We start from the raw sequence: 57,671 nt of genomic DNA, 5'->3' as shown, positions 1-57,671 counted from the left end.
GTGTACGCGTACGTGAGCCGCGGCCTGCTCAGCAGCAGACGCGAGCCCGGCGGCCGTGCCAGCACCTTCGAGGCCAGGGAGGTCGAGGCGCTCGCCCGGCGCCACCGGCGGGAGGCGGCCGGGACCCCGGGCTCCGGCGGTGACCTGTCCGTCCGGACCCGCATCACGCTGATCGAGCGGGACAGGTACTACTTCCGCGGCGTGGACGCCGTCGAGCTGGCACTTCGTCACTCCTACGAGGAGGTCGCCGAGTGGCTGTGGACGGGCCGGCTCACTGCGGGCGTCACCCTCACCGCGCCCGGCCGCACCGTGGAGGTCGCGCGCCGAGCCGTGGACGCCCTGTCCGACCACGCCTCCCCCACCGACCGGCTGCGCGTGGCGGCCGTCGCCGCGGCCGCCGAGGACCCGCTGCGCTTCGACCTCTCCGAGGACGCCGTGCTGAACACCGCGCGGATCCTCATCCCCACGCTCGTCGCCGCGCTGCCGCCGGCCCGGCGCGACCACCAGGACGGCGACCGGCTCGCCCAGCGGCTGTGGGGCCGGCTCACCGGCCGTCCCGCCGACCAGGCGTCCCTGCACGTCCTGGACACGGCGCTCGCCCTGCTCGCCGACCACGACCTGGCCGCCTCGACACTCGCCGTGCGGGTCGCCGCCTCGGCCCGCGCGCACGCCTACGCGGCCGTCTCGGCCGGGCTCGGCGTCCTGGAGGGCCCGCTGCACGGTGCCGCGAGCGGCGCCGCCCACCGCATGCTGCTCGACGTGCTCGACCAGGGCACGGCGGTCCCGGTGATCGCCGACGAGCTGCGCGCGGGCCGCCGGATCCCCGGGCTCGGCCACCGGCTGTACGCCGGCGAGGATCCACGCGCGCGTGTGCTGTTCGACCTCCTGGAGCAGGTACCGCACGCGGAGTCCGCCCTGCTCGCCGCCCGGGACATCGCCGCCACGACGGCCCGGCACACCCCGCTGCACGCCAACGTCGACCTGGCCCTGGCGGTGTTCACCGCGTCCAGTGGCATGCCCGCCACGGCCGGCGAGACGATCTTCGCCGTCGCACGGACCGCGGGCTGGATCGCACACGCCCTGGAGGAGTACGGCGAGCGCCCCCTGCGCATGCGCCCGGTGGGGCACTACGTCGGCCGGCGGCCCCCGCAGCCGCTCCCGGAGTAGGCCGCCGGTCCATGGCCGCCTCCACCGGCACAGGCACGCCCTCCCTGCGCAGGACGCGACATGGCCGGAAGTCGCCCCAGGGGCAGTCGGATTAGGCTCGCCTCTGTGAGTAGGTGTGCGACCGTCTCCCGGAGCCTCGACGAGCCGGTTTCCGGTACGGCGGCCACGGCGACGACGTGGCTGCTGCTGGAACAGCCCGGCCCGTGGGGCGCCAAGGCGCTCACTTCGAGCCACCTGGACCGGACACTGGGGCGTGCGCTGGAAGCGGCCGCCGAGGGAACCGGCGTCCGTATCGCCCTCATCCGCCGCCCCGGACGCCACGCAGACCCCGGCAGGCCCGCAGTGCGGCAGATGTACGCCGCGCACATCGTGCCGGGCCGGGTGTGGCTGCACAGCGCCACCACCCGCGATCCCCGGCTGCTGCTCGGCCTCGACTTCGCCGCCCTCGGAGCCGGCGACCACCGTTCCTTCGGCGCCGCACTCGGCGGACGGCCGCACCAGGGCCATCCGCTCGCATTCGTGTGCACCAACGGCAAGCGCGACCGCTGCTGCGCCCTCTTGGGCCGTCCGCTCACCACCGAACTGTCCGCCTCGGGCGTGCGCGGAGTCTGGGAGGTCACCCATCTGGGTGGACATCGTTTCTCGCCGACCGTGCTCGTCCTGCCGTACGGCTACGCCTACGGCCGCGCCGAGGCGCACACCGTCAAGGAAGCGCTGGACGGCGCCCAGGAGGGGCGCGTGGTGGTCGAGGGGTGCCGTGGCTGCTCCGCCTGGGAACGGCCCGGTCAGGCGGCCGAGCTGGCCGTCCGCTCGACGGCGGGCGAGTACCGGGCCGGCGTGCTGAGCGTTGTGCGGACCGACGGCGAGGCCCCGGACTGGGAGGTGACCGTGGGGCACGCCGACGGCCGCCGCTGGCGGGTGAGCGTGGTGCAGGGGGCGTCGCTGCCGCCCCGCCCGGAGAGCTGCGGCGCGGCGGTGCTCGGCTCGCCCACGCGCATGGACGTGATGGCGGTGCGCGAGCTGAGGCCGACGACGCCGGCGAGCTGACGACCGCTCCCTCCAGCAGCGACCGCCTCTTTCGGCGATCGGTCAAGAGATCCCCAGCCCACCCCCTGGGGACCGGCGCGCGGATCCACGTACCGTCGTGGCCATGAGCCCGACTCCCCCCGCCCGCCGCCTGCGCCTGGGTCTGCCACGGCGAGTGTTCTCGCAGGTGCTGCTGATGCAGGTGGCGATCGCCGCGGGGGTCGCGGTACTCGCGACAGGACTGTTCCTGGCGCCGCTGAGCAAGCAGCTGGACCAGGAGGCGGAGCGCCGCGCGCTGGCCATCGCGCAGACGACGGCACAGGACCCGCAGATCGCCGAGGGCGTCCTGACCACCCCGCCGACCGCGAACGGCCCGGTGCAGAAGGAGGCCGAGCGGATCCGGAAGGCCACGCACGCCCAGTACATCGTGGTGCTGGACACTCACTGGGTGCGCTGGTCGCATCCCACCGTCTCGAACATCGGCCGGAAGGTCTCCACCAGCCCGAAGGACGCCCTGAAGGGCAAGGAGGTCATGGAGATCGACAGGGGCACGCTGGGCCGCTCGGCCCGCGGCAAGGTGCCGCTGTACGACGCCCGGCGCCGCATCATCGGCGCGGTCTCGGTCGGTATCGCCTACGACAGCGTGCGGGCGCGGCTGATCAACGCCATCCCGGGGCTCTTCGCGTACGCCGGCGGCGCTCTCGCGGTCGGCGCGCTGGCCGCCTGGCTGGTCTCCCGCCGGGTCCAGCGGCAGACGCGGGACCTGGCCTTCTCGGACATCTCGGCGCTGCTCGCGGAGCGCGAGGCGATGCTGCACGGCATCCGCGAGGGCGTGGTCGCCCTCGACCGCGGCGGCCGGATCCGCCTGCTCAACGACGAGGCGCGGCGACTGCTGGGGATCGGTGACGAGGCCGTCGGGCAGACCCCCGACGAGGCGCTCGGTACGGGCCGCACGACGGACGTGCTGGCCGGCCGGGTGACCGGCACCGATCTGCTCACCGTGCGCGGCCAGCGCGTGCTGGTCGCCAACCGCATGCCCACCGACGACGGCGGCGCCGTCGCCACCCTGCGCGACCGCACCGAGCTGGAGCAGCTGGGGCGTGAACTCGACTCCACGCGCGGGCTGATCGACGCCCTGCGTGCCCAGGACCACGAGCACGCCAACCGCATGCACACCCTGCTCGGCCTGCTGGAGCTGGAGATGTACGACGACGCCGTGGAGTTCGTCGGCGAGGTGGTCGGTGACCACCGGGTCACCTCCGAGCAGGTCACCGAGAAGATCCAGGACCCGCTGCTGGCCGCGCTGCTGGTCGGCAAGGCGACCGTCGCCGCCGAGCGCGGAGTCGCGCTGTGGGTGTCGGAACGCACCTGGCTGCCGGACCGGCTGATCGATCCGCGGGGCCTGGTGACGGTCCTCGGCAACCTGGTGGACAACGCCCTCGACGCGGTCGCCGGCACCCTGCACACGCGCGTGGAGGTCGAGGTGCGCACCGAGGGCCGTACGGTCGTCCTCAGGGTGCGCGACACGGGCCCCGGAATCCCGGCGGACCAACGGGAGTTGGTCTTCACAGAGGGCTGGTCGACCAAGCAGCCGCCCGCGCACGGCAAGCGCGGCCTCGGACTGTCGCTGGTGCGCCGGCTCGCCGAACGGCAGGGCGGGAGCGCGACGGTGGGAGCGGCGGAAGGCGGCGGCGCGGAGTTCACCGTCGTCCTGCCGGAGGCGCTGACCGAGCCGGAGCCGGAGCTGGAGCCCACGATCCCGGAGCAGTCCCCGGGGCCCGCCGCCGTCGCCGAGGAGGAGGCGCGGTGATCGAGGTCCTGGTCGTCGACGACGACACCCGTGTCGCCCAGGTCAACGCCGCGTACGTCGCGAAGGTGCCGGGCTTCCACGTGGCCGGCGAGGCGCACAGCGCGGCGGAGGCGCTGCGCCAGGTGGAGACCCTGCCGCGGCTGGACCTCGTCCTGATGGACCACTACCTGCCCGACGACACCGGTCTCGCCGTCGTACGGGAGATGCGCCGGCGCGGCCACCAGGCCGACGTCATCATGGTGACGGCGGCGCGTGACGTGTCGACCGTCCAGGACGCCATGCGGCAGGGGGCGCTGCAGTACCTCGTGAAACCGTTCGCGTTCGCCGGTCTGCGCGCCAAGCTGGAGGCGTACGCCGCGCTGCGGCGCACCCTGGACGGCGGCGGCGAGGCCGAGCAGGCGGAGGTGGACCGCATCTTCGGCGCCCTGTCCGCGCCGTCGGGGCCGGGGCTGCCCAAGGGGCACTCCCCCACGACGGCCGACCTGGTGCGCCAGGCGCTGATGAACGCCGAATCACCGCTGTCCGCCCAGGAGATCGCCGAGCGCACAGGGTTGAGCCGGCAGACGGCCCAGCGATATCTGAAGCTGCTGGAGCGCACCGGACGGGCGCGGCTGACCCTCAGGTACGGCGACGCGGGCCGCCCCGAACACCGTTACGTGTGGGCGACCCGCGTCTGAGCGCGATTCATGCAGGGGTCACTTGACCGCCTTGACGAACTCGGTCGTGTACGTCTTGCTCAAGTCGACCTTGGCATTCTTGATGTCGGGGTTGAACGCCTTGAGGACCTTCTCGACGGTCTCGGGGCCGCCCTCGGGCATCACGCCGTCGTCCGTGAACATCGGCAGGGTGCTCTTGATGGCCTGTGCGTAGAGCGTCTTGTTACCCTGGGAGTAGTCGGCGGGCATCTTTGCGGCGATCTCGTCGGCGCTGTGCGTGGACATCCACTTGAGCGTCTTGACGAATGCGTTGACCAACTTCTGGACGGTGTCCTTGTGTCCGTTCACCCAGTCCGTCTGCATGTACAGACTTGACGACGGGTACGGGCCGCCGAGTGCCTTCTGCGAGCCCTCGGGGGTGCGCATGTCGAGGAGCACCTTGCCGGCCTTCTTGTCCAGGATCGTGGCGACGGTCGGATCCGTCGTCATTCCGGCGTCGATCGAGCCCTGCTGCAGCGCGGAGATGAAGGTCGGACCCGCGCCGACGGCGACAGGGGTGAAATCGCTGGACTTCAGACCGTTCTTGACCGCCAGGTACTTGGTGAGGAAGTCCGTCGAGGAACCAAGGCCGGTGATACCGAGCTTCTTGCCCTTGAAGTCCTTCGGTGAGGTGATGTCCTTCGCGCGCTTGGTGGAGACGACCTCCACCTCGCCGGGCGCGTGCGAGAACTGCACGACGGACTCCACCGACTTGCCCTTCGTCTGCAGGTCGAGCGTGTGGTCGTAGAAGCCGACGGCGCCCTGGACCTGGCCCGAGACGAGTGCTGTCTCGGCCTGGACACCGGCGGGCTCACTGAGGAGTTCCACGTCGAGGCCCTCGGAGCCGAAGTAGCCGAGCCGCTGGGTCAGCATCGCCGGCAGGTAGATGACCTTGTCCAGGCCACCGACCATGATCTTGAGTTTCGTACCCTTCCCATCGCCCTTGCCGCCGGCATCGGCGGAGGTGCTGCCGGCCGCGTCATTGGCACAGGCAGTCAGGCAGGAGAGGGCCAGCAGGCCGGAGGCGGCGAGCGAAACGTATCTGGCGGTCTTGCGCATGGCGGTTCACGTCCTTGTGAGAGGGCGGTACGGGCAGAGCGGCGTGGAGCACCGGGCCTCGGGGGCGGGGCTCAGTCGGAGTGCGCCGGCTTCCACCGGAAGATGCGGCGCTCGGCGAAGGTCAGCAGGCCCTCGGCGGCGAGGGCGACGACGGCGAGGATGACCATCGCGGCGTAGACACCGGCGGCGTTGAAGGTGCCCTGGGAGGCGGCGACGAGCAGGCCGATGCCCTTGGTGGCTCCGATGTACTCGCCGACGATGGCACCGATGAGGGCGAAGCCGAAGCTGACGTGGAGGCTCGTGAAGATCCAGGAGGTCGCCGACGGGATGACCACCTGAAGCGTCACCCTGCGATTGCTCGCGCCGAGGATCCGGGCGTTGGCCACCAGGTTGCGGTCGACTTCACGGGCGCCCTGGAAGGCGTTGAAGAACACCGGGAAGAACACGAGCACCACGGCCGATGCCACCTTGGAGGCGGGGCCCAGACCGAACCAGATCAGGAAGATCGGGGCCAGCACGATCCTGGGGATGGAATTGAGCACCTTGACGTACGGCCCGAGGACGTCGGCGAGGAAGGCGATCCGCCCCAGGGCGATACCGAAGAGCACACCGGCGACCACACCGATGATCCAGCCGAGCAGTGCTTCCTGCAGCGTGGCCCAGATCTGCTCGCCCAGCGAGCCCTGTGCCGTTCCGTGCATCACCCAGGTGTGGATCTGGTCCCAGATCTGCGAGGGCATCGAGAAGTTGAACGGATCGATGATCTTGGCCCGGGACAGCCCTTCCCACAGGCCGAGCACGGCCACCAGGAGCAGCACCCGGGCGGCGGAGACGACCAGCTTGCGTCTGCGGGCGGCCTGGGCCCGCGACTGGGCGCGGCCCGGGACCTTGGCCGTGTCGACGACCGGCGCGGTGATGGCCTCAGGCGACATGGGCGGCACCCCTCTCGCGCGTGATGCGGACCTCTTCACCGAGGGACTCCCAGATCTCGCGGTAGATCTCGATGAACCGCGGCTCCAGGCGCACCGACTCGACCTTGCGCGGCCGCGGCAGGTCGATGTCGAAGACCTGCTTCACGGTCGCGGGTCCGGCGGTCATCACGACGACCTTGTCGGCGAGCGCGATGGACTCCTCCAGGTCGTGGGTGACGAACACGACGGAGGCGCCCGTGCCCTCCCACAGCTCCAGCAGCTCGTCCGACATCAGCGCCCGGGTCTGCACGTCCAGCGCCGAGAACGGCTCGTCCATCAGCAGGATCTCGGGGTCGTTGACGAACGTGGCGGCGAGGGCCACGCGCTTGCGCTGACCGCCGGAGAGCTGGTGCGGGTAGCGGTCCTCGAAGGCGGCAAGTCCGACGCGGGCCAGCCACTCTCGGGCCTTCTCCTTGGCCTCGGTCTTCGGCACACCCCGGAAACGGGGCCCGGCCATGACATTGGACAGGACCGTGCGCCAGGGGAAGGTGGCGTCCTGCTGGAAGACGAAGCCGACCTTGTCGCCGGCCCCGTCGACCGGCTCGCCCGCCACCAGCACCTCGCCCTCAGTGGGCTCCTCCAGGCCGCTGACCAGCGTCAGCGTGGTGGACTTGCCGCAACCGGTCGGGCCGACGACGGCCACGAACTCTCCGCGCCCTACGGTGAGGTCCAGGCCGTGCACAGCCGTGTGCAGCCCCCCGGACGGGGTTCTGAAGGTCTTGCCGGCGCCCCGCAGCTCGATGGCGGGGCTGGTGTGTGCGCTCATGGGCCGGGACAGTAGGTGTGGCCCCGGCCACGACAGCAGTCTTGTGAGCACAACCAGTTCTTTTGCTCGCAAGAACCTGTTGTGCTCATTTTGCTCGCGCTACAACTGCGGAGCCGAACACGGGCTCTGCGCTCGTCGGCCTTGAAGGAGAGGCCTGATGATTGACGTCCTGATCGTGGACGACGACTTCCGCGTCGCTGAGATAAACGCCAAGTACGTGGGAAAGGTTCCCGGCTTCCGGGTGACCGCCCGCGCACACAGCGCCGCCCAGGCTCTGGCCACGGTCGAACGCGGTGCCGTCGACCTGGTCCTGCTCGACCACTATCTGCCGGACCAGACGGGTCTCGATCTCGTCCATTGCATGCGGGAACAGGGCCACAGCACGGATGTCATCATGATCACCGCGGCCAGTGATGTGACGACCGTCCAGCAGGCGATGCGCCTCGGGGCGCTGCACTACTTGGTCAAACCCTTCACGTTCGCCGCCCTGCAGGCCCGCCTCGACTCCTACGCCGCCCTGCGTCGCACGGTCGACCGGGTCGGCGGCCGGGGCCTGACCGGGCAGGAGCAGGTCGACCGGATCTTCGGTGCGCTGCGGACATCACCCGCGCCGTCCGCGCCGGGCCTGCCGAGCGGGCACTCGGAGCCCACGACCGATCTGATCTGCGGTGTGCTGCACCGCGCCTGCCAGCCCCTGTCGGCCCACGAGGTGGCCGCCAGGACCGGCCTGAGCCGCTCCACGGCCCAGCGCTATCTCCGCCACCTGGAACAGGTCGGCCGGCTCCGGCTCTCCCTGAAGTACGGCGACACCGGCCGGCCCGAACACCGGTACGCCTGGGTGGCGCCGTAGTGATCCCTGCGGCGCACTCATGACCCGCTGGTCCCGTGACCGCGTAGTTCGCCGGACTGGTGGTCGTGGCGGTTGGATGTGCGGTGGGGTCCGGCCGTCCGTGGAGGCGGGGCGGCTGAGCCGCCTTGCGCAGACTGACCGACCAGGAGGGGCAGAAGCTGCGGCAGAGGGTGGGCCGGGGCAGCACCGGCTCGGTGCGTACCGGCGCGCGATGACGCTGCTCGCCTCGACGGGCGCAACAGGATGCCCGTGGTGTCCCACCTGGTGCCGGGCCGGCGAGGACACCGTCTGCATCCTGCTGGCAACCTTTCCGCCCGCACCGGCGCCGGCATCCGCCGCTGGGCGAAGAAGAACAAGGCCGAGCTGTACTTCACCCGACCTACGCCTCCTGGGCCAATCCGGTCGAGGCCCGCTTCGGCCCGCTGCGCCAGTTCACCTGGTCAACTCCCACCGCCTCAGCCACCCGGCACAGACCCAGGTCCTGCACCGCTGCCTGCGCCGGCACAACGTCGACGCCCGCCACCGCCTGCTCGCCGCGCAGCGCAAGGAACGCGCGCGCAGCCGCAGCGGGACGGGCAGCCGCTGGGGCGGATGCCCCCTCGCAGCCGCAGCCTGAACTCGAGTGGGCCCCTCGCGTCACCTTCGCCAGAACAGGTGGTGCGTCACGCCGCTGGGGCTGGGCACGACCTCCAGGTGGAACCGGTCGAGCAGCTCATCAGGGGACTCCCAGAGCCGTAGTCCGGACCCGAGCTTCACCGGCGAGACCGCCACATGCAGGGTGTCGACAAGGCCGGCATCAAGGAACTGCCGGATGGTGGTGACCCCGCCACCGAGCCGGACGTCCTTGCCCTGCGCCGCTTCCCGCGCCCGTTCGAGGACTGTGGCCGGGTCGCCGTCGACGAAGTGGAACGTGGTGTCGGAGAGCGTGAACGAAGGACGCGTGTGGTGGGTCATGACGAACACCGGAGTGTGGAACGGGGGCTCCTCCCCCCACCAGCCGCGCCACCCATGATGCTGCCAGGGTCCGCGCTGCGGCCCGAACTTGTTGCGGCCCATGATCTCGGCACCGATGTTGTGTGCGAAGTCTCGCGTGAAGTAGTCGTCCAGGCCCCGGCTCCCCCCGGGATCCGTGCGCATGGGCCAGCTCGCCGTGGCTCCGGCCCAGGCGAACAGCCTCTCGGGATGGTCGAGGCCGAACGGCCGCTCGAGACTCTGGTGCTCACCGGCCCCGATTCCGTCACTCGAGACGTTGAAGTTCATGACTCTCAGCAGTTGATCCACGTGTGTCCTCATCCGGTCCTGTCGCATCATCGTGTGGCGAGGCGCCGCACATCATGACGTCGAACGGGACGCGGCCGAATCGACAACGGCCCGCAACTCTTTTCCAGCGACGCGTCAGGAAGCGGCCGCGTTACCGGTGTGACCGTCATGGACGCGGAGGGCATCGAGGTGGACGGGGGGCGGCCGCCGCGACCCCTCACATGCGTCGCAACTGACGACACCGCCCGTCCAGCCGTTCCAACCGCCGACCCGGCGTACCTTCCCGGCCAGGGCACTAAACAGCTCCGGCTCCGGTCAGCGACCGCACCTCCGTCTCCGCGTACCTGGCCTCGTCCGCCGCCTCGTCCGAGGTGATCGTGCCGAGCCAGCCGGCGAGGAAGCCGAGCGGGATGGAGACGATGCCCGGGTTCTGCAGCGGGAAGTACTGGAAGTCGACGTCCGGGAACAGCGAGGCCGGGCCACCGGACACCACCGGCGACAGCAGCACCAGCCCGATCGCCGGGATCAGCCCGCCGTACACGGCCCACACCGCGCCACGGGTGGTGAAGCCGCGCCAGAACAGCGAATACAGCAGGACCGGGAGGTTCGCCGACGCGGCCACGGCGAAGGCGAGACCGACGAGGAAGGCGACGTTGAAGTCACGGGCCAGCAGGCCGAGCCCGATCGCCGCGATACCGATGCCGACCGCGGCCCACCTGGCCACCGCCACCTCGCTGCGTGCCTTGCCGCGCGACCGCCGCAGCGACGCGTACAGGTCGTGCGCCACCGAGGCCGACGAGGCGAGCGTGATGCCCGCGACCACGGCGAGGATCGTGGCGAAGGCGACGGCGGCCACCACCGCGAACAGCACCGTGCCACCGGTGGAGCCCGCGCCGCCACCCAGGTCGAGGGCGAGGAGCGGCACCACCGTGTTGCCGGCCGCGTTCGAACCGCGCACCGCGTCGGACCCCAGCACGGCAGCCGCGCCGAAGCCGAGGACGATCGTCATGAGGTAGAAGCTGCCGATCAGCCCGATGGACCACACCGCGGAACGGCGGGCGGCCCGTGCCGTCGGGACGGTGTAGAAGCGGGACAGGATGTGCGGCAGCCCGCCCGTGCCCAGCACCAGGGCGAGACCGAGGCTGATGAAGTCGACGCGGGCGGTCCAGGTCCCGCCGTACTTCAGTCCCGGCGCCAGGAACGCCCTTCCGTGACCGCTGCGGTCCGCGGCCGTGACCAGCAGCCGGTCGACGTCGCCGTGGAAGCGGAGCAGAACGAGCACGGTCAACGCGATCGTGCCGCTCAGCAGCAGGACCGCCTTCACGATCTGGATCCAGGTGGTGGCCCGCATCCCTCCCAACGACACATAGATCACCATGAGGGCACCGACCCCGATGACCGCCCACGCCTGCGCGGCCCCGCTGGTCCGCCCCAGCAGCAGCGCCACCAGGCTGCCCGCGCCGACCATTTGCGCCACCAGATACAGAACGGACACCGTCACCGAGGAAGTTCCCGCGGCGATCCGCACCGGCCGCTCGCTCATCCGCGCGGCCACCACGTCGGCCAGGGTGAACCGCCCGCAGTTGCGCACCAGTTCGGCCACCAGGAACAGCACGACCAGCCACGCCACGAGGAAGCCCACCACGTACAGCATCCCGTCGTACCCGTACAGCGCGATCAGCCCGGTGACCCCGAGGAAGGACGCGGCGGACATGTAGTCACCCGCGATGGCAAAACCATTCTCCATGGGCGAGAACAGCCGCCCTCCGGCGTAGAACTCCTCCGCGGAACCGTGCCGGCGACGGCTCACCCACGTCGTGATTCCCAGGGTGACGGCCACGAACCCGCTGAACAGCAGCAGCGCCAGCGTCTGATGGTGTCCGGTCACGAGGCACCTCCGCGCGCTTCGCGAGTCAGTTCCTGGGTGTCCCAGCGCAGCTCCAGCGCCGCCCGGTCCCGCCGGAGCCGCGCGTGCCGGGCATAGGCCCAGGTGAGCAGGAAGGTGGTGAGGAACTGTCCGAGCCCGGCCAGCATGCCCACGTTCACCGCTCCCGCCACGGGCCGGGCCATGAGCCCCGGCGCGGTCGTGGCGGTGACGACATAGCCCACGTACCACGCGAGGAAGGCGGCGACTCCCGGCACGACGAACCGCCGGTACCTGGTGCGCACCTCCTGGAAGGCCGTGCTGCGCTGCACCTCGACGTACACCGCACGAGAGCGAGCCGCCGTTCCGTCCGGCTCCTCGCGGGCGGGCGGCACCGCCGACCCCGGCACACCTGTCCCTGTCGGCTCGCCCCAGCCCGAGGCCAGCTCGTCGTACCAAGGGTCCTCGTACGCCACGTCGCGGGGGGCCACGCCGTGATCTTCCTGATTGTCGGCCGAACTCCCGGGGCCCTCCCCGGGACCCTGGGCACGACCGTTGCTCGACTGCATGCCCAAGGATGGACAGATCGGGAACTTCCCTGACTCTTCTTCCCCCGGCTCTTCACCCCATCAGGTGACTCACTGCGTGGGCGGCTGCACCAGGCCCTTGCTGTACGCGTAACGCACCGCCTGCGCCCGGTCCTTGATACCCGTTTTGGAGAAGAGGTTGTTGATGTGTGTCTTCACGGTCGCGGTCGACACATGCAGCTTGCGGGCGATCTCCTGATTGCTGAGCCCCTCGGCGATCAGCAGCAGCACCTCGGTCTCCCGCGCGGTCAGTCCGTCGGACGCCGGCTCGGCGGTCGCCGGCGGACCCGGCTCGGGCTGCGACAGGCGCTCCAGCAACCGGCGCTGGACACTCGGCGACAGCCCCGCGTCCCCCGACAGCACGCTCTCCACGGCGCGTACGATCTCGTCACCCCCCGCGTCCTTGGTCAGGTAGCCGCGGGCGCCGGCACGCAGCGCCGGGAACAGCGATTCGTCGTCGGCGTATGTGGTGAGCACCACGACCTGGGTCCCCGGGTACTGCGCCCGGATCCGCCGGGTGGCCTCCACGCCGTCGCAGCGGGGCATCCTGAGATCCATCAGGACGACGTCCGGTGCCAGTTCTCCGACCAGTCGCACCGCCTCCTCGCCGTCTCCCGCGGAACCCACGACCTCCACGCCCGGCAGCAGTCCGAGCAGCATCACGATGCCCTCCCGGACCACTGTCTGATCGTCGGCGACCACCACCCGTGCGGGCTTCTTCTCCCCCTCCGTCTCCGTCATACGGGCACCTTCAGCGTCACCGCGAACCCCTCCTCGTCCGGCCGAGCGTCCAGTGAGCCGCCCAGCAGCTCGGCACGCTCGCGCATACCCAGCAGACCGTACCCGCCTCCGGCCCCTGTGAGTTCGCCGGGCCGCCCGCCCGAATCCCGCACGTCCAGGGTCACTTCGTGCTCGCTGTAGGCGAGTCGCAGGTGCACTTTGGCGCCCTGGGCATGCTTGCGGACGTTCGTCAGCGCCTCCTGAGCGACCCTGCGCACGGCTTGGGAGGCCTCGACCGGCAGGGGTCTGCGCTCACCCGTCACGGTGACCTCGGCCCCCTCGGCCCCGATGACCAGTTGGCTCAGGAAGTCCTCCAGCGGGGTCAGCTCGCCCCGCAGCGCGGACAGGGCCTGCCGGGTCTCGGCGAGTCCGTCGCGGGCCATGCCCCGGGCGGCCACCACCCGCTCCAGGATGCGTTCGCGGTCCGCCCCGTTCTCGATCAGCAGCCGGGCCGCCTCCAGGTGCACCAGCTGTGCCGAGAGGCTGTGGGCCAGCACGTCGTGAATCTCCCGTGCGATGCGCGCCCGCTCGGCCAGCGCCGCGGACTCCGCCTCGGCAGCGCGGGCGGCGCGTTCCTGGGCCAGCAACTTCTGCGCGTGGCCGCGGGCTTCGGCGTCCAGCCGCAGGACGTAACCGGCGAGGGCCATGCCGGCCACTGAGGCAGCCGTGGTCAGCCAGACGTCGTTGTTGAAGGCGGAATACGCGGCCAGACCCACCGATGTCACCGGGGCCGCGGCCGCCAGCGGCAGCCGCTCCAGGGCGGCGATCCCACAGCCGCACCAGATCACCAGGGCCGGCCCTCTGAACCCTGTGGCCTCTGCGGCGACCGCCATACCCAGGAGTGCGCTCATCAGCGCCAGGGAGGGCACCAGCCGGTGCTGGTAGGTGGTGCGGAAGAAGGCCCAGGCGAGGCCACCGGTGACGAGCACTCCCGCCATCGCGGCGACTGCGCCCCAGATGCCCACGTGCTTCTGGTTGTACGCGCCCCACAGCAGCAAGGCGATCACCAGGGTCCTGACGGCCCGGGCGAGCATGCGCCGGGGGCGTGAGATTCCCTCGCGAGCGAGCGCCTCCCGCGACGGCCAGCGTGTCCAGGCGTTCTCGGTCACGCGCGTTCCCTCCTGACCGACGGCATGGCGTCACCGTACGCCGGGGCGAGGTGGCTGGCCGGGCCGAGGGACCGCGCCCGCCAGACCAGGACCCCGCCGCGGACCAGGAGGGTTCCGGCGAAACCGAGCATCAGCGCGGAGCTGTCCTGGTGCAGGCCGAGCGCGAGGCCGAGGGCGAAGAGACCGATCCGCAGCGCGATGCCGACGGCCCACACGACGGCACTGGCCTTGGTGCTCTTGGACCACACGACACCGTCCGGCTCCGTCCAGATGCGGGTCGTCCAGGCCCAGCCGGCGCCCATGACCGCACCGATGAGCAGCTCCACCGCGAGCAGTACGACGGATTCCACACGGTGGTGGGCGTCGAGGATGCCGGGCTCGCGCAGCGCGACGACTGCGAGGATCAGGGGAAGCAGCCACCAACGCCGGTCCGTGTCGATCGCGCGAGCGCGGAACTGCCGCGCGATGACTATGGCGGCGACGGCCACGATCACCAGCGCGTTGACGAGCCCGGACATCAGATCCTCCGTGAGCGAGTAGGCGGTGCCGGAAGCGGGTGCCGCCGACATCTACGAAGCTACGGAAAACCGCAGGCCGGGAGATCGGAGCCGGGGTGGATCTCGGGTGGAAACCCGGAGCGTCCCGTCTCCACCCGGGGGTGCAGATCCCAGAGGTGCGGAGGCCGTGGGTGCCGATAGGGGGCGGAGGAGGACGCGGCGTTCCGGTGGCGCGGTTCCGGGTCGGCAGGTGCCTGCGGGCGCTGCCCCGCTCGCTGCCGGGTACCAGCGGCCGGACGTCCCGGGCGGGAGAGGGTGTCCGTACGCGGTCCGCACCTCATCGGCGTACCCCACCGGCTGTCGAAGGAAGCCCGCAGGCCGGCCGGCGCAGGAAGACCGTCCCGGCTGACGACGCAAGACGGTCCGCCCGGCCGGGAGGACCGACGGGCCTGCCAAGGCAGGCCACGTCACTCTCCTCCGGCCACCGAGTCTCCTCGTCCTCGCCCCTGCCTCTCCCGCCGGCTCGCCCGGGCAAGCCCCGTGGGCTTCTCGGGCGAGCCCCGGCCGGCTGAGCCCTGTCGCGGGGACTAGGCGTCGATGCGCGACCGGTCCAGCGTCGCCGCCGAGCTGGAGATGAACTCCTTGCGGGGCGCGACGTCGTTGCCCATCAGCAGGTCGAAGACCTGTTCCGCGGCTTCCAGGTCGGACAGGTTGATCCTGCGCAGCGTGCGGTGACGCGGGTCCATCGTGGTCTCGGCCAGCTGGTCGGCGTCCATCTCGCCCAGACCCTTGTAGCGCTGGATGGAGTCCTTGTACCGGATGCCCTTGCTCTGGAACTCCATGAGCTTGTCGCGCAGCTCGCGGTCGGAGTACGTGTAGACGTACTTGTCCTGGCCCTTCTTCGGCTGGACGATCTCGATGCGGTGCAGCGGCGGCACCGCGGCGAAGACCCGGCCGGCCTCGACCATCGGCCGCATATAGCGCTGGAACAGCGTGAGCAGCAGACAACGGATGTGAGAGCCGTCCACGTCGGCGTCGGTCATCATGATGATCTTGCCGTAGCGGGCCTGGTCGATGTCGAACGTCCGGCCCGAGCCCGCTCCTATGACCTGGATGATCGCGCCGCACTCGGCGTTCTTGAGCATGTCGGTCACCGACGACCGCTGCACGTTCAGGATCTTGCCGCGGATCGGCAGCAGCGCCTGGAACTCGGAGTTGCGCGCCAGCTTGGCCGTACCGAGTGCGGAGTCGCCCTCGACGATGAACAGCTCGCTGCGGTCGACGTCGTCGCTGCGGCAGTCGGCGAGCTTCGCCGGCAGGGACGAGGACTCCAGGGCGGTCTTGCGACGCTGGGCGTCCTTGTGCTGGCGGGCCGCGACGCGCGTACGAGCGGCGGCCACCACCTTCTCCATGACGACTCGGGCCTGCGCCGCGGCGTCCCGCTTCGTGCTGGTCAGGAACGCCTTCAGTTCCTTGGTGACCACGTTGTTCACGATGCGGCGGGCCGCCGAGGTACCCAGGACCTCCTTGGTCTGGCCCTCGAACTGCGGCTCGGCCAGGCGGACGGTCACCACGGCGGTGAGGCCCTCGAGGGCGTCGTCCTTGACGATGTTGTCCTCGGCCACGCGCAGCAGCTTCTTGGCACGCAGCACGTCGTTGAACACCCCCGTCACGGCCTGCTCGAAGCCGGAGACGTGGGTGCCGCCCTTGGGGGTGGCGATGATGTTCACGAAGGACCGGACGGTGGTGTCGTACCCGGTGCCCCAGCGCAGCGCGACGTCCACGCCCAGCTCACGGGTGACCTCGGTGGGGGTCATCTGCCCGTGCTCGTCCAGGACGGGGACGGTCTCCTTGAAGGTGCCCTTGCCGGAGAAACGGAGGACATCGCAGACCGGCTTGTCGCTCGCCAGGTACTCGCAGAACTCGCTGATGCCGCCGTCGAAGCGGAAGGACTCCTCGCCCTTGCTGCCGCCCTCGCCGAGGCCGAACTCGTCGCGGACGACGATGGTCAGGCCCGGCACCAGGAAGGCGGTCTGGCGGGCCCGCTGGTGCAGCGTGTCCAGGGAGAGCTTGGCGTCCCTGAGGAAGATCTGGCGGTCGGCCCAGTAGCGCACGCGCGTGCCGGTGCGGGTCTTGGGGACCTTCTTGGTCTTGCGCAGGCCGCTCTTGGCCTCGAACTTCGCGTCGGCGCCGTCGGCCGTGAAGGCGCCCGGTACGCCACGCCGGAAGCTGACGGCGTGCGTGTGGCCTCCCCGGTCCACCTCGACGTCGAGACGGGCGGAGAGGGCGTTGACCACGGAGGCACCTACGCCGTGCAGACCGCCGGAGGCGGCGTACGAGCCGCCGCCGAACTTGCCGCCCGCGTGGAGCTTGGTCATGACGACCTCGACGCCGGACAGGCCGGTCCTGGGCTCGACGTCCACGGGGATGCCGCGGCCGTTGTCGCGCACCTCGACGGAGCCGTCGTCGTGGAGGATCACCTCGATACGGTCGCAGACGCCCGCGAGGGCCTCGTCGACGGAGTTGTCGATGATCTCCCACAGGCAGTGCATCAGCCCACGGCTGTCGGTCGAGCCGATGTACATGCCCGGGCGCTTGCGCACGGCCTCGAGGCCCTCGAGGACGAGCAGGTGCCGCGCGGTGTAGTTGGAGCCGTCCCGGTCTGCTCCTGCCAGCAGCGCTGTGGACGGCACGGACGTGTCGGCGGTCACGCGGTTCGCTCCTCGCTGAATTTCAGTTGGCCCCCTACTGGGTAAGGGGCGGCTTCGGTCGCCGCTCAGAGGGTACCGAGGCCTGGTAGAGCCGGTGTAACGCCACCCTCGTCGGGAACTCAGACTAGTCCAGGCTCGCATGCATGTTCGATCCCTCGATGGAGTGAAGTGCATATCACGTTCCCTTGGAGGCATGAACCATTTAGGCTCCGGGCACGTCCTCATGAACAACAGGCAACCCGGCCTGGAGGACCTAGACACAACACTGCGCGAAACCGTAAGCACCACAAGAGACGCACTACGGCACATTCGCCGCCAACCGGCAGCAAACAGCCGCCCCGGAAGATTTTTTCGAGGAAAAGCCACGAGCGGGAACGTTTTCGGGCTGGTTGGATGTTGACCCTGGTACGACAGCTCGTCGAGCTAGAGAAGAGGCGACGTGACTACTGTTCTGACCCCCGCGAGCCCGCTGACGGCCGCCGATCGCTGCGACCGCTGCGGCGCCCAGGCATACCTGCGCGTCGTCCTGCTGAGCGGCGGAGAACTGCTCTTCTGCGCCCACCACGGTCGCAAGTTCGAGCCGGAACTCAAGAAGATCGCCGCCGAGATACAGGACGAGACGGAGCGGCTGACGTCCGTTCCGAACACCTCGGAAGAAGAGCGCTGAATCTCGCACACACGACGAGCCAGCCCCGGCACAGGCCGGTGAACGGGCGGCCACTCCTCTCCAGGGGTGGCCGCCCGTGCTCTTGTCTGCGTGCGAAGGCTCAGAACTGCCCCTGAGGCCTCTTCCGGCCCTCTGAGGCCCCGCCCAGGGCTGTTACGAGGGAGACGCGCGTGTACACGCCAGGGCTGCCCGCCTTGCCGCAGCCGCTTCCCCAGGAGACGAGCCCGATCAGCCGCCCCGCCGCCACCAGCGGGCCGCCACTGTCGCCCTGGCAGGCGTCCGGGCCACCGGAGGTCCGCCCCGCGCAGAGCATGCTGTCGGCCCGGTAGGTGCCGAAGGTACCGCCCGAATAGGCGCGGGCACACTGCTCGTCGGGCAGCACGCGCAGCTGTGCGGCGTGCAGCCTGCGCGCGTAGGCGCCCCCGCCGGTCGTGTCCCCCCATCCGGAGACCAGCGCCTGCGTGCCCGGGGCGTAAGCGTGGTCGCCCGCGCCCGCCATGGGGACGACCGAGCTCTGCGGCAGCGATTCGGCCAGCGTGAGTACGGCGAAGTCGCCGGTGTTGGTCCGGCTGTCGTACGCGGGGTTGATGCGGACATCGCGTACGGCGACCTCCTGCCCCTCGTGCGAGAGCAGATCGGTACGGCCCGCGATGACCCGAAGGTCGCGCACTCGGTTCGGGGGCGCTCCCAGGACCTCCTCGGCCATGCAGTGGGCCGCGGTGAGCACCTCCGTCCGCGCGATCGCCACGCCTCCGCAGAACTGACCCGCCCGCGTACCTCCGAACCGGTCACGGCTGGACAGCGCGACTGTCCACGGGGCCTGCGAGACATCGATGGGGAAGCCCCCGACGACCACGCTGTCGGCGGCCACGGGGACCGCGCTCACCAGCGGTACGACGGTCATGGCGGCCGCCAGCGCCAGCGGCCGGACCAGCGCCCGGGCAAGGGAACGGCGCATACGCAATCCTCACTCTCGGTTCGTACCGGAGAACCAAGAGTGATCCACAGTGCAGCCGCGCGCAGCCCGAAGGCCCGGCTTCCCCGAGGGGAGCCGGGCCTTCGCCGCGGGTTACGACCGCGACCTAGTCGAGGTAGTCGCGCAGCACCTGGGAACGCGAGGGGTGGCGCAGCTTCGACATGGTCTTGGACTCGATCTGGCGGATGCGCTCACGCGTCACGCCGTACACCTTGCCGATCTCGTCGAGGGTCTTCGGCTGACCGTCGGTGAGACCGAACCGCATGGAGACGACGCCGGCCTCGCGCTCGGACAGGGTGTCGAGAACGGAGTGCAGCTGCTCCTGCAGGAGCGTGAAGCTGACGGCGTCGGCGGGGACGACGGCCTCGGAGTCCTCGATGAGGTCACCGAACTCGCTGTCACCGTCCTCACCCAGCGGGGTGTGCAGCGAGATGGGCTCGCGGCCGTACTTCTGGACCTCGATGACCTTCTCCGGGGTCATGTCGAGCTCCTTGGCCAGCTCCTCCGGGGTGGGCTCGCGGCCCAGGTCCTGGAGCATCTGGCGTTGCACACGCGCGAGCTTGTTGATGACCTCGACCATGTGCACCGGGATACGGATGGTGCGGGCCTGGTCGGCCATGGCGCGGGTGATGGCCTGACGGATCCACCAGGTGGCGTACGTGGAGAACTTGTAGCCCTTGGTGTAGTCGAACTTCTCGACCGCGCGGATCAGACCGAGGTTGCCTTCCTGGATGAGGTCCAGGAAGAGCATGCCGCGGCCGGTGTAGCGCTTGGCCAGGGAGACCACCAGACGGAGGTTGGCCTCCAGGAGGTGGTTCTTGGCGCGGCGGCCGTCCTCGGCGATGATCTCCAGCTCGCGCTTCAGCTTCGGCGCCAGCTTGTCGGCGTTGGCCAGCTTGTCCTCGGCGAACAGGCCCGCCTCGATGCGCTTGGCCAGCTCGACCTCCTGCTCGGCGTTGAGCAGGGGGACCTTGCCGATCTGCTTCAGGTAGTCCTTGACCGGGTCGGCGGTGGCGCCAGCCGCGGCGACCTGCTGCGCGGGCGCGTCGTCCTCGTCCTCGTCGGACAGGACGAAGCCCGCGTTCTCGGCGCCCTCGGGCTCGTCGGCGACCTTGGTGTCCTCGAGAACCTCTTCCTCGAGAAGCTCGGCGTCGTCCTTCTTGGCCGTGGTCTTCTTGGCGGCCGTCGCCTTCTTCGCGACGGTCTTCTTGGCGACCGCCTTCTTGGCGGCCGTCGTCTTCTTGGCGGCGGCCTTCTTGGCGGGTGCGGCTTCCTCGGCGGAATCGGCTTCGGCGGCGACCGGGGCCGCGGGCGCCGCGGGGGCGGCCGTGGTGGCGGTGGCCTTCCTGGTCGTCACCGTCTTCGCCGCGACCGTCTTGGTGGCGGTGCGCTTGGCCGGGGTCTTCGCTGCGACGCTCTTGCGGGTGCGCTTGGGCTCTGCGGCACTGACCATCAGCGTCACACCCTCTTCCTCAAGAATCTGGTTGAGGCTGCGCAGTACGTTCTTCCACTGAGTGGCCGGAATCTGGTCAGCTTCGAAGGCCCGACGCACATCGTCGCCGGCGATCTGCCCCTCAGCCTTTCCCCGCTCAATGAGCGCCATGACAGAGACGGACTCGGCGATCTCCGGCGGGAGCGTACGGGATGTGCTGGCCGACACGAACAACCTCTCGGAACGTTGGAAAACGGCTTCCGGCACCGTCCACTGCGGACAGGAGCCGACCACCGGCCTGGGGATGGGCCGACGGCGCGGGCGGGGGCCGGGAAGATGCACAGCGCCTGTCATGGCGTCCGTATTCCCTTCGCGGCTGTCACCTCTTAGGTCATCGCGCTGTTCCCACGAGCGTTACGCCCAATCTGCGTGGCCCGAGTCACACCCCGTAAGCGATCAAAAGCAGTCATACATGGACAGAGCGATCACCGTGGTCGCCGTCGCCGGTCACGCGGCCCGAGGAGGGCCGTCGCGCCGCTGGACCCTGCCGGACCGCACAGGGTCCGGCAGGGTCCAGCGGCGGCCGACAACGAGCCCGGCGCCGCCACGAGCACCACGAGGACGCCCCACACCGGCGACCGCACCGCCCTGACCGCGGGGTCAGTGCTCGCGCGGGGCGGGCACCACGCGCTCGACCTCGGGGTGGACCTGAAGCAGTTGGCGCATGGCCGACTCGGCCGCCGTGCCGTCGCCGGTACCGAGCGCGTCGACGATCCGCGCGTGCTGCGCGAGCGACGCCTCGTTCGGCCGGTCACAACCCGTGACCGGACCGCCCGAGACCTGGAGGGCCGCCGAGACGATCCCGGAGAGGTGCTCCAGCATGCGGTTGCCGGCGATCTGGATGAGCAGCCCGTGGAACTCGTTGTCGGCGCGCGAGTACGTCAGCGCGTCGCCCTGCGCCATGGCGTGGCTCATGATCTCGACCATGTCACAGAGGCGCTGCTGCACCTCCTCGCGCCCGTGCCCGGCGGCCAGGCGGGCGGCGAGCGGCTCGATCGTCCAGCGCAGCTCGCTCAGCTCGCGGCGCTGGTCGTCGCGCTGGGGCCCGAAGGCCCGCCACTCGATGATGTCCGGATCGAGCAGGTTCCAGTCGCTGACGGGACGTACGCGCGTGCCGACGTTGGGGCGGGCGCTGACCAGGCCCTTGGCCTCGAGGACGCGGAGGGACTCACGCACGACGGTGCGGGAGACCTCGAAGCGCTGGCCGATCTCCTCGGGCACCAGCGGACGGTCCGCGCCGAGGTCACCTGAGACGATCATCTGTCCCAGCTGCTGGACGAGTTGGCCGTGCAGCCCGCGTCCGCGGCTGCCCGCGGCCCGCCGGCCGACGCGGCCCAGTTCTGGATCCGCGCCTTCCCAGGAGGGTGCGCCGACGCGATCGGCCACGTGGGGCTCTGCGTAGGGGTAGCGGTCGAGTTCGCCCGGGCCGGCCAGACCGGAGTCGGAGGAGCGGGCGGCGGTCATCATGGTGTGCGCAAGGGTACTCACGGATCCTTTGTCGGCGTCGCCTCCAACTCCCTTGAGGTCTTTGGTGAAAAGCACACGAAAGGGTGATCGCTCACCCCGTCGCAATTGACGCCTTATCGGAAAGAAATGGGCTTTCCAACGGGGAGTTGCGGGCATGCGAGATCGGAAGTGGACTCATACGCGTCACCGGAACCGGGCGCGCAGCGTCGTGCACACATAGGCGCACAACAGCGCCGACAGGGACAACGCCAGTGCGCCGCCCACGGGTTGGGCAAGCACCCGGGCCATTCCGAGCAGGTAACGCTCGCCTCCGAAGGGCCACTGCAGCAGAAGAACCTCCCGCATCCGCGCCGGGAATCCGGCGGCCATGTGCAGGGCCGGCCCCTGCATCGCCTCGTGCACGAGGGGGACGACGACAACGGGTACGGCGAGTACGGCGGCCAGGCCACCCGTGGTGGACCGGAACACGCCGGCCGCCAGCACACCGGCCCAGGCGCAGCCGACGACCAGACCGAACCAACTCGTGCCCAGCGCAAGCCAGTCCGCGGGAACTCGCACCAGTTCCCGTCCGTAGACGATGTAGAGCGCTTCGGCGTCGCAGCCCATGGTGAGGAAGGCCAGCAGCACCGCGGTGGCTCCGGAGACGAGCAGTTTCGCGGTGAGCAGTCCCAGCCGGCGGGGCACGGTGCCGCGGTCCGCCGCGAGGGCGGGGTGACGGAACTCGTCCCCGAAGGCCAGCGCACCGAGCAACCCCGCCGCGAGGGCTGCGGGCGGCAGCGGCAGTTCACGGGGCCACGCGGCGAACAGCCGCGCCCGCGGAGTGTGGCCGATCCTGGCCAGCAGTACGGCGGTGAGCGCGGACACCACCAGCGCGGCACCGCAGGTCAGGAAGCCGACGCCGATTCCGGCGGCGCGCCGGATCTCATAGCGCAGGGGGCGGAGGGGGCTGGGGGCGGGGCGGACGGAGATCGGTGGCGGAAAGGGAGACAGGGGATCAGGGATGGAGGTGGCGTCGGGGCGGACGGCGGGCAGGTCCTGCAGCGGACGGGCGCCGGGGATCCTCGCGCCGGGAAGGCGGGTGCGCAGGGCGGAGATGCACGCTGCCGGGGCGCTCTCGCGTCCGGCCTCCGGCTCCTGGGCCGCGACCACCGCGTGGCGCCCGGCGTCCGTCGTGGTCCTCGCCTCGGCGGCCCGGCCGCCGTCGGCTCCCCCGAGCACCTCGGCGGGCACCGTTGCGGCGCCTGGGCCGGGCTGGGCCTCACCGGCGTATCCGGCTCCGCGGCGCGAGGTCTCGCCCGTTGCCGTAGCCGCGTCGGCCGGTGACCTGCCCTCGGCGGATTCGTGCGAGGTGGTCTCCATGTGCGCTCGGCCCGGTCGGTCCTCGGACGTCTCCCCGAGCGGCGTCCGATCGCCACTGGGACGCCGCATCCGCTCCCCCGCCGACGGTTCCTCGTCCGCGAAGACGTCGGACATGGCCTGCCGCGTCGCCGAGGTGTCCGTTGCCTCCTCCCGCCCCGCCACGGAGAAGCCGAACGGCGTCGTGCTTCGCGCTCTCGACGAGGGACCCGGCGCTGTGGTGCCCGGCTCTCCCGACGACTGACCGGACGCAACAGGGGCCTGCCCCGACGCGGTTGAGTTCAACGCCGACACGTCGGCCTCCGCCGACGCGAGCGCGACCATCGCGGTGCCTGACGCGGACGCCGCCAGACCCATCCTCGCGGCCCTCGGCTCCGTCGCCGACAGTCCGCGCAGCGTCGTCTCCGTAGGCGCGGGCGACGCGGCCGGCCCGGCCCCCGTCGCCTCCCCGTGCCTCTCGTCCGCGCTCGCCTCCCCGTGCCTCTCGTCCGCGCTCGCCTCCCCGGACCGAGCACCGGGCTCGAGACCGACTCCCGAGCCCATGTCCCCCACCTCGTCGGCGAGTTGATGCACAAGGATGCCGTGGCGGAACGCCGTCTCACCGACATCGGCGGTGGTGGAGCCGTACACCGACAGGCGATTGCCCCCCTCCCGTACGACCTCGACGGACCGGCGTGCGGTACGGGCCTCCTTGGCAAGCAGGGCGGCCAGGCGCGCGGCGTGCGGACTGCGGACGGCCACGCGCGGGCGCAGCCGGGTCCGGGCGAACTCCGCGGCCTCCTGGTCGGCCACAACTCTGCCGCCGTCGAGCGTGATGACCCGGTCGGCCGTGCGCGCGGCCTCCTTGGAGTCGGCGGTGCTGAAGAGCACCGTGCCGCCCAGGTCGGCATGGGCGCGCAGCATGTCGTGCACCCACTGCGCCTCACGGGAGGAGAGGTTTGTGGTGGGTTCGTCCAGGACGAGGGTGTGCGGATCGGGCAGCAGGGCGCAGGCCACGCCGAGTCTGCGGTCCATGCCACGCGAGAGTGTTCCGAGGCGCTCCTCACGGAGGCTGACCAGTCCGACCGCTTCGAGGACCTCGTCCGCCCGTCGCGCGGGAACGCCCGAGGCCGCGCACAGCATGCGCAGGTGCCCGCGGACCGACCGGGCCGGATGCCCCGGTACATCGCCGAGAAGCACGCCGACTTCCCGCGCCGGGTGGGCGATCCGGTGCAGAGGGCGCCCTCTGAAGTAGGTGATGCCGCGCCCTGGTTGGAGCTCGAGCATCAGTCTGAGCGTCGTCGTCTTGCCCGCGCCGGCCCCTCCGAGGAGCACGGTGACATGCCCCGCGCTCGCTTCGAAGGAGACATCGTCGACTGCAGGCGGGTGCGCCTTGCGGGGATTGCTGGTCAGTCCGAAGGCCTGGATCACCTGCAGCAAGATAGCGTGCTGTGTCTGTTTTTTCGGTTATCACCCGATCTACTACCACGGGTGGTGCGAATCGACCCGGTTAATGTCCGCCGTTCGAGGGAGCCGGCACCCTGCGTGCGCCCACTGCCCGCCCGACCGCCGCGCGGACGGCCGCCGCTGCGCCTCAGACCTCGGGACGCAGCATCGGAGGGTTGAGCAGGGTGGCGCCGCCGGCCCGGAAGAGCTGCGCCGGCCGACCGCCCTGGCGTGTGGTCGTGCCTCCCGTGGGGACGAGGAATCCGGGGGTTCCGGTGACCTTGCGGTGGAAGTTGCGGGGGTCGAGGGCCACTCCCCACACCGCCTCGTACACCCGGCGCAACTCGCCGACGGTGAACTCGCTGGGGCAGAACGCGGTGGCCAGCGAGGAGTACTCGATCTTGGACCGGGCCCGTTCCACCCCGTCGGAGAGGATCTGGGCATGGTCGAAGGCGAGCGGTGCCACGGGCTCGCCGTCGCGGCCGTAACCGCCCTGCTGGAGCAATTCCTCCACCGGCGCCCAGCGCGCGTTGCTGGCGTCGCCTCCTGCGCGCGGGGCGGGCAGGTCGGGCGCGAGCGCGAGGTGCGCGACGCTCACCACGCGCATACGCGGGTCCCGCTTGGGGTCTCCGTAGGTGGCGAGCTGCTCGAGGTGGGCTCCGTTGTCGTGGGCAGGGGTCGAGGGGTCGTGTGCGCACAGCCCGGTCTCCTCGGCGAGCTCACGCGCAGCCGCCTGGGAGAGATCCTCGTCGGCCCGTACGAAACCGCCGGGCAGCGCCCAGCGCCCTTGGAACGGTGGCTCCCCCCTGCGTACCGCCAGCGCGCACAGGGCATGGCGGCGCACGGTCAGCACGACCAGGTCCACGGTGACGGCGAAGGGCGGAAAGGCTGACGGGTCGTAGGGCATGCCGCGATCATAGTCGTCTGCCTGACGATAAACACTCCCTTCCGTGGCCGCATCGCTGGTGGTTCCGCTTCCTTGTGGTGTCGGGTGCAGCAACAGCTCCTGCTCTTCGCTTCAGCGGCGTCATACGAGGTCACACTCCCCGTTGCAAGCCGACCGCCGCCTCCCCGACCATGGCCGGCCCCAGCCGGCTGAGGCGCACGGAGCAGGGGGCACCGGCGACGCGCAGCCCGCTCAGACCGAGTTCCCCGAGCGGTGCGCTCCGGACGGGGCAGAGGGTGACCGTCCGTGCAGGGGTGTCGGGGCGGATGCCGGCGAGCGAGGTGAGCGTCATGATCACGGAAGCCGCCGCGGTGGCCGCGGGCCGGCACCCCGCCGGGTGCGGGAGCAGGGCGCTCCCGGCGGCCCGCTGCTCTCCGGCGAACATGTCCGGCAGCCGCTGTCCGAAGCGCTCCGCCGCGTCCAGCAGACCCCTCAGCAGGCCGCCCGCCTCCTTCTCAAAGCCGGCGGCTGCCCGTGCGGACACGGCGAGTGCGGTGTCGTGGACCCGGACGGCTCCGGTCCGGTGGCCGAACGGGTCATGGCCCGTCTCCTTGGCACCGAGACTCGGCAGTCCCCAACCTGCATCCATGGCGGGGGCACCGAGCAGCCGGGCGAGGTGCTCGGTCTGTATGGAGTCGAGCAGACCGGCGGCCAGCCGGCCGGAACCGAGCAGGCCGGTGTCGAGGAGGTGGACGGTGGTGGAGCCTAGATGCGGCACGAGCCGACCGTCCGGCGTCAGGGCCGCGGCAGGCCGTCCGCCGCCGTGGTCCTCGACCCAGAAGTCGGCGCGGAAGGCCGTCCGCAGAACCTGGGCCCACTGGCGCAATGCGGTGGCGCCGGGCCGGTCAAAGGCGTCGAGGAGAGCGGCACCGAGCAGGACCGCCCGGTACGCGTGGGCCTGAGTGTCGCAGCGGGCCGGACCCCCGGCCTCCTGGCAGGGAGACACAGATCAAGGCGGTGTGCGTGGGTGGCAGCTCGGTCACCGGACGGCCGACCCGTTGCACGGGCACCGCCGGGCGTGCGACGGGCCGGCCGCCGCGGTCCTCGGGCGGAGCCGGCACCGGTGGCCTGCCGCGGCCTGCCGAGGTGTGCGGCGCGAGCCCCTTCGAGGCCGGCGGGGCGCCGATGGTCTGCCGTGCCGTGAAGGCGGCCCCGTCCGCCGGCGACCGCTCGCGCCTGCCCCAGGGCGATCGTTCGCGGTCGGCCGCGGAGGGCGCGGTCGGCTGCTGATGCATGGGGTGGCTTCCTGCGCGCTCGCGGCGCCTCGGACATGCGGGGCGGCCTGCGGGACGCCCGCGAGGACAAGGGTCGTACGGCGGAAGGTCCTGTTCAGGCGTTCCGCCGCACAGGTGAACGGAGGGGGCTCGGGTCACGACTCGCCCCGGGGAAGCCGGTGGATTCACGCCGGGACGAGAGGGTGGTGGCGCCGCTCGGACCCGCTGCGAGCCGGTGCCACCAACGGACGGGTGACGGGCCCTCGCCTTCGCCGCGAGCAGTCGGGCAGGGCCGAAGGGGTCGGCGCGTCACGCGGCATAGCAGAGTGCCGTCGCCACGTCGGCACCTCCTGCGAGACAGGTTCGGCAGCAGGCTCCGGATGCGTGCGCCGCGTTCCGCGGTCTCCGTCGATGTGCCAGGTGTCTTCCCCGGGGAGAACCGCTCGACGAGGTCTCCCCCGGCACTTCCCCGCACGGCGCTCACCCCTCGCCCTCGGGCCTGCCGTGGTCGTTCTCCGGCCGGGCGGAGCCGGGCGTGGCACCACCCGGCTCCGCCGCGCGTGTGCGCGTGCCGCCGAGGACACGGCTGCCGGGGCGCGAGGTTTCGGCTGCCGAGAGACCTGGGCGGGAGCCGGCCGGCCTCCGCCGTCCACCCGCGGACCGAGCTGCGGGAAGGTCACCGCGGGCGGCAGATCGTGTTCGACGCCGGCGGCGGATGCCCGTCCCTCGGCCCGTCACGGCGTCCTGGTCGTCCCCTCGGGCGCTCGCTCCGGGCGCGGTCTCATCGGTCGCCGCAAGCTCGGCCGGTGCAGTCCTGTTCCCGGACTGCGCCTCTGCGTCCTCCGGTGTGTGCCGCGTGCGGTCCACGCGCTCGCCGCGCAGGCAGCGGCGGATCGCTTCCGGGTCGAGGCCTTCGTTGCAGGCCTGGTGCAGCAGCCGGGCGAACAGATAATCGGGGTCCGTCCCCAGAGCCATGGCCAGCGCCTCACGGGCCTCCAACTCGTCACCGGCCGACCAGGCGACCCAACCGGCGAGGGTCAGTGGAGCCGCTGCGTGCTCGCCGTAAGGCCCGACGCACCGGCGGGCCAGGGCGCGCCAGAGCCGGAGGGCCGGGCCGGCCTCGTCAGCTTCCATCCACGCCGCTGCGCGGTCACGGGTCGTGCGGTCCTGGAGCCCGAGGATCAACGTCGCCGCCTCGTCATGTGTGAGCAGGCCGTCGTCGCGCACGTCCGCCGGATGCGTGCCGGACACCGGTGCAGCGGCGGCGAAGCGGCGCATGATCCGCTCGGCGAGGGCCAGGGTCTCCTCGGCCACCTCCGCGCGGGACGCCTCGTCGAGAATGCGGGGCACCAGGGCCATTCCGGCGGCGTCCAGGGCGATCTCCTGGTCCAGGGCCGCGGTCGTCTCCCAGGGCTGCAGCCTGGCGCGCAACTCCCGGAGTGTGCCGCGCACTTGGATGCCTGCGTAGGTGGCCGCAGCGGCCAGCACGGATGTGCCGGGCAGCCCCATCGGCGAACCGTCCTCGGGGCAGCAGGTCTCGACCGGGCAGCAGTACGACCAGAAGCGGCCGTCGGAGATGCACAGTGCCTCGATCACCGGTACGTCGAGGTCACCGCACTTCGTGCGCAGCAGGTGGGCCAGCCGCTCGAGTCGTCGTTTGACGTCGCGGCCGGACTCTCCCGGGGACGGTTCCTGGCAGACGTAGGCCACCATCCGTTCGGGCCGGGCGCCCCTCCGTTCGCTGCCGATCACCAGTCCGCGAGCCAGCTGGCGTGCCGCCGCCTCCCAGTCCTCCTCGTTCGCGGGGATGCCGAGCCGGGCCCGGCCGCCGAACCTGCCTGGGCCTTCCCGGTCATGGAGGGCCACCAGCACCATGCTGTCCTCCGGGCGGTAGCCGAGCAGATAGGGAAGGGCGTCGGCCAGCTCGGCGGGGGTGCGCAGGGTGACTTGCGCACCATGCATGGAGGGTCCGGTGAACGGCTCCTGTCCCGAGACACCGCTGTTCTCGGACGGTCCGGTGGTTTCGCTGTGATTCGTCATGTGCTGACGATCTCGCGGACTTTAAGGTTCCGCTTGAGCCTGTGGACAACTCGAATCAGGAACACGACAAACGCATCCCGGTTGTCCACAGTCCCTGGCCGACGCCCGCCCAGTTCTCGGCCGCTTCGCGGATTCTCGGCCCCGTAGTTGACGGCGCATCAGGACGCCGTCACTGTCCGGTGCCGGGGCAAGGAGGTCGACAAGGTCGACGACGGCGGCAGGGTCGACAAGGTTGACGACGGCCCGATCGTAGAACCGATCTGCCTTCACACCACGTCCGGCCGAGGGCTTCTACCAAGCCCGCTTCGGAGCGGTGGCCGCAGGCCGAGTTCCGGGAGGCGAGGGCGGAGGATCTGCCGTTCGCCGATGGAAGCGTTCGCGGCTACCGTGCCGACAAGGTCTTCCACGTACTTCAGGAGCCAGGCCGCGCCGTGGCGGAGGCACGACGGGTGCTCTGCCCGGGTGGCAGGATCGTCCTGGTCGGCCAGGACTGGGACGCCATCATGATCGATTCGGATGACGCGGCGCTCACGCGCAGGATCGTGCACGCCCGCGCCGACCTCCTGGGCACGCCCCGCGCCGGCCGCCAGTACCGCAGCCTGCTCCTGTCCGGCGGCTTCGACGATGTCACGGTCGAGGTGCACACCAGCGTGTTCACCGACCCCGCGATGCTGTCGCTGACCGCGAGACTCGCCGAGCCCGCCTGCGCCAGCGGCGCCGTCGACCGGGACCAGGCGGACGAGTGGCTCGCCGAACAGCGCCGACGCGCCGACGTCGGCCGCTTCCTCGTCGCCATTCCGTTTTTCGTGGCCTCCGCCTCCGCCTGACAACGGCTGACACTCGGCGAGACGCTGGTCAAGGCGGGTGACGGCGTGGCCGTACCGACGATGCCCGCCTACCACGCCCGTCTCCCGACGAGCTCAATCTCCTGCGGGAAACGCCGTCAAGCGCATCGCGTTCAGCCACAGCCGCACCAGTGCCCGGCGAACGACCTGCGCCGCCGGACGTGCCGGCGATGGTCTGCACGACACTGTTCGACAAGGCCCCCACGCTCACGCCAGCCGTGCCCAGGCGGAGTTGACGTGCGAGTACCACTCGATACAGGCGTTCGGACCGACGGAAATGCCGGTCACCTGTGAGGAGTGACGGCCGCCGCACGCGTACCTCGGCAGCGGGCGGGCAGCGGGCGCGGCGGCCGGGCCAGTGGCCGATGTGGACGGTGCCACGCCCGACGGTGACACGTTCACCGGCGCCGCTCCTCCCCCGGGGCCTGCTCGCAGCGGTGCGGTTCCGGTGAGCAGGACAGCGCTCCGCAGGTCGGATACAAGCGGTCGCCCGCGCCGCAGGTCGGATACCCATGTCCCCCGTACGGCGCGAAGGTTGCGTCAACTCAGGATTGACGGAAAGCGGAGTGACAACCAAGGGTTGACGGGCGCAAGCCTGACAACCTAGGGTTGACACATGACGCAGATCACACCACCGGTCAAGCTCGACGAGCTGATCACGGCGATCACCGAAAACCACACCGGCACCCTCGACCAGCTGTCCGGCGCGGTCCTACTGGCCGACCACATCGGCGAGGTCGCCGACCATCTCATCGGTCACTTCGTCGACCAGGCCCGTCGTTCGGGCGCGTCCTGGACCGACATCGGCCGCAGCATGGGTGTCACCCGGCAGGCAGCCCAGAAGCGGTTCGTCGGCAAGCCCGACGCCAAGCCGTCGAACGCTTTCGAGAAGTTCTCCCGGCCCGCACGCAGCGCCATCATCGCCGGCATGAACGAGGCCAAACTGGCCGGCAACGCCGAGATCGTCCCCGCGCATCTCGTCCTCGGCCTGCTCTCCACCGAGGGCACTGCGGTCGACGCCCTGCGAGCCCAGGGCATCGACCTCGGCCAGGCGCGCGAGACGCTGGCGGCGACCCTGCCGGCGCGCAGCGACGCCGATCCGGTGCTGATTCCGTACGACGCCCACGCGAAGAAGGCGCTCGAACTGGCGTCGCGGGTGGCCCTGCGGCTCGACGACGACGGTGTCGGCACCGGCCATGTTCTGCTGGGACTGCTGGAGGAGGAGGACGGCGGCGGCGTGCTGTCCGCGCTGGGCGTCGACGCGGCGGCGGCCGAGAGCTTCGTAGCGGACGCCGCCGGCGAATCGCCCGTCAACCGGTAGCGGAACCGTCTGGAACCGTCCACAGACATCGTTCACAGACATCGTTCCCAGACATCGGTGTGCCAGCGGTGCGTTCCCGAAAGGGAACGGGACCCCCGGGAGAGGTCGCGCCTGTCGAAGGTGACACCTCACCTGGAGGCTCTCGCCCCTCAGCAGCACCTCAGCCACCCGCTTGCGGTGCCCCTGCCATCTCCATCCGTAACAGAAGCCTAGGCACGATAGTCGTGATCTTGCCTGGTCACGGACGAAGAAGCCCCTATTTCGGCCTCGGCAAGCAGCTCTGCTACGCCGCCGGGCCGGTGCATGACGGGTACAGACCGGTCAGGACAGTCAGCCGCCCGCGGCGAGCACCAGCGGCAGGACCTGGCCGGCCCCCGCTTGCCGCAGCAGGCGGGCGGCCACCGCGAGGGTCCAGCCGGAGTCGGTGTAGTCGTCCACTAGCAGGACGGGCCCTGGGGTACGGGCCAGGGCGCCGGCCAGGTCCTCAGGGATGGTGAAGGCGGCGGCCAGTGCCCGCAGCCGTTGAGCGGAGTTGCTGCGTCGTGCCCTGTGCGCGCCGCTCGGCCCGGCGTACGCCAGGGTGCCCAGGAAAGGAAGGCGCCCGATGTTCGCGACTCCCTGAGCGAGGGAGTCGACAAGTCGGGGGCGGGACAGGGAGGGTACGGCGACGACCCCTACTGGCCGGGCAGAGGCGTCCGGGCCGTCCGACATCCAGCCGTCCGGGGAGCGCGCCCAGTCGGCGAGGACCGTCACCACGGCCTTGAGCACGTCTTCCGGGACGGGGCCGTCGGGCGCCTGTTCGGACAGCAGCGGGCGCAGCCGGTTACCCCAGCCGATGTCGGACAGCCGCCCCAGACCCCGGCCGGGGGAACACTGCTGCTGGGCCGGGATGCGTCCCTTGAGGTCGATGCCCAGTGCGGGCATGCCCGTCGGCCACATCCGGCGCGGCTCGACCTCCACCCCCGGGCGGCCCAGTTCCTTCGTCGCCCCCGCCAGGGTCTCCGCCGAGACGGCAGCGTCGGCCCAGGCACCCGCGCAGTTGTCGCAACGGCCGCACGGCGCCGCCTCCTCGTCGTCCAGCTGGCGACGCAGGAACTCCATGCGGCAGCCGGTGGTGGTGACGTAGGAACGCATGGCCTGCTGCTCGGCCGCACGCTGCTCCGCCACCCGCGCATAGCGCTCCGCGTCGTACACCCAGCCCGAACCCGTGGCCGTCCATCCGCCCTTCACCCGCCGCACGGCGCCGTCCACGTCCAGCACCTTCAGCATCGTCTCCAGCCGGCTGCGCCGCAGATCCACGGAGCCCTCCAAGGCCGGCACGGACAGCGGCCGCCCCGCCTCGGCGAGGGCCGCGAGGGTCTGACGCACCTGTTCCTCCGGCGGGAAAGCGGTCTCGGCGAAGTAGCGCCAGATCGCCTCATCCTCCTTGCCCGGCAGCAGCAGCACCTCCGCGTGCTCCACCCCGCGGCCCGCGCGACCCACCTGCTGGTAGTAGGCAATGGGAGAGGAGGGCGATCCGAGGTGGACCACGAAGCCCAGGTCCGGTTTGTCGAAGCCCATTCCCAGCGCGGACGTCGCCACCAGCGCCTTCACCCGGTTGTGCAGCAGGTCGTCCTCCGCCTGCTGACGGTCGGCGTTCTCCGTCCGGCCCGTGTACGAGGCCACCTCAAGGCCGCGCTGCCGCAGGAACGCAGTGGCCTCCTCGGCCGCGGCCACGGTGAGCGTGTAGATGATTCCGGAACCCGGCAGCTCGTCCAGATGCTCCGCCAGCCAGGCCATCCGGTGCGCGGCGTCCGGCAGCTGCACGACGCCCAGGCGCAGGCTCTCCCTGTCCAGCGGGCCGCGCAGCACCAGAGCCTCGCCGCCGCTGGTGCCCAGCTGCTCGGCCACGTCCGCTGTGACCCGGGCGTTGGCGGTCGCCGTGGTGGCCAGCACCGGCACGCCCGGTGCAAGCTCGGCCAGCATCGCCCGCAGCCTGCGGTAGTCGGGGCGGAAGTCGTGGCCCCAGTCGGAGATGCAGTGCGCCTCGTCCACCACCAGCAGGCCCGTCGTGGCCGCGAGCTTGGGCAGCATCTGCTCGCGGAAATCCACGGAATTAAGGCGTTCAGGGCTTACCAGGAGAACGTCGACGTCCCCACGTTCGACCTCCCCGTAGATCGTCTCCCACTCCTCCGGATTCGCCGAGTTGACGGTGCGCGCATGGATGCCGGCCCGCGCCGCCGACTCGACCTGGTTGCGCATCAACGCCAGCAGCGGCGAGACGATCACCGTGGGCCCGGAGCCGCGTCGGCGCAGCAGAGCGGTGGCCACGAAGTACACGGCCGATTTGCCCCACCCTGTGCGCTGCACCACCAGCGTGCGACGACGCTCCACCACCAGGGCCGCCACCGCCTGCCACTGGTCCTCCCGCAGCCGCGCCGCCCCCGTCGGATCACCGACCAGCTCGGCGAGGATGGCGTCGGCTTCGGCACGCAGCTCCAGTTCGTTCATGCCCCCATGCAACCCGACGCCACGGACAATCGGCCACTTCACCCCACGTGACGGACGGCACGCCGCCTGCCCCACCAGCCGCCCGACGAACGGATCGAGCCGGACCGAGGCCCCCGGCCCTCCGGCCTGGCGGTGACGTTTTACCAGGTCAGGGCGTAAGTTCCGCTCTGAATTACATGCCACCCCCAGGTCGGTGGACCGGAGACGCTGAGCACCCCGGACTTCCGCGACCAGGTCCTGCCCAAGCTGTCGTCCACCACCGGCCTGCTGGTCGTGGACGAGGCCCACTGCATCTCCGACCGGGGCCACGACTTCCGTCCCGGCCACCGGAGACTGCGCACCATGCTCGGCGACCTCCCGCCCGGCGTTCCGGTACGGGCCACCACCGCCACGGCCAACGCCCGGGTGACCGCGGATGTCGCCGGCCAGCTGGGCACCGGCGGCGCCTCGGACGCGCCGGTGCGCGGGCCGCTGGAGCGGGAGAACCTCAGCACGGGCGGACGGCCCCTGTCACTGCCCTCGCTCGAGCCCTGGTCGAGCTGCGCCGCTCCCGGCTGGCGACCATGCTGAAGGTCTCGACGTGGACGGAGCGGTCCGCCGGGTCAAGGGCGGATGGATCGCCGTCGGACAACCCTCGTCGTACGACGCCGAAGGCTACGACTGGATCGGCCGGCAGCGCGCGGCCGAGCAGGAGGCGATGCGCGCCCACGCGTCCACCGCCGAGTGCCGCACCGAGTTCCTGCAGCGTCAGCGGGACGAGGGCGCCAAGCCCTGCGGCCGCTGCGACAACTGTGCCTGCTCACGCTCCTCTTCACCGCAGGCACGTCCGCGTCGGCGGTGGACGCCGCGCGAAGCGACCTCGGCCGGGCCGGAGTCGAGGTGGAGCCCCCGCCGCATGTGGCCGACGCGCCTGCCGGCCATCGGCATCGATCTCAAGGGACGCGTTCCAGCCGGTGAAAAGGCCTCATCGGGGCGGGCCCCGGGGCGACTGTCGGACATCGGATGAAGCAACCGGCTACTGCGTCCGCTCCTCGCCGCACGGACACCAGGCACCGCTGTGAGGACACCAGGCACCGCTGTGCGGACACCGGGCACCGCAGTGCGGACGATGTGGTGCGAGCCGTGGCCGGTGTCCTGGCCGACTGGGCGAAGGGCCCCGGCGGCTGGACTTCCGGTGCGCCCGACGCCCAGCGACGGCCGGTGGGTGCCGTCGCCGTCGCCTCACGAGCCCGGCCCTTGCTGATCGAGTTCCTGAGCGCCGGGATCGGGGAGATCGACCGGCTGCCGCTGCTCGGGTCCATGGAGTACACCGAGGGCGTACCGTGGGTGCCGCGCAGCAACAGCGCGCAGCGGCTGAAGTCCCTCACCGGCGCGCTGACGGTGCCACCCCGCTTGGCAGCGGCGCTCACCGCGGCCGACGGCTCCGTACTGCTGGTCGACGACTTCACGGAGACGGACCGGACCTTCGCGGTCGTGGCGCGTCTGCTCGGAAGGGCCGACGCACGGGCGGTGTTGTCGCTGGTCCTGGCCGTCCAGGGCGGACCGCACGCAGACCGCGGCAGCCGAAGGCGGCAAGGCCGGTCGCCCCATGCGTCAGCAGGCCGAGCTTTGGGTAGGGATATAAGCCACGCACCGCCAGATAACAGTCGGTGGCCCCAATTGCTCGTTGCCGCATCCAAGTTCGGCAGGAAGAATTGAGGTCCGCTCCCCGCGCGGCTCGTCCGTGATCGGTCGGGCTCTGTTGCGGTGCGCGGTCCCTCGAATCCGACCTCGCCCGCAGTATGGGCGCGTAGCCGAAGGGAGGAACGTGACCTTCGGATTCGCCTCGTCCTCGGCGGCCTCGTTGTCGACCTCCGCGTCCGCCGCTTCCGCCAGTCGTCTGCTCGAGCCGGCCGAATGGTCCGCCGCCGGAATCCCCCTGCTGCGCAATCCACGTGAGGTCGTCAGCGGGCTGCATGCCCGGCACCGGCCCCGGCCGTCCACGGCGATCGTGGCAGTGCTCGATCCGGAAGAGCGGCTGTGCGCCAGTGCGTCGTTCATGCGTCGTCCGTCCCCGGCCGACGGCTGGATGTTCCGCAACACCGTGCTCGCGCAGTTGCGCCGGATCATCCCGCACGACCTGAGACGCCGGACCCCGGTGCGCACGGCCATACTCGTCTACTGCCGTGAGGGCGATGCGCGTTGGACGGAAGAGGACGGCGCCTGGATGTGGGGCCTGCGTGATGCCTGCACACTGCACGGGCTGCGTTGCGGGGCGTACGTCACGCTGACCCACGACGGCTGGCATGTGCTCGGTGAAGGGCGCAGCGGACGCCGCCCCAACGCCGACTCCGCACCCGAGCCTTTCGCCACGTCCGAGGCCCCGCCACTGGTGTCACGCACCGGTGGCCCGGTCTCCGAGGTGCTGCGCCGCGCGGCGGCTCGCTGAAGGGCCCTGAGGGCACGGCAGCAGGTCAGGGCTCTCCACCCGGTCCGCTTCCGACTCCGGCCCCCCCTGCAAACGGCGAGTCCACCGTCCGCGGCTCGACCACCGGCACGCCGCGAACGAGCCGCTCCGTGCTCCAGCGGACGCGCGCATCGCCCCGGGGGCCTGAGGAACGCGGGCATCGCCCCGGGAGCCTGAGGAACGCGGACGCCGGCCCTGGGAACGTGAGCGCGACGCCCCGGCGGGACACGCACCGGCATCCACCGCCGTACCGAGCGGTCGTACACGCGGTACGTGCCGTACGAGATCGACTCCTCAAGTGCCCCCGGTGTTGCCACGCGGGCGTCGCTCGCGGACGAGCCTCGGCCGGCTGTGGCAGCCGGTGCGGCGGGAAGCCGTCCCCATGGGCGGAACGGCCACCGGTCGTCCGGGCATGCCAGACGCCACGCCGTGCGGACAGGCGCCCCAGCGGCTCCTTCGTCACCCCGGTGCCCCGAGGCACGGGCCACGACTCAGACGCCGGCGCCCAGCACCGAGTTGATCTGCTGCGGGTCGCCGCAGACGATCAGCAGGGCACCGGCCCGGGTGTGGGCCAGCGGAAGGGCCGAGGCAGCAGCGGAGGCAGGGCCTCCGTTGACGGCCACGACGACCACGGGGCGGGAAGCGGCGCGCGAAGCGACGGCGGCGTCCGCGTAGAAGACGTCGTCACCGGCATCGTGCTGCGCCCAGTAGGAGGCTTCACCGAAGGACAGTTCGTGTTCCGCCCACGGGTGCTGCGACCCGGTGGTGATCACGAGCACGTCGCTTGGCGCACGGCCCGAGTCCAGCAGCAGGTCCACCGCCTCCTCGGCGGCGTCGAGCGCACCCTCGGCCGAAGCCGGGATCAACTGGATCTGCGGGGTGGCCGGCGTGGCGGCGGGAGCGGCCGGGCCCGACGGGGCCGGCTTGGCCGGAGACACGTCACGCGGCGTGCGCTGCGCCGGCGGCGCGGGCCGCACAGGGCCGGGACGACCGGGGCGGGACGGAGCCGCGGGGCGGGGGCCTGGTACGGGGCGAGGGGTCGGCGCGGTACGGCCGCTGGCCGGCGTGACGCGGGGACCCTGGGCACTCTCGTGAATCTGAGGCTCCTCGGGAATGAGAGGCATGAGCTGATATTTATCAAACATTGGTGCGGCGCGGGTGACCGGGTGGCACATCAGTGCGATCGGAACCGTCAGAAATCGAAGCCGAGCTGACCCTCGATCTCCGGAACGCTTCCGTCCGCCCAGCTGCGGACCTTCTTGAGGTGCCGCCACTGAGGCAACGCATCAAGATACGCCCACGACAAGCGGTGGAGCGGGGTGGGCCCCCACTCCTGCAGCGCGGCCTTGTGCACGGGCGACGGATAGCCGGCGTTGTCCGCAAAGCCGAAGTCTGCATGGTCGATACCCAGTTCGGCCATCATTTTGTCGCGATGGACCTTGGCTATCACCGACGCGGCGGCCACGGCCACGCACGACCGGTCGCCCTTGATCACCGTACGCACCCGCCAGGGGGTGCCGAGATAGTCGTGCTTCCCATCGAGGATGACGGCTTCGGGGCGGACCGGCAGGGCGTCCAGGGCACGGACCGCGGCGAGTCGCAGCGCAGCCGTCATCCCCAGGTCATCGATCTCGTCGGGAGAAGCATGTCCCAGCGCATAGGCCGTCACCCAGGTCCGCAGGGTCTCGGCCAGCTCCGTACGCCGCCTGATGGTCAGCAGCTTGGAGTCGGTCAGCCCCTCGGGCGGGCGGCGGAGTCCGGTGATCGCGGCGCAGACGGTGACAGGTCCGGCCCAGGCGCCGCGCCCCACCTCGTCGACACCGGCAATGACCTTCGCTCCGGTCGTGGCGCGCAGGGAGCGCTCGACGGTGTGTGTAGGCGGTTCGTACGGCATGGCGCCCTTAGCGTACGCCGCCCGGGTCGTCGCCCGACACCCCGGTCGCACGAGCCCCGCTCCGATCACCGGCGAGCGGGATCACCCTCGGCAGGGCCGCAGCAGCGGAAGCATCAGCTGGTCGATCATCTCTTCGAGATCCCGATCACTCCATTCGCTCGTGCACATCTTTGAGCGATACATCATCATGGCGGGAACGGCGTCGAAGACATAGCCGTTGGCCGCGTCCGGGCGGACTTCTCCTCGCTCTATTCCGCGAGCGATGACCTCACCCAAGAGCTTGACCGTCGGCTCCACCACACCGCCGACGATCACCTCATGAAAGCGCTCCGCCTGGACTTGATCGCATTCGTGAATGACGGAACGCAGCGCCACACCAGGGCGCGAGTACATGATCTGCCGCACCCGCCGGCACAGTGCGAGCAGGTCCTCGCGCACACTGCCGAAGTCCGGAGCCGTCCCCACCGGAGGAAGTCCGGCCACCAGGGCGTCTGCGACGAGGTCCTCCTTGGAGGGCCAGCGGCGGTACACCGCGGCCTTGCCGGTCTGGGCGCCGGCGGCGACTCCCTCCATGGTCAGCCCTTTCCAGCCGACCTCACCGAGCTGTTCCAGTGCGGATTCGAGGATCGCGCGCTCCAGCACCACACCGCGCCGACGAGGGGACGCCGCCCGAGCGGGAGCGGCCGTCCAGCGCGAGGTAACCATCTATGTCTCTCCAGCATGCAAGGGAAGCGGGGATGTGGGGGCGGGTGCACCACGCCGCAGCAACAGGGGGACGCGAGGCGGGACACGGGATTAAGTGAACGCTTGCGTTCACTGTTGGGTACTCACTACCGTGGACGCGACAGTGAACGCCAGCGTTCACTAATGCCTTTGTGGGGGACCCATAGTGACAACCTCTCAGCTGCTCCAGGAACCAGAACCGGGCGTGGCCCGCCGGGATGGGCATCCCGGCATCGCACTCACGGTCATCGCGGCCTGCCAACTCATGGTGGTACTCGACGCGACGATTGTGAACATCGCCCTCCCGCACATTCAAGACGCACTCAAGTTCAGTACGACGGATCTGACTTGGGTGGTCAGCGCCTACACGCTCACCTTCGGCGGCCTGCTGCTGCTGGGTGCGCGGGCCGGTGACATCCTCGGCCGCCGCCGGGTGTTCATGGCCGGCATCCTTCTGTTCACCTTCTCCTCCCTGCTGGGCGGTCTTGCCCAGGAACCCTGGCAGCTGCTGGCTGCACGGGCCTTGCAGGGCGTGGGCGGCGCCATCGCCTCGCCGACGTCGCTGGCGCTGATCACCACGACCTTCCCCGAAGGCCCGGAACGCAACCGGGCCTTCGGCGTGTTCGCCGCCGTGTCCGCGGGCGGCGGCGCCATCGGCCTGCTGGCGGGCGGCATGCTCACGGACTGGCTCGACTGGCGGTGGGTGCTGTTCGTCAACGTGCCCATCGGCGTGCTGATCGCCTCGCTCGCGCCGCTGTACATCAACGAGTCCCAGCGCCACCCGGGGCGTTTCGACATCACGGGCGCACTGACCTCGACGGTGGGCATGGCCTCGCTGGTCTACGGCTTCATCCGCGCCTCGGAGGACGGCTGGCGAGACGGCCTGACCCTCGGCTCGTTCGGCGCGGCTGTGGTGTTGCTCCTCGCGTTCGTGCTCACCGAGATACGCGCGAAGGAGCCGATCACCCCGCTGAAGATGTTCACGGACCGCAATCGCTGGGGCACGTACGTGATCATGCTCAGCCTCGCCGCGGCGATGTTCGGCATGTTCTTCTACATCGTGCTGTTCGTGCAGGACGTGCTCGGCTACAGCGCCATCAAGGCCGGTCTGGCCTTCCTCCCCGTGACGGTCGCCATCGCGGTCGGTGCCGGCCTGTCCCAGCGCTTCCTTCCTACGCTCGGCCCGAGGCCGTTCATGATGGCCGGCACGGCGCTGGTGGTGATCGGGCTGGTCTGGCAGACCTTCATCCGGCCGGACAGCTCCTACCTCGGCGGAGTGCTCGGGCCGATGCTGGTCTTCGGCTTCGGCATGGGCCTGAATTTCGTGACGGCCACGGTCACGGCGGTGTCCGGCGTCGCCCAGCACGAGGCCGGTGCCGCTTCCGGGTTGCTCAACGCCATGCAGCAGGTGGGTGGTTCGCTGGGGCTTTCCATCCTGACGACCGTGTTCGGCTCGGCCGCCAAGAGCGAGGCGAAGAGGCAGCTGCCGAAGTTCCTCGCCCACAGCTCGCCGGAGCAGCAGGCACACTTCGCCAAGACGCACCAACTGCCCGCGCCCTGGGGACACGACGTACTCGCCCACGGCATCTCCACCGCCTTCGTGCCGGCCGCGGCGATGGCCGGGGTTGCGTTCCTCACCTCGTGGCTGGTGATCAGGGTCCGCAAGAGCGATCTCGACTCCCTCGCCGGCGTGGCGGGTCCCGGCATCGGCTGACCCATCCCGGACCGCACGCAGCCGTGGTGGGACCGGCCGCCGCCCGGGGCCGCACGTCGGCTGCGGCGAGCCGGCCGGCCGCACCCGCATCAGGGACAGGGCGGAGACCAGCACCAGAACCGGCACCACGTACGCCATCTCAGCACCCCCTCCGGACGTCGCTCTTCCACTGTCCGCCGCCCTTGGCGCCGCAAGCCGCGGCAAGGGCGGCGGACACAGGAGGAACGGGCGGCGGTCACGGAGAGTTCCCGGTCGGCACGGAGAGTTTCGAACTCCCGTGCCGGACGTCCGAGGCACCGGGGCGGGCCACACGAAATCGGCCGGATGGCCGTTCTGTCTTGGCCGGCGGATCCGTCAGAGTCCGGTCGGCACCCAGCCGGGCAGTGCCTCGGAGTGTTCCACCCACTCGGCGGGCGGGGTGCCGGCCTTGCCGGAGGCGAGCACGCCGCCCACGATCGCGCAGGTCGTGTCCACGTCGCCGCCTGCTCCGGCCGTCGTCCAGAAGGCCGTCTCATAGTCACCGAGGCTGCGTGCGGCGGACCAGAGGGCGAACGGGACGGTGTCGTGTGCGGTCGTACGCCGTCCGCATCCCAGCACCGCCGCGACGGTGCCCGCGTCACCGTAGTCGAGCATGTCCCGAGCACGCCGTAGCCCCTGACCGACGGCGCTCTTCGGCACGAGGGCGATGACACCGTCCAGGAGGGACTCGGGGCTTGGCGGGCCGTCCGGCGAGCCGACCAGCGCCGCCGCGGCGGCCACGGCCATGGCGCCGACCACGGCCTCCCGGTGCTGGTGGGTGGGGTAGGCCGAGATCTCCGCCTGGTGGGTCGCCTGCTCCGGATCGTCCGCGTACCAGGCGCCCAGCGGCGCGATGCGCATCGCCGCTCCGTTGCCCCAGGACCCCCGTCCGTTGAACAGCCCGGCGGCCAGCTCACGCCAGTCCCCGCCCTCCCGGACGAGTCTCAGCAGCCGGTTGACCGCGGGCCCGTATCCACGGTCGAAGTCGTGGTGCTCGGCGAAGGAACGGGAGAGGGCGTCCTGGTCGATGCGCTGGTGCTCGGCGAGCACGGCGACCACGGAGCAGGCCATCTCGGTGTCGTCCGTCCACTGCCAGGGCGCCGCCGGCAGCTCGCGTCGTTTCAGCAGGGGATAGTTCGCCGGAACGAAGAACTGGGAGCCCAGGGCGTCCCCCACGGCCAGCCCGCGCAGGCTCGCCAGAGCGCGCTCCAGGCGCCCGGAGAAAGAGGAGTCAGCGGTCATCGCTCTGCCACCCTATCCGCTCACCCAGTACGGCACCGGGTCCCGCCAGCGCTCGAAGGGACGGTCGAGTGTGTACCTGCCGTCCTCTCCGAGAACGAGCATGCGCATCTCGGCGTTCCCGGGGTTCGACAGTGACTCGAAGTCCGCGACCGTCCAGTGGAACCAGCGCATGCAGAACAGCCGCATCGCGAGTCCGTGCGTCACGAGGAGGACGTTCGGCGGATGGTCCGGGGCCTCGAAGCTGCGGAAAAGACTTTCGAGGAAGCCGCCGACACGGTCGTACACGTCCGCGCCGGACTCACCCTGCGGGAACCGGAAGAAGAAATGGCCGTACGCGTCGCGGTAGGTCTTCTGCAGGCGCACGTCGTCGCGGTCCTGCCAGTTGCCCCAGTCCTGCTCCCGGAGCCTGGGCTCCTCACGGACCCGTATGAGATCGGGGTCGAGGTGGAAGGCGCGGAGCGTCTCGTGCGTCCGGCGGTACGGGGAGACGTACACGCTCACGCGTTCCCTGCCGAAGACCTCCCGGAGCGCCTTGCCGGTCTCCTCCGCCTGCCGCCAGCCGCGCTCGGTCAGCGCGAGGGCGTGGTCGGGCTCGCGCTCGTACACGGAGTCGTCGATGTTGCCCGTCGACTCGCCGTGCCGGACAAGGACGATGCGCCGTGGTCGTGCCATGCCAAAACCCTAGATCGAGCGAGGGAGAGTCGAGCACTCGTACGGGCTCCATACGGCGTAGGTCACACGAATACGGTGCCCGGGGCCGTTCCTGGACCACGCTGGGGGCTTCTTCGAGCCGTTGGTTCGTTATTCAAACGTACGGCTCTGACGTCATACCGTCCATGACGGCTCCAGCTCCACGATGTCACCGGAGAGCCTCGCGACGTCGGCCTCGGTCTGGGCGCGCAGGGCCAGACGTTCCACGCGCTCGGTGCGGTACTTGCCGTGTTCGGCCGCCGACCGCCACATCGACAGGACCAGGAACTCATGCTCGGGGGCTTCGGCGAACATTCCACGGATCATGCCGGGCGAACCGGCCATCGCGGGGTTCCACACCTTCTCCTGCATGAGGGTGAAGTGCTCGACGCGCTCCTCGTGGATCCGGCACAGGGCCACGCGGATCAGATCGGCGTCGGTGAACCGCGGTTCGAAGCCCGTCTTCACGTCGAAGCGGTATTCGAACAGCTTGACCCGGGCGTCCTTGAACGTGCCGGACTGAGCGGCCGCCAGGCGGTCGTGCGAGCGTGCCATGAAGGAGTCGTAGAAGGCGCGGCTCTCCCAGAAGGCGAAGATGTGCGCCACGCCCGGGCGCCGCCGGCTCCAGCCTCCGCCCTGCCCGCGAAAACCCGGCTCCCCCGGAAGCCCCGCCCATTTCCGCTGCCCCCGCTCGAAGCCGCGGCGGTCCACCACGGTGCAGCGAATCCACTTGACCAGCACCGCGCCATCGTAAGGCCACCAGGCGTGGCGTCGGTCACGCTCCGGCGGAGATCGCCCGCGCATGCGCCCCCGCGCGCGTGGCACGATGGACAAGGAACCCTGGCTCCGGGGGAGTTGGGGACCGAGGCAGCCACTCGGGGGAAGGGGGAGCCTGTTGACCGGCTTCAGCAAGGGAATCCGCAAGGTCGAGGTCGGGCTGAAGTGGGACCCCAGTCCGGTGGGGCAGCCGCCCACCGATCTCGACATCGTCGCCGCCACGTTCGTGTCGGGCGACGCGTACGGAACTCCTGCCTATCTGGTGCACTTCGACAGCCGCTCACCGGACGGCACGATCTTCCTCAACCGGGACAGCACGGACGGCAGGGGCTTCGGCTGGGACGAGGTCATGACGCTGGAACTGGACCGGCTCGGCGACCAGTACGCGCGCGTGGTGGTCGGCGTCGTCATCCAACAGCGGTACGGGCGGAGGACGTTCGCCGACGTGCTGAATCCGGCCATGCGCGTCCGCGAGGGATACACCGTGCTGGCCGAGGACGACTTCGGCTCGGTGCTCGGCGCGACGGCGGCCACGATCGCCGAGTTCGTACGGGACGGCTCCGGGGAGTGGGCCTTCCGTCCCGGCGTGCACGGCTTCGAGGAGGACCCGGCGACGTTCACCCGGGTCATGGGCAGAGCCCAGTAGCGGTAAGGGGCGCCGGCAATGGCCGGCGCCCCTTACTTCACTTCAACGAACCGCGTCGTCAGCTGCAGCCGCTGGTGGAGCCGCAGCCCTCGCAGATGTAGCAGGAACCGGCCCGCTGCATCTTCGTGCCGCAGGAGAAGCACAGCGGGGCGTCGGCCTGGATGCCCAGCTGCATCTCCACCAGCTCGGCGCTGGTGTGGGCCTGCTTCGGGGCGGGCTTGGCCGCCTCGGACTCGGCCTTCGGCGCGGCGACCGCCTTCAGCTCCTGGGCACGCGGCGCCGACTGGGCCAGGCCCTCGACGTCGACCTCGTCGTCGGCCGGCTCGTAGGAACCGGTCTCCAGGTGCCGCTGACGCTCCTCGGCGGAGTGGATGCCGAGCGCGGAGCGGGTCTCGAAGGGCAGGAAGTCCAGCGCCAGGCGGCGGAAGATGTAGTCGACGATCGACTGCGCCATCCGCACGTCCGGGTCGTCCGTCATGCCGGCCGGCTCGAAGCGCATGTTGGTGAACTTCGAGACGTACGTCTCCAGCGGCACGCCGTACTGCAGGCCGACGGAGACCGCGATGGAGAAGGCGTCCATCATGCCCGCGAGAGTCGAGCCCTGCTTGGACATCTTCAGGAAGACCTCGCCGAGACCGTCGTCCGGGTAGGAGTTGGCGGTCATGTAGCCCTCGGCACCGCCGACCGTGAAGGACGTGGTGATCCCCGGGCGCCCCTTGGGGAGGCGCTTGCGGACCGGGCGGTACTCGACGATCTTCTCGACCGTCTCACGGATGGTGGCCTCGGCCTTCTCCGTGACCTCGGCCTTCTCCTTCTCCTTGGTCTTGGCGGAGAGCGGCTGGCCGACCTTGCAGTTGTCGCGGTAGATGGCGAGCGCCTTGACGCCCAGCTTCCAGGCCTCGAAGTAGATCTCCTGGACCTCTTCGACGGTCGCCGTCTCCGGCATGTTGACCGTCTTGGAGATGGCACCGGAGATCCACGGCTGGATCGCGGCCATCATGCGGACGTGGCCCATCGGGGAGATGGCGCGCTCGCCCATGGCGCAGTCGAACACCTCGTAGTGCTCGTGCCTGAGGCCCGGGGCGTCGATCACGTTGCCGTGCTCGGCGATGTGGGCGACGATCGCCTCGATCTGCTCCTCCTGGTAACCCAGGCGGCGCAGGGCCTGCGGCACGGTGCCGTTGACGATCTGCATCGAGCCGCCGCCGACCAGCTTCTTGAACTTCACGAGAGCCAGGTCGGGCTCGACACCGGTGGTGTCGCAGGACATCGCGAGACCGATGGTGCCGGTCGGGGCGAGGACGGACGCCTGGGAGTTACGGAAACCGTTCTTCTCACCGAGACGGACGACGTCCTGCCAGGCCTCCGTGGCCGCGGCCCACACCGGGGTGTCCAGGTCGTCCATGCGGACGGCCTTGCCGTTGGCGTCGGCGTGCTGCTTCATGACGCGGTTGTGGGCGTCGGCATTGCGCGCGTAGCCGTCGTACGGGCCGACGACCGCGGCCAGCTCGGCGGAGCGGCGGTACGCCGTACCCGTCATCAGGGAGGTGATGGCGCCGGCGAGGGCGCGGCCGCCGTCGGAGTCGTACGCGTGGCCGGTGGCCATCAGCAGGGCACCGAGGTTGGCGTAACCGATCCCGAGCTGGCGGAACGCGCGCGTGTTCTCGCCGATCTTCTGGGTCGGGAAGTCCGCGAAGCAGATCGAGATGTCCATCGCGGTGATGACCAGCTCGACGACTTTCTGGAAGCGCTCGGTCTCGAAGGACTGGTTGCCCTTGCCGTCGTCCTTCAGGAACTTCATCAGGTTCAGCGAGGCCAGGTTGCAGGACGTGTTGTCCAGGTGCATGTACTCGCTGCACGGGTTCGACGCGGTGATGCGGCCGGACTCGGGGCAGGTGTGCCAGTTGTTGATGGTGTCGTCGTACTGGATGCCCGGGTCGGCGCAGGCCCAGGCGGCCTCGGCGATCTTGCGGAAGAGCGCCTTGGCGTCGACCTCCTCGATGACCTCGCCGGTCATGCGGGCGCGCAGGCCGAAGTTGCCGCCGTCCTCGACCGCCTTCATGAACTCGTCGTTCACGCGGACCGAGTTGTTGGCGTTCTGGTACTGGACGGACGTGATGTCGTCACCGCCCAGGTCCATGTCGAAGCCCGCGTCGCGCAGGACGCGGATCTTCTCCTCTTCCTTGACCTTGGTCTCGATGAAGTCCTCGATGTCGGGGTGGTCGACGTCGAGCACGACCATCTTGGCGGCGCGGCGGGTGGCACCACCGGACTTGATGGTGCCGGCGGAGGCGTCGGCGCCGCGCATGAAGGAGACCGGGCCGGAGGCGTTGCCGCCGGAGGACAGCAGCTCCTTGGAGGAGCGGATGCGGGAGAGGTTCAGGCCGGCGCCGGAGCCGCCCTTGAAGATCATGCCCTCTTCCTTGTACCAGTCGAGGATCGACTCCATGGAGTCGTCGACGGACAGGATGAAGCAGGCGGAGACCTGCTGGGGCTGCGCGGTGCCCACGTTGAACCAGACGGGGCTGTTGAAGCTGAAGATCTGGTGCAGGAGGGCGTAGGCCAGCTCGTGCTCGAAGATCTCGGCGTCGGCAGGCGAGGCGAAGTACTTGTGGTCCTCGCCGGCCTTCCGGTACGTCTTCACGATGCGGTCGATCAGCTGCTTGAGGCTGGTCTCGCGCTGCGGGGTGCCCACGGCACCGCGGAAGTACTTGCTGGTGACGATGTTGACCGCGTTCAACGACCAGAAGTCGGGGAACTCGACGCCACGCTGCTCGAAGTTGACCGAGCCGTCGCGCCAGTTGGTCATGACGACGTCACGGCGCTCCCACGACACCTCGTCGTACGGGTGCACGCCGGGGGTGGTGTGGATACGCTCGATGTGCAGTCCCTTGTTCCCCGCCTTGCCGCCCTTGGCTCGGGAACCTCGTGCCGGACCGCTCGCCGTCTCTGTCATGCCGCCTCCCTCTACGGGCAAAAACGCCCTGAAGTGCCCCGTCTGTTCCCGTGGCACGGTGGTGTGTCTTGTGTTGCGGGCACCCTCGGATACCACCCGCAACGGGTCTTGAATCGCCGCCTCCCGGCCGGAACCCGGCTCTCCTCCCGGTTTCCGGCCCGCCGGTCAGTCGGCGGCGTGGGCGGGCACGGGGACCTGAGTGGTCCCGCCGGGCCCGCGATCGTCTTCCTGGCGCCCCGATCCAGTGTCTTCCTCGTCCGCGGCGGGGCCTCGCGTCGCTTCCCTCAGCTCCGCGATGGCGGCCTCGAAGTCCTCGAGCGAGTCGAACGCCCGGTAGACCGAGGCGAATCGCAGATAGGCGACGAGGTCGAGCTCCTGCAACGGGCCGAGTATGGCCAGCCCCACGTCGTGGGTGGTCAGCTCGGCGCTTCCGGTGGCCCGCACCGCCTCCTCGACCCGCTGGCCGAGCTGGGCGAGTGCGTCTTCGGTGACAGGCCGCCCCTGGCACGCCTTGCGCACGCCGTTGATGACCTTGGTACGGCTGAAAGGCTCGGTGACTCCGGACCGCTTGATCACCATGAGCGAGCACGTCTCCACGGTCGTGAAACGACGGGAGCAGTCAGGGCACTGGCGACGCCTGCGGATCGACGTGCCGTCGTCGGTCGTACGACTGTCGACCACACGGCTGTCGGGGTGCCTGCAGAAGGGGCAGTGCATGATCTCCAACCCTCCTCACAGCAGACTCATGAACCTCACCGGACCCACGGGCCCCGCGAAGCAGCCCTAAGCATAGGCGATCGCGGAGCCGTCTCAGACCCGGGGGACCACAACTTGTGGGCTGCTGTAGCCATCCAACCACTAGATGTAGGGCTTGGCTCATACACCGAGGCAGGCTCGCGTGTCGCAGGGAAGAAAGCGGACTCACCGCACACAGGCGGCGCACCGGGGACACGCGGGTGCAGACCCGTGTCGCCGTGAGGCATACGGAGATACCGTGGGCGCCGCAGGGAGGACGCGTGGGACTCCGGCACACAAGCAGACCCGGAACCCGGACGGGCAGGCTCCGGATGGCAGACTGAGGCGACGGCCCACAAGGTCGGCACCCCAGCGGTGAAGAGTACAACAATGGGCGCTTTTGTCCGCCAGGTGGCGCGTTAGCAATACACCCAGACACATGATCTCGGCAGGTGAATCGCACTTTTTCACTCGAACGTGTGTTTGGCGCAACCTTTCGAAAGCAACTACCGTTGTGCAGCAGGGAGACCATCGAGAGGGGCCGACGTGACCACCACCGCAGACAGTGCCACCATCACTGCCCAGGACCGCTCCCCGGGCCGAGTCGAGCCGGTACACGTGATGAACGAAGCCACGAATCCCGAGGGCCACAAGCGCTCCCTGCCGGGCCGACCTCCCGGCATCCGAGCCGACAGCTCCGGACTCACCGATCGGCAGCGCCGCGTGATCGAAGTCATCCGGGACTCCGTTCAGCGGCGCGGCTATCCACCGTCGATGCGGGAGATCGGTCAGGCCGTAGGGCTCTCGAGCACCTCCTCGGTCGCCCATCAGCTGATGGCGCTGGAGCGCAAGGGCTTCCTGCGCCGCGACCCTCACCGCCCGCGCGCGTACGAGGTGCGCGGCTCGGACCAGGCCGTGACCGTGCAGCCCACGGACACCGCCGGCAAGCCCGCCGCGTCGTACGTCCCGCTGGTGGGCCGCATCGCGGCCGGTGGCCCCATCCTCGCGGAGGAATCCGTCGAGGACGTCTTCCCTCTCCCCCGCCAGCTCGTCGGCGACGGTGAACTGTTCGTCCTCAAGGTCGTCGGCGACTCCATGATCGAAGCTGCGATCTGCGACGGCGACTGGGTCACCGTGCGCCGCCAGCCGGTCGCCGAGAACGGCGACATCGTGGCAGCGATGCTGGACGGCGAGGCCACCGTCAAGCGCTTCAAGCGCGAGGACGGCCATGTCTGGCTCCTCCCGCACAACGCAGCCTATGAGCCGATCCCAGGCGACGACGCCACCATCCTGGGCAAGGTCGTCGCGGTGCTGCGGCGCGTGTGACGCCCGCGGCGGGCAGGCCGACGGCCGCTCGCACCCTGACCGGGCCCCGGAACCCCTGCGCCGGTTCCGGGGTCCTGCTGTGTCAAGGCCAGGCCGGTCCCCCGGCGTCCTCGACCGCCGAAGGCAGCCCGGCCCGCGCCGGTCGGGCCACTCCCGCGATCACCTGGGGATCACTTCGCCTCGGCCGCCTGCTGCGCTTCGCCAGCCTTGGCCGCCGCGTCGATCGCCGCGAGCGACTTGCGCACCTGGTTACGGTCCGTGGTGTACCAGAAGTCCGGCAGTGACGTCTTGAGATAGCCGCCGTACCGTGCGGTGGACAACCGCTGATCCAGTACGGCGACCACGCCCCGGTCCCCCGACGCGCGCACGAGCCGGCCGGCGCCCTGTGCCATGAGCAGGGCCGCGTGAGTGGCGGCCACCGCCATGAAGCCGTTGCCGCCCGCCTCCTCCACGGCCTTCTGCCGGGCGCTCATCAAGGGGTCGTCGGGGCGGGGAAACGGGATCTTGTCCATGACGACCAGCTGACAGCTGGGGCCCGGAACGTCGACGCCCTGCCACAGCGACAGGGTGCCGAACAGGCACGTCTTCGGGTCGGCCGCGAAGTTCTTGATCAGTTCGCCGAGGGTCTCCTCGCCCTGGAGGAGGATCGGGAACTCGGGGATCCTCGAGCGCAGTTCCTCCGCCGCGAGCTGTGCGGCCCGCATCGACGAGAACAGCCCGAGGGTGCGGCCGCCGGCCGCCTGGATGAGTTCGGTCAGCTCGTCGAGCATGTCGGAACGCTCACCGTCACGCGCGGGGCGTGCGAGGTGCTTGGCGACGTAGAGGATGCCCTGTCTGCGGTAGTCGAAGGGCGAGCCGACGTCGACGCCCTTCCACTTCGGCAGGTCCTCACCCTCCACGCCCTCGGGGCCGAGCCCCAGGGAAGCGCCGACGCCGTTGAAGTCGCCGCCCAGCTTGAGGGTCGCCGAGGTGAGGACGACGGCGCGGTCGGCGAAGAGCTTCTCCCTGAGCAGGCCCGAGACCGACATGGGAGCGATCCGCAGGGACGCGCCGAAGCGGTCGTGCCGCTCGTACCAGACGACGTCCCACTCCGACCCGTTCAGGACCCTCTCCGCGACGTCGTGCACCGTCTCCACCGAGGCCAGCGCCTGCTTGCGGACCGCGTCCTCGTCCTGCACCGACTTGTCGCGCGTGGCACCGATGGCGGAGATGACCGTACGGGCGGCGTCCCGGAGCGCCATCAGCGCGTAGCCGAGGTCCTCCGGGATCTCCTCCAGACGGCCCGGCAGGGCCAGCTCCATCAGCCGCTCGAAGCCCTCGGCGGCGGTCTGCAGCTGATCGGCCGCCTTCTCGTTGACGAGCTTGGCGGCGCGGCGCACCGCCCGGTTGACCTGGCCTGGCGTGAGTTCGCCGGTGGCGACGCCGGTGACGCGGGAGACGAGTTCATGGGCCTCGTCCACGATCAGTACCTCGTGCTGCGGCAGCACCGGCGCGCCCTCGATGGCGTCGATGGCGAGCAGCGCGTGGTTGGTGACCACGACCTCGGCGAGCTTGGCACGCTCGCGGGCCGTCTCGGCGAAGCACTCGGCGCCGTACGCGCACTTCGACGCACCCAGGCACTCCCGCGACGACACCGACACCTGCGCCCAGGCCCGGTCCGACACTCCCGGAGTGAGATCGTCCCGGTCACCCGTCTCCGTCTCGTCCGACCAGTCGCGCAGCCGCAGGAGGTCCTGGCCCAGCTTGCTGGTGGGCGCCGCGGCCTCGAACTGGTCGAAAAGACCGTCCTCCTCGTCCTGCGGCATGCCCTCGTGCAGGCGGTGCAGGCACAGGTAGTTCGACCGGCCCTTGAGCATCGCGAACTCCGGGCGGCGGCGCAGCAGCGGGTGCAGGGCCTCGACCGTGCGCGGCAGATCGCGCTCCACGAGCTGGCGCTGCAGCGCGAGCGTTGCCGTCGCGACGACCACCCGTTCCCCGTGCGCGAGCGCCGGCACGAGATAGCCGAGCGACTTTCCGGTGCCGGTGCCGGCCTGGACCAGCAGGTGGGATCCGTCGTCGATCGCCTCGGCGACCGCTTCGGCCATGGTCACCTGGCCGGGGCGCTCCGTGCCACCGACGGCAGTGACAGCGGCATGCAGGAGTTCGGGAAGTGAGGGCTTCGTCATAGCCCGACCACCCTACGGCCCGGCACCGACAAACGGGCGGTCACGGCGGGGGCGGAGGGCGTGATCAAGGCCGGACTCCTGGGTGGGTCGAGGAGCGGAGAGGACGAGGCTGGGGGCCGGGGCGGGGTGAAGGCTGCAGGCCGGCACAAGGCTGGGAAGGGGCCGGCACGACGCTGGGAAGGCTGCCGGCTGGGGTTCCGGAGGGCCGGGCCGCGGCTTGGGACTTCGAGTCCGAGCAGATGACCGGACCGTGACAGGGAGTGGGGCGAGGACGGGCGGCGGCAATGCGGCGGAGAGAAGGGATGCGGGCGATGCCGTGGGGCGGTGGGCCCCCGTTCGAGAACTTCCCGGAACGAGGGGAACTCCGACGGCCCGTCGCGCGTACTACATGTGAACGCGCCGTCACGTGGCGCTACAGAGCATCGCGCAGGACCCGGTCCCGGATCATGAGGGCGGCCCGCTTGCCCGGCAGGTCGACCTCGTCCGCGTACCGGAAGCCGGCGCTCAGGAACGCTGCGACGGAGGGGGTGTTGCGAAGGTCGGGTTCCGCCACGATCCGTGCGCACGCGGGGCGCCGGTCGAGGATCAGATCGGCTACGGCTCGCAGCAGGGCGGATCCCAGCCCCCGCCCTCGGTCCTCGGCCCCGCCGACGAGCAGGTGGATCCCGGTGTCATGGGGGCGGGCCGGGTAGTGGCGGGCCAGCGGATCCAGGTCTGCCCGGTAGATCTCCCAGTAGCTCATCGGTGTGCCGTCGAGTACGCCGAGACAGGGCACGCTGCGCCCGTCCCCGTGGAGCCGGGCGCGCAGGTGGTCCTCCGTCCGGCTCCGGGGCCCGGCCAGCTCCCAGAATTCCGCGACGGCGGGGTCGTTCATCCAGCGATGGACGAGCGGGATGTCTTCATCGAGACGCACGGGAAGGAGCTGGAAGGTGCCGACGCGAGTCACCGTCGGGCCCCACGTGTGGAGTTGGTCCAGCAGATACGTGGTCCCTGCGGCGAAGAGAGCGAGGAACTCGGCGGGCAGATGCAGGTCCAGTGTGTCCTCGCAGTCCCCGTCGTCGTCCTCGACGGCGAACCCGGTGAACGGGGCGCTCCGGATGCCTCTGCCCCCCGTCCGGGGAGCGGCGGAACCCTCGTGGACAGGGGCGCCTGTGCGGACAGGGGCCTCTGTAGGGGCGGGCCCGGCGCCGGCGTTCGCATCGGTGGGAGGCATGGTGCGCTCCTCTCAGGAGACGAGGTGGGTCATGGTCCTCGGAAGTGCGGGAGACGGTTCGGTTCGCTCAGGAATGAAGGGGGTTGGCGATGGTGACGTAGACCGACTGGGTGTCGACCGGGCCGACGAGTTCGTCCAGGCCGTGCAGCCGGGTCAGGAGGTTGGCCTTGCAGCGCAGCACGGGTGAGTCCAGCAGGTGGTGGGGCAGGGAGGTGCGCAGGGCGGTGGGTCCTGCGGCCGCGTCGCTGAGGAAGCGTCGGAAGGCCGCGAGGAGAAGTCGTTCGTCGGCCAGCCGTTGGGAACCGAACGCACCGATGAGACCCAGCACGTTGTTGATGGCGAGGTAGTAGGCGAAGCGTTCGTCGGTGACCTCGTCGGACACGAAGGTGTCACTGCGCTCACCGATGCCGGGCAGCCGGGCATCCAGTTCGGCTCGCCGGGACTCGCGGAAGTAGTAGCCCTGGTTGTCGCGGTAGCGGCCGCCGGCGGGCCATCCGTGGCCGTCGAGCAGAAGCAGGGTGTTCTGCTGGTGGGCTTCGAGAGCGATGCCGGCCTCGCCGTCCAACCACAGCACGGGACGGACGACCTGCTCCAGGTACCGGAGGAACCACTCCGCGGCAACGGCTTCGAGGGACCGGCCGGTGCGTGCGGCGAGCCTCGTCACCAGCTGGGCCAGTCGGGAACGCATGGCCCAAGGCACCTGTGGTGACGAGGAGTCGTCCTCGGGTTCGGCAACGGGCCGGGGCGAGACGAGTCCGGCGACGCAGCCGACGTCTTCGGTCGGCACGAACGGGTTGTGCCTGATGAGGACGTCGAGTCCCGGCACGGGTCGTCCGTCCGGGGCGTCGACGGCGAGCCACGCCGGGTCGCGGACGACGTCGAAGCCGGGATGGACGGCCTGCCACTGCTTGGACAGGCCGGTGCGCAGCAGTCGGTGCACCTCGACTCCCCGATGGAGTTCCTTGCGCAGGTTCTCCCGGCGGGAGTTGGTGATGCGCAGGCCGAGCGACAGCTTGAGCATCGCGGCGGCACCGGTTCGGTGAACGGTGCGTACGGAGGAGGTGGGGTGCCAGCGGGTGCCGAGCGGACCGAGGTCGCGCAGGAGCCCGGAGTCGAACAGGGCGGCGACGGCTTCACGGTGGCGCAGTTCGCGGGCCTGCCACGGGTGCAGGGGGACAGCGGAGTAGCCGTCCGGGAGGTGAAGGTCGGTTCCGGCGAGGCGCCGGGTGAGGTGATCGGCGGAAACGAGACGACCGCGCTCGGTCCAGGCCGAGTCCGTGGCGAGGAGAGAGGGGGCGACGGCCACCCAGTGCAGCGGAAAGGAGCCGCGCAGTTCCGGTGAGAACAGGGAGGCTTCGCGTTCGGTCAGGCCTTCCCGGCTCTTGGGGGCCGGGTGGAGGGGGTGACCGAGGAGCAGCGCCTGTTCGGCGCAGAGGAAGAGGTCGGAGGTGTCGTCGGTGGGGTGCTCGCGACGGTCACGGATGAAGGTCGCCGTGCGGCGGAGGGAGTCGGCCACCCTGGCCACGAGATCGCCGTCGTCGTGGAGGCCGGTGTGGATGGAGGTCCGGGACCGGGTGAGGGAGGTGCTGCTGCCCGTGCCACCGGAGGTCTCCCGGGCGAGCAGCGCTGCCAAGGTGACGGCATCGACGGGAAGGGCGGTCGCGGGGGCGCTGGTCAGCCGTGGCGGGCCGAAGCGGTGCCAGCCCGTCGGGGACCAGTGGCGGACCGGCACGAACAGGGAGGTGCCGCTGGCCGGAAGCAGGAGGTGAAGGATGCCGTCCTCGGGAGCGCCGAGGTCGTTCTCGCGTACCCAGCACCGCAACAGGTTCTCGACGGTGGCGGCCTGGGCCGCGGTGCGGGGGTCGGGATGCTCCAGCAGGTCGGAGCCGGGCTCGGTGACCCGGGTGAGATCCACGGTGCGCCTCTTCTGCTGCGGAACCGCATCGGCCAGCGGCACGGAAGAGGCCGGGCTGGCGGAGTCTCCCTGGTCGTCGGGACCGCTGGAGCTGCCGTCGGGAGTGGGGCTGGCGTTCATGACGGCTCCTCTTGGCCGGCTGGGGGTGTGCGGGGCTCGTGCCGTCGCTCGGTCGCCCTTTCTCCGAGACCGACGGTCGCCGCGGCGGTGGGTCTGGCCGCGTCGCGGGACCGGTTCGACGGGGAGAGCGGATGTGTACGGAAGGGCTGGGGGTGGGTCATGGGAGGCCGGATCGGGCCTGGCGTTCTTGTGAGGAGGTGCAGGGGATGAGGGAGGCAAGGGGTGCGGGAGGCTGGTGCCGGCTTCGTGCGCCGGGCGGTGTGGGTGCCGCCTCAGCCCGCGCGCTGGGCCGGGCCGTGCTGTCGGCTGCGGTGACGGCCGTGGTCCTCGTGGGTGCGGGCCACCGCCGCCACCGCGTCCGCCAGGCGGTCCACGACCGCTGCGGCCTGCTCGTCGCTGATCGTGAGCGGAGGAAGCAGCCGGACCACGGCCGAGTGGCGGCCGCCGAGTTCCACGATCAGCCCGCGTTGGAGACACTCCCGCTGGACGGCCACGGCGAGCTCGGGCGCGGCCGGGTGCGGGGTGCGGGTGGGCTCCGGACCTGGAGGGCCGGGGTGGTGGCCGGCGGACTCGGTACCGTCGCATTCCGGGTTCACCAGCTCGACCCCGATCATCAGCCCCCGCCCCCGCACCTGCCCTACGCATGCGAACGTGTCGGCCAGCTGCCCGAGTTGGGTCAGCATGCGGGCACCGAGCTCGGCGGCGCGTCGGGCGAGGCCGTTCTCCCGGACATAGGTGAGGGTCGCGGTGCCCGCGGCCATGGCGAGTTGGTTGCCCCGGAAGGTTCCCGCGTGCGCGCCGGGCTGCCAGACGTCGAGATCGTCACGGTAGACGATCACCGCCAGCGGGAGGCTGCCGCCGATGGCCTTGGACAGCACCATGACGTCGGGGGTGATGCCGCTGTGGTCGACGGCCCAGAAGGCGCCCGTCCTGCCCACTCCGGTCTGGATCTCGTCGGCGATCAGCGGGATGGACCGGTCGGCCGTGAGCTGCCGCATGCGGCGAAGCCAGTCGTCCGGCGCGGGAATCACGCCGCCCTCGCCCTGGACGGGTTCCAGGATCATCCCGGCGGGCAGGGGCACGCCCGACTTGGGGTCGTCGAGGAGGGACTCGGTCCAGCGGGCGGCGAGTTCGGCGCCGCGAGGTCCGCCGACGCCGAAGGGGCAGCGGTAGTCCTGGGGGTAGGGCAGCCGGGCGACCTGGACGTCACGGGCACCGCCGGAGGCGGCCAGGGCGCCGGCGGTCATGCCGTGGTAGGCGCCGGTGAAGGCGAGGATGCCGGTGCGGCCGGTCGCGGTCCGGACCAGTTTGAGGGCCGCCTCGACGGCGTCGGTGCCGGCCGGTCCGCAGAACTGGACACGGCCCCGGTCGGCGAGACCGGGTGGGAGGGTGCGGAACAGCTCGGTGATGAAGGCGTCCTTGACGGGAGTGGCGAGGTCGAGGACCGCGAGCGGAGCGCCGGAGTCGAGGACTGCGCGGATGGCTTCGAGCACGACCGGATGATTGTGGCCGAGGGCGAGTGTTCCCGCGCCGGAGAGGCAGTCCAGATAGCGGCGGCCGTCGGCGCCCTCGATGGTGAGCCCTCGCGCCCGGACCGGGACGATGGGCAGGGCCCGGGCGTAGGTGCGGGCGGAAGACTCGCGCGCCGACTGGCGTCTGAGAATTCCCTCGTGCACGCCACGAGCTTCCCCGTGCATGCCTCCAGCCATCGACTCCGTAACGGCCACGGCTTGCTGTCCTCCCGCTGTCCAGAGGCGACTTGTTCCCACGGGGACCGGATGCAGGCAGCTGGCCCCCCACCGCTACAACCGCGGACGGGTCGACGGGTTACGGCTTCGCGCAAGATTGTTTCAAGAGCGGTGGGACGGCCCGCTCGGTGCGGTGCCGTGCGAGCGTGGTCGGCCGGCGGAGCGCGGGGTCCGTGTGCCGAGGGCCGGCCGTCCGGACAGGGTGTGGAGACGGGCGGGCAGGTGCGGATGTCGGTGCGGTGACAGTGCCGAGTGGACGTCAGATGGGGCAATCGGCGAATGGTTGTCCTGGTCAGACGGCTTGTAGCCGAACCGTTGCCGTTCCGTCGGAAGTCCCCCACAGCGAGCGCATAGTGTGTGTTGCCGTTCCGAGAGGGTCGTGAGACCGGCATGAACTCCCCGTGGGTTCACGGCCGGTTGCGCGGCCGAAGCGCCGAGTACCTTCACAGCAGGGGGAGTCAAGAGCATGCGATCCATACGGCCGTCGTTCAGCGTTCGGCGAGGGAGGGGTCCCCGACGTTCCTCCCCCGCACTGGCGGCGGTCGCCCTCGCCTCGGCGCTGGCGCTGACCGCCACCGCCTGCAACGGCGACGACAAAGCCGACGACAAGCCGACCGCCTCGGCGACCGTCGCCGGCACCGGCGACGGAAAGATCAGGATCCCGGACGACCTCAAGAAGAGGCTGAAGGAGCACGGGATCGACATCGACAAGTGGAAGAACGGCGCCTGGAAGAACTGGAACAAGGAAGACTGGCTGCGCGAGGCCAACGACTTCATCAACCCGATCATCAAGGGTCTGTGGGACCCCGACCGGATGCGCCACGCCAACGACCCGACCAAGGGGGTCGACGACAACGACATCTCCGGTGACCAGGGCGTGACCGACCCGACCCCGCAGCCGGTGAAGGCCCAGGCGGTGGCGCCGCCGTACCACACCAGCGCGGCCGCCTCGGGCAAGGTGTTCTTCGACTCCCCCGAGGGCCACATGGTCTGCTCGGGCACGGTCGTGGAGGACCCCGCGCACCCGGGCAAGTCCAACCTCGTCTGGACGGCCGGTCACTGTGTGCACGCCGGCAGGAACGGCGGCTGGTACCGCAACATGGCCTTCGTGCCGTCGTACAACAACGCGGGCAAGTCGGCCGCCCAGCTGCAGCAGGCCGGCAGGCCCGAGGTGGCCCCGTACGGCGTCTGGTGGGCCGACGCCGCGCGCACCTCGCAGCAGTGGATCGACCAGGGCGGTGAGAGCGGCGGCAACGGCGCCCCGTACGACTTCGCGGTGATCCATGTGACGCCGGAGCAGGGCAACGGCGGCGAGTCGCTGGAGGAGGCCGTCGGCGGTGCGATGCCGGTGAACTTCAACGCCCCGGCGGTGCCCAAGGTCAGCAGCATCACCGCGTCCGGCTACCCGGAGGCGGCTCCGTTCGACGGTCAGCTGCTGTACCAGTGCAAGGACAAGCCCGGCCGCCTGTCGATCAACCGGTCGGACCCGACGATGTACCGGATCGGCTGCACCATGACGGCCGGTTCCTCCGGCGGTGGCTGGGTGGAGACGGGCGCGGACGGCAAGCCGGCGCTGGTGTCCAACACGTCCATCGGTCCGGTGACCTCGGGCTGGCTCGCCGGTCCGCGGCTGGGTCCCGTGGCCAAGGGTGTGTACGACTCGGTCAGCAAGCAGTTCGCCGGGCGGTAAGGGCGGCGGTTGCGCCGTCTCGCCGTCGGCGCGACGGCGCGGGCGGCTGACGGTCGTCGTGGATCGTCCGCGCCCACGCGCCAAGCCGCATGTCGGTACGGCCCCGCGCCCCTGTAGGCGCACGAACGGTCCCCTCCCTGAGAAGCACGCAAGGCCCGCTCCCTCCTCGGCGGTTTCTAGGGGTCGTCGCAACACGTGGTCGTGTTGATCAGGCCGCGAGCAGTTTATGCAGGCGCTCGGCTGGGGTTTCCCAGCCGAGCGT

Annotated in this window: 41 protein-coding genes and 4 pseudogenes (1 of these 45 running past the window's edge); 15 read left to right on the top strand and 30 right to left on the bottom strand. The window is 70.6% G+C overall.

What is annotated here, in order from left to right:
* The 4 genes from ABZ919_RS03100 to ABZ919_RS03085 form a co-directional block, all read left to right on the top strand.
* Nucleotides 1-1,167: the 3' portion of a citrate synthase gene (locus ABZ919_RS03100; protein ID WP_361241954.1), read on the top strand. Its footprint begins 90 nt before the window's first position; 1,167 of the gene's 1,257 nt are visible here — the last part of the coding sequence; the start codon falls outside the window, past its left edge; the stop codon is at nt 1,165-1,167.
* A gap of 105 nt (nt 1,168-1,272) precedes the next feature.
* Entirely contained in the window at nt 1,273-2,214 is a 942-nt protein-coding gene (locus tag ABZ919_RS03095; RefSeq protein ID WP_361241951.1) for a sucrase ferredoxin, read from the top strand.
* 103 nt (nt 2,215-2,317) lie between these two features.
* On the top strand, nt 2,318-4,003 hold the full coding sequence (locus ABZ919_RS03090) for a sensor histidine kinase (RefSeq protein WP_361241948.1): 1,686 nt from the start codon (nt 2,318-2,320) through the stop codon (nt 4,001-4,003).
* Nucleotides 4,000-4,680, top strand: coding sequence for a response regulator (locus tag ABZ919_RS03085; protein WP_361241945.1), 681 nt, complete (start codon nt 4,000-4,002; stop codon nt 4,678-4,680). Before ABZ919_RS03090 ends, ABZ919_RS03085 begins: the two co-directional genes overlap by 4 nt.
* Before the next feature lie 18 nt (nt 4,681-4,698).
* On the opposite strand, the gene ABZ919_RS03080 is transcribed toward ABZ919_RS03085, so the two are convergent.
* The 3 genes from ABZ919_RS03080 to ABZ919_RS03070 form a co-directional block, all read right to left on the bottom strand.
* Complete coding sequence (locus ABZ919_RS03080; protein ID WP_361241942.1) at nt 4,699-5,757, bottom strand: ABC transporter substrate-binding protein; 1,059 nt, start codon at nt 5,755-5,757, stop codon at nt 4,699-4,701.
* Nucleotides 5,758-5,828: 71 nt separating this feature from the next.
* Nucleotides 5,829-6,689, bottom strand: a complete 861-nt coding sequence (locus tag ABZ919_RS03075; protein WP_361241939.1) for an ABC transporter permease — start codon at nt 6,687-6,689, stop codon at nt 5,829-5,831.
* On the bottom strand, nt 6,679-7,494 hold the full coding sequence (locus tag ABZ919_RS03070; RefSeq protein ID WP_361241936.1) for an ABC transporter ATP-binding protein: 816 nt from the start codon (nt 7,492-7,494) through the stop codon (nt 6,679-6,681). Before ABZ919_RS03070 ends, ABZ919_RS03075 begins: the two co-directional genes overlap by 11 nt.
* A 157-nt stretch (nt 7,495-7,651) precedes the next feature.
* Between ABZ919_RS03070 and ABZ919_RS03065 the strand changes: the two genes are divergently transcribed.
* Together ABZ919_RS03065 and ABZ919_RS03060 are read left to right on the top strand one after the other, a co-directional pair.
* A complete protein-coding gene (locus tag ABZ919_RS03065) occupies nt 7,652-8,344 on the top strand; it encodes a response regulator (protein ID WP_361241933.1) in 693 nt (230 codons plus the stop codon).
* 303 nt (nt 8,345-8,647) lie between these two features.
* Nucleotides 8,648-8,960 (top strand): annotated as a pseudogene (locus tag ABZ919_RS03060) (hypothetical protein); the annotation flags it as partial.
* 20 nt (nt 8,961-8,980) lie between these two features.
* On the opposite strand, the gene ABZ919_RS03055 reads toward ABZ919_RS03060, so the two are convergent.
* The 7 genes from ABZ919_RS03055 to ABZ919_RS03025 form a co-directional block, all read right to left on the bottom strand.
* Nucleotides 8,981-9,625, bottom strand: a complete 645-nt coding sequence (locus ABZ919_RS03055) for a dihydrofolate reductase family protein (RefSeq protein ID WP_361241930.1) — start codon at nt 9,623-9,625, stop codon at nt 8,981-8,983.
* A 274-nt stretch (nt 9,626-9,899) separates the two neighbouring features.
* The gene (locus ABZ919_RS03050; RefSeq protein WP_361241927.1) at nt 9,900-11,492 is read right to left on the bottom strand and encodes a cation acetate symporter; all 1,593 of its coding nucleotides are present in this window, start codon (nt 11,490-11,492) and stop codon (nt 9,900-9,902) included.
* Entirely contained in the window at nt 11,489-12,037 is a 549-nt protein-coding gene (locus tag ABZ919_RS03045) for a DUF485 domain-containing protein (protein WP_361241924.1), read from the bottom strand. The genes ABZ919_RS03050 and ABZ919_RS03045 overlap by 4 nt, the downstream gene beginning before the upstream one ends.
* Nucleotides 12,038-12,106: 69 nt before the next feature.
* Nucleotides 12,107-12,796 (bottom strand): response regulator transcription factor, encoded by a 690-nt coding sequence (locus ABZ919_RS03040; RefSeq protein ID WP_361241922.1) that lies wholly within the window; start codon nt 12,794-12,796, stop codon nt 12,107-12,109.
* A complete protein-coding gene (locus ABZ919_RS03035; protein WP_361241919.1) occupies nt 12,793-13,944 on the bottom strand; it encodes a histidine kinase in 1,152 nt (383 codons plus the stop codon). The genes ABZ919_RS03040 and ABZ919_RS03035 overlap by 4 nt, the downstream gene beginning before the upstream one ends.
* Entirely contained in the window at nt 13,941-14,462 is a 522-nt protein-coding gene (locus ABZ919_RS03030) for a DUF1453 domain-containing protein (RefSeq protein ID WP_361242850.1), read from the bottom strand. Before ABZ919_RS03030 ends, ABZ919_RS03035 begins: the two co-directional genes overlap by 4 nt.
* Nucleotides 14,463-15,028: 566 nt before the next feature.
* On the bottom strand, nt 15,029-17,152 hold the full coding sequence (locus ABZ919_RS03025; protein WP_361241916.1) for a DNA topoisomerase IV subunit B: 2,124 nt from the start codon (nt 17,150-17,152) through the stop codon (nt 15,029-15,031).
* Nucleotides 17,153-17,591: 439 nt separating this feature from the next.
* Here ABZ919_RS03025 and ABZ919_RS03020 point away from each other — a divergent pair, with 439 nt between their 5' ends.
* Nucleotides 17,592-17,819, top strand: a complete 228-nt coding sequence (locus ABZ919_RS03020) for a hypothetical protein (RefSeq protein ID WP_361241913.1) — start codon at nt 17,592-17,594, stop codon at nt 17,817-17,819.
* A gap of 100 nt (nt 17,820-17,919) precedes the next feature.
* Here the strand turns inward: ABZ919_RS03020 and ABZ919_RS03015 are convergent, their stop codons facing one another.
* From ABZ919_RS03015 to ABZ919_RS02985, 7 genes and pseudogenes are all read right to left on the bottom strand, one after another.
* The gene (locus tag ABZ919_RS03015) at nt 17,920-18,777 is read right to left on the bottom strand and encodes a serine protease (RefSeq protein ID WP_361241909.1); all 858 of its coding nucleotides are present in this window, start codon (nt 18,775-18,777) and stop codon (nt 17,920-17,922) included.
* 124 nt (nt 18,778-18,901) lie between these two features.
* Nucleotides 18,902-20,455, bottom strand: a complete 1,554-nt coding sequence (locus tag ABZ919_RS03010) for an RNA polymerase sigma factor (RefSeq protein WP_361241906.1) — start codon at nt 20,453-20,455, stop codon at nt 18,902-18,904.
* Between the two features lie 432 nt (nt 20,456-20,887).
* On the bottom strand, nt 20,888-21,775 hold the full coding sequence (locus tag ABZ919_RS03005) for a FadR/GntR family transcriptional regulator (RefSeq protein WP_361241903.1): 888 nt from the start codon (nt 21,773-21,775) through the stop codon (nt 20,888-20,890).
* A gap of 162 nt (nt 21,776-21,937) precedes the next feature.
* Nucleotides 21,938-24,520: an ATP-binding cassette domain-containing protein gene (locus tag ABZ919_RS03000; protein WP_361241900.1), complete on the bottom strand. Its 2,583-nt coding sequence runs from the start codon at nt 24,518-24,520 to the stop codon at nt 21,938-21,940.
* A 163-nt stretch (nt 24,521-24,683) separates the two neighbouring features.
* Nucleotides 24,684-25,442, bottom strand: coding sequence for an NUDIX hydrolase (locus tag ABZ919_RS02995; protein WP_361241897.1), 759 nt, complete (start codon nt 25,440-25,442; stop codon nt 24,684-24,686).
* A 130-nt stretch (nt 25,443-25,572) separates the two neighbouring features.
* Nucleotides 25,573-26,406: pseudogene (locus tag ABZ919_RS02990) on the bottom strand (glycogen debranching protein); the annotation flags it as partial.
* 769 nt (nt 26,407-27,175) lie between these two features.
* Nucleotides 27,176-28,735, bottom strand: a complete 1,560-nt coding sequence (locus ABZ919_RS02985; RefSeq protein ID WP_361241894.1) for a DUF4192 domain-containing protein — start codon at nt 28,733-28,735, stop codon at nt 27,176-27,178.
* Between the two features lie 308 nt (nt 28,736-29,043).
* On the opposite strand from ABZ919_RS02985, the pseudogene ABZ919_RS02980 reads away from it, so the two are divergent.
* Nucleotides 29,044-29,562: pseudogene (locus ABZ919_RS02980) on the top strand (methyltransferase domain-containing protein); the annotation flags it as partial.
* 634 nt (nt 29,563-30,196) lie between these two features.
* On the top strand, nt 30,197-30,901 hold the full coding sequence (locus tag ABZ919_RS02975) for a Clp protease N-terminal domain-containing protein (RefSeq protein WP_361241892.1): 705 nt from the start codon (nt 30,197-30,199) through the stop codon (nt 30,899-30,901).
* A gap of 330 nt (nt 30,902-31,231) precedes the next feature.
* Here ABZ919_RS02975 and ABZ919_RS02970 read toward each other — a convergent pair whose 3' ends face one another.
* Nucleotides 31,232-33,391 (bottom strand): RecQ family ATP-dependent DNA helicase, encoded by a 2,160-nt coding sequence (locus ABZ919_RS02970; protein WP_361241889.1) that lies wholly within the window; start codon nt 33,389-33,391, stop codon nt 31,232-31,234.
* Between the two features lie 198 nt (nt 33,392-33,589).
* Here ABZ919_RS02970 and ABZ919_RS02965 point away from each other — a divergent pair.
* Both ABZ919_RS02965 and ABZ919_RS02960 read left to right on the top strand, forming a co-directional pair.
* Nucleotides 33,590-34,930, top strand: a pseudogene (locus ABZ919_RS02965) (hypothetical protein); the annotation flags it as partial.
* A 268-nt stretch (nt 34,931-35,198) separates the two neighbouring features.
* Nucleotides 35,199-35,819 (top strand): hypothetical protein, encoded by a 621-nt coding sequence (locus ABZ919_RS02960; protein WP_361241886.1) that lies wholly within the window; start codon nt 35,199-35,201, stop codon nt 35,817-35,819.
* Nucleotides 35,820-36,328: 509 nt separating this feature from the next.
* Here the strand turns inward: ABZ919_RS02960 and ABZ919_RS02955 are convergent.
* The 3 genes from ABZ919_RS02955 to ABZ919_RS02945 all read right to left on the bottom strand — a co-directional run bounded on the left by ABZ919_RS02955 (nt 36,329) and on the right by ABZ919_RS02945 (nt 38,436).
* Complete coding sequence (locus ABZ919_RS02955; protein ID WP_361241883.1) at nt 36,329-36,961, bottom strand: hypothetical protein; 633 nt, start codon at nt 36,959-36,961, stop codon at nt 36,329-36,331.
* Nucleotides 36,962-37,029: 68 nt separating this feature from the next.
* Nucleotides 37,030-37,731 carry a ribonuclease HII gene (locus ABZ919_RS02950; RefSeq protein ID WP_361241880.1) on the bottom strand — a complete coding sequence of 234 codons (702 nt, stop codon included), beginning with the start codon at nt 37,729-37,731 and terminating at the stop codon, nt 37,030-37,032.
* 81 nt (nt 37,732-37,812) lie between these two features.
* Nucleotides 37,813-38,436, bottom strand: a complete 624-nt coding sequence (locus ABZ919_RS02945) for a TetR/AcrR family transcriptional regulator (RefSeq protein ID WP_361241877.1) — start codon at nt 38,434-38,436, stop codon at nt 37,813-37,815.
* A gap of 184 nt (nt 38,437-38,620) precedes the next feature.
* Here ABZ919_RS02945 and ABZ919_RS02940 point away from each other — a divergent pair, with 184 nt between their 5' ends.
* Nucleotides 38,621-40,168, top strand: a complete 1,548-nt coding sequence (locus tag ABZ919_RS02940; protein ID WP_361241874.1) for an MFS transporter — start codon at nt 38,621-38,623, stop codon at nt 40,166-40,168.
* 354 nt (nt 40,169-40,522) lie between these two features.
* On the opposite strand, the gene ABZ919_RS02935 is transcribed toward ABZ919_RS02940, so the two are convergent.
* From ABZ919_RS02935 to ABZ919_RS02925, 3 genes are all read right to left on the bottom strand, one after another.
* On the bottom strand, nt 40,523-41,428 hold the full coding sequence (locus ABZ919_RS02935; RefSeq protein WP_361241871.1) for an ADP-ribosylglycohydrolase family protein: 906 nt from the start codon (nt 41,426-41,428) through the stop codon (nt 40,523-40,525).
* Between the two features lie 12 nt (nt 41,429-41,440).
* Entirely contained in the window at nt 41,441-42,100 is a 660-nt protein-coding gene (locus ABZ919_RS02930) for a histidine phosphatase family protein (protein ID WP_361241869.1), read from the bottom strand.
* A gap of 153 nt (nt 42,101-42,253) precedes the next feature.
* Nucleotides 42,254-42,859 (bottom strand): YdbC family protein, encoded by a 606-nt coding sequence (locus tag ABZ919_RS02925; RefSeq protein ID WP_361241866.1) that lies wholly within the window; start codon nt 42,857-42,859, stop codon nt 42,254-42,256.
* A 154-nt stretch (nt 42,860-43,013) separates the two neighbouring features.
* On the opposite strand from ABZ919_RS02925, the gene ABZ919_RS02920 reads away from it, so the two are divergent.
* Nucleotides 43,014-43,541 (top strand): TerD family protein, encoded by a 528-nt coding sequence (locus ABZ919_RS02920; RefSeq protein WP_361241863.1) that lies wholly within the window; start codon nt 43,014-43,016, stop codon nt 43,539-43,541.
* A gap of 58 nt (nt 43,542-43,599) precedes the next feature.
* Here the strand turns inward: ABZ919_RS02920 and ABZ919_RS02915 are convergent, their stop codons facing one another.
* Nucleotides 43,600-46,497, bottom strand: coding sequence for a vitamin B12-dependent ribonucleotide reductase (locus ABZ919_RS02915; RefSeq protein WP_361241861.1), 2,898 nt, complete (start codon nt 46,495-46,497; stop codon nt 43,600-43,602).
* Between the two features lie 165 nt (nt 46,498-46,662).
* Nucleotides 46,663-47,214, bottom strand: a complete 552-nt coding sequence (gene nrdR / locus ABZ919_RS02910; RefSeq protein WP_361241858.1) for a transcriptional regulator NrdR — start codon at nt 47,212-47,214, stop codon at nt 46,663-46,665.
* Between the two features lie 564 nt (nt 47,215-47,778).
* Between nrdR and lexA the strand changes: the two genes are divergently transcribed.
* On the top strand, nt 47,779-48,558 hold the full coding sequence (gene lexA, locus ABZ919_RS02905) for a transcriptional repressor LexA (protein ID WP_361241855.1): 780 nt from the start codon (nt 47,779-47,781) through the stop codon (nt 48,556-48,558).
* A 170-nt stretch (nt 48,559-48,728) separates the two neighbouring features.
* Here lexA and ABZ919_RS02900 read toward each other — a convergent pair whose 3' ends face one another.
* The 4 genes from ABZ919_RS02900 to ABZ919_RS02885 form a co-directional block, all read right to left on the bottom strand.
* Nucleotides 48,729-50,723 carry an ATP-dependent DNA helicase gene (locus tag ABZ919_RS02900; protein ID WP_361241852.1) on the bottom strand — a complete coding sequence of 665 codons (1,995 nt, stop codon included), beginning with the start codon at nt 50,721-50,723 and terminating at the stop codon, nt 48,729-48,731.
* Nucleotides 50,724-51,135: 412 nt separating this feature from the next.
* Complete coding sequence (locus tag ABZ919_RS02895; protein WP_361241849.1) at nt 51,136-51,936, bottom strand: GNAT family N-acetyltransferase; 801 nt, start codon at nt 51,934-51,936, stop codon at nt 51,136-51,138.
* Nucleotides 51,937-52,003: 67 nt separating this feature from the next.
* On the bottom strand, nt 52,004-53,971 hold the full coding sequence (locus ABZ919_RS02890) for an IucA/IucC family protein (RefSeq protein ID WP_361241847.1): 1,968 nt from the start codon (nt 53,969-53,971) through the stop codon (nt 52,004-52,006).
* A 272-nt stretch (nt 53,972-54,243) separates the two neighbouring features.
* Nucleotides 54,244-55,680 (bottom strand): diaminobutyrate--2-oxoglutarate transaminase family protein, encoded by a 1,437-nt coding sequence (locus ABZ919_RS02885; RefSeq protein ID WP_361241844.1) that lies wholly within the window; start codon nt 55,678-55,680, stop codon nt 54,244-54,246.
* Nucleotides 55,681-56,185: 505 nt separating this feature from the next.
* Between ABZ919_RS02885 and ABZ919_RS02880 the strand changes: the two genes are divergently transcribed.
* The gene (locus ABZ919_RS02880; RefSeq protein ID WP_361241841.1) at nt 56,186-57,409 is read left to right on the top strand and encodes a hypothetical protein; all 1,224 of its coding nucleotides are present in this window, start codon (nt 56,186-56,188) and stop codon (nt 57,407-57,409) included.
* Nucleotides 57,410-57,671: the final 262 nt, after the last annotated feature.

This window comes from Streptomyces sp. NPDC046759 (assembly GCF_040645475.1).
In the GTDB taxonomy this organism is placed as follows: Bacteria; Actinomycetota; Actinomycetes; order Streptomycetales; family Streptomycetaceae; genus Streptomyces.
This window is presented reverse-complemented; position numbering and strand designations above follow the sequence as displayed.

What these genes read in the sequence shown, in the direction of transcription:
- ABZ919_RS03090 (WP_361241948.1), top strand. Translation starts at nt 2,318, where the DNA reads ATGAGCCCGACTCCCCCCGCCCGCCGCCTGCGCCTGGGTCTGCCACGG.
- ABZ919_RS03080 (WP_361241942.1), bottom strand. Translation starts at nt 5,757, where the DNA reads ATGCGCAAGACCGCCAGATACGTTTCGCTCGCCGCCTCCGGCCTGCTG.
- ABZ919_RS03075 (WP_361241939.1), bottom strand. Translation starts at nt 6,689, where the DNA reads ATGTCGCCTGAGGCCATCACCGCGCCGGTCGTCGACACGGCCAAGGTC.
- ABZ919_RS03070 (WP_361241936.1), bottom strand. Translation starts at nt 7,494, where the DNA reads ATGAGCGCACACACCAGCCCCGCCATCGAGCTGCGGGGCGCCGGCAAG.
- ABZ919_RS03065 (WP_361241933.1), top strand. Translation starts at nt 7,652, where the DNA reads ATGATTGACGTCCTGATCGTGGACGACGACTTCCGCGTCGCTGAGATA.
- ABZ919_RS03045 (WP_361241924.1), bottom strand. Translation starts at nt 12,037, where the DNA reads ATGCAGTCGAGCAACGGTCGTGCCCAGGGTCCCGGGGAGGGCCCCGGG.
- ABZ919_RS03040 (WP_361241922.1), bottom strand. Translation starts at nt 12,796, where the DNA reads ATGACGGAGACGGAGGGGGAGAAGAAGCCCGCACGGGTGGTGGTCGCC.
- ABZ919_RS03030 (WP_361242850.1), bottom strand. Translation starts at nt 14,462, where the DNA reads ATGTCCGGGCTCGTCAACGCGCTGGTGATCGTGGCCGTCGCCGCCATA.
- ABZ919_RS03015 (WP_361241909.1), bottom strand. Translation starts at nt 18,777, where the DNA reads ATGCGCCGTTCCCTTGCCCGGGCGCTGGTCCGGCCGCTGGCGCTGGCG.
- ABZ919_RS02995 (WP_361241897.1), bottom strand. Translation starts at nt 25,442, where the DNA reads ATGCCCTACGACCCGTCAGCCTTTCCGCCCTTCGCCGTCACCGTGGAC.
- ABZ919_RS02985 (WP_361241894.1), bottom strand. Translation starts at nt 28,735, where the DNA reads ATGACGAATCACAGCGAAACCACCGGACCGTCCGAGAACAGCGGTGTC.
- ABZ919_RS02975 (WP_361241892.1), top strand. Translation starts at nt 30,197, where the DNA reads ATGACGCAGATCACACCACCGGTCAAGCTCGACGAGCTGATCACGGCG.
- ABZ919_RS02970 (WP_361241889.1), bottom strand. Translation starts at nt 33,391, where the DNA reads ATGAACGAACTGGAGCTGCGTGCCGAAGCCGACGCCATCCTCGCCGAG.
- ABZ919_RS02955 (WP_361241883.1), bottom strand. Translation starts at nt 36,961, where the DNA reads ATGCCTCTCATTCCCGAGGAGCCTCAGATTCACGAGAGTGCCCAGGGT.
- ABZ919_RS02950 (WP_361241880.1), bottom strand. Translation starts at nt 37,731, where the DNA reads ATGCCGTACGAACCGCCTACACACACCGTCGAGCGCTCCCTGCGCGCC.
- ABZ919_RS02945 (WP_361241877.1), bottom strand. Translation starts at nt 38,436, where the DNA reads ATGGTTACCTCGCGCTGGACGGCCGCTCCCGCTCGGGCGGCGTCCCCT.
- ABZ919_RS02935 (WP_361241871.1), bottom strand. Translation starts at nt 41,428, where the DNA reads ATGACCGCTGACTCCTCTTTCTCCGGGCGCCTGGAGCGCGCTCTGGCG.
- ABZ919_RS02930 (WP_361241869.1), bottom strand. Translation starts at nt 42,100, where the DNA reads ATGGCACGACCACGGCGCATCGTCCTTGTCCGGCACGGCGAGTCGACG.
- ABZ919_RS02915 (WP_361241861.1), bottom strand. Translation starts at nt 46,497, where the DNA reads ATGACAGAGACGGCGAGCGGTCCGGCACGAGGTTCCCGAGCCAAGGGC.
- nrdR (WP_361241858.1), bottom strand. Translation starts at nt 47,214, where the DNA reads ATGCACTGCCCCTTCTGCAGGCACCCCGACAGCCGTGTGGTCGACAGT.
- ABZ919_RS02900 (WP_361241852.1), bottom strand. Translation starts at nt 50,723, where the DNA reads ATGACGAAGCCCTCACTTCCCGAACTCCTGCATGCCGCTGTCACTGCC.
- ABZ919_RS02895 (WP_361241849.1), bottom strand. Translation starts at nt 51,936, where the DNA reads ATGCCTCCCACCGATGCGAACGCCGGCGCCGGGCCCGCCCCTACAGAG.
- ABZ919_RS02890 (WP_361241847.1), bottom strand. Translation starts at nt 53,971, where the DNA reads ATGAACGCCAGCCCCACTCCCGACGGCAGCTCCAGCGGTCCCGACGAC.
- ABZ919_RS02885 (WP_361241844.1), bottom strand. Translation starts at nt 55,680, where the DNA reads ATGGCTGGAGGCATGCACGGGGAAGCTCGTGGCGTGCACGAGGGAATT.
- ABZ919_RS02880 (WP_361241841.1), top strand. Translation starts at nt 56,186, where the DNA reads ATGCGATCCATACGGCCGTCGTTCAGCGTTCGGCGAGGGAGGGGTCCC.